A 56651-nucleotide genomic window follows, 5' to 3' on the forward strand; every position below is an offset into this window, starting at 1 on the left:
CCGCATGCGCCGTACGTCGTTGATCAGCACCTGTGTCGCGGGAGCAGCCGCCCTCTGCGCCGGACTGACCCTGGCCGCCCCCGCGCAGGCCGCCGCCCCCGCGGCCCGTCCCGCCGCCCACCAGGACTGGGTATCCACCGGCACGGGCATGACCTCGGGCGTCAGCGGCATGGTGGTCACGGGCCGGCACGGTGACCGGATTCGCGCACTCGTCGTACGGGACAACAAGAAGCCCGGGGAGAACCGCCTCGCCCGTACCGAGTACGTCCCCGGCAAGACGGCACACGTGGAGCCGCTGGACTGGCGGGGTGACGACCTCCCCGTGGATCTGGAGGCCATCGACCGGGTGCCCGGCCACCCCGGCTCGTACGTCGCCGTGGCCAGCGCGGGTACCGGGTACCGCATCGACGTCGAGGGCCGCACCGCGCGGGTGCGGGACACCTTCACGCTGCCCGGTCTCGGCGAGGACGACAACGTGGAGAACTTCGCGCTGAGCGCCCGCGACGGGAAGCTCGTCGCCGTCTGGGCGGACCGCGGCCAGGACAGCCGCCCCGCGACGGTGTACGCGGCACGCGCCTCCTTCACCGGGGACGACACCGGCTTCGGCGCCGTCACCCGGCGCACGCTGCGGACCCCGTACCCGACGACGCATGTGCGGCACGCCTCCGACCTCAAGATCACCGAGTCCGGGAGGCTGCTGGTCTCCGCCGCCTCCGACCCGGGCGACGACGGCCCCTTCGCCTCCGCCGTCCTCGACGCCGGGCGCGTCCATGCCGGCGCGGACGGCACCGTCTCGCTGCACATCGCCGGGAGCCCGCGGGTGCTGGGCACCTTCGAGGGCCACAAGGTCGAGGCCCTCTCGTGTCTGCCGCACTCCCGCTGGGGTGTGCTGGGCACGGACGACGAGAACGCGGGCGGCGCCCTGCGCACCGCGCGCTTCTGCACGCGCTGAGCCCGGGCGGGGCGGCCGGCGCCGGGCGCCGTCAGGACATGGCGGCGCCCAGCGCCACGAAACCCGCGATCAGCAGGGCCAGGATGCCCAACAGCGGCAGTACGAAGCGCAGGTAGCGGTCGTAACCGACCTTCGCCAGCGAGATGCCGCCCATGATGACCGCGGTGGTGGGCACCCACAGGTTCATCCACCCGCTGGCCGCCTGCCAGGCGGTGACCACCAGTGCGCGCGGCACCCCGGCGAAGTCGGCGAGCGGCGCGAGGATCGGCATGGCCAAGGTGGCGTGGCCGGAGGTGGAGGGGATCAGGAAGGCGAGGGGCAGATTGACGACGAAGATCATGATGCTGAACAGCACGGAGGGGGCTCCGGTGACGGCGCCCTCGATGGAGTGCAGCACCGTGTCGGTGATCTTCGCGTTGTTCATCAGGGTGGTCACACCGCGGGCCAGCACGATGACCAGGGCGGGCGAGACGAAGTCGCCGACCCCCTGGACGAAGGTGCTGGTGAAGCGCTGCTCCCCCATCCGTGTCAGCAGCCCCACCAGGATCGCGGCACAGACGAAGAGGGCGGCCAACTGCGGGAAGGACCAGCCCAGTTCCCAGCCGTAGGGCGCGGCGTCGGCGTCACCGCTCAGCGCGCCCGCCCACGGGATCACCGAGAAGATCATGAAGGCGAAGACCAGCACCACCGTCACCAGGACCAGCTTGTGCAGGCCGGTCAGCGGGGGCGGCTCCTCGCTGTCGGAACGCGCCTCGGCCCGGTCGCGGTCGCCGGGCAGGAACCCGGACAGCGACCGCTCCGGACGGTCCCGCACCCGGCGCGCGTACCGGATGACGTAGGCGACCGTGACCGCCGTCAGCACCAGCCACATCAGGGCACGCAGCGCGATGCCGTCGCCCAGGGAGATCTCGGCGGCCGAGGAGGCGACGCCGGTCGCGAACGGGTTGACGGTCGAACACAGCACACCGACACCGGCGCCCAGGAGGATGACCCCGGTCGCCACCATCCGGTCGTAGCCCAGCGCGAGCATCAGCGGGACGATCAGCCCGTAGAAGCCGAGCGTCTCCTCCGCGAACCCCTCGACGGTGCCCAGCAGCGAGAAGACCAGCATGACCCCGGCGATCAGCAGTGTGCCGCGGTCGCGCAGCCGGTGCGCGAGGCGGCCGATGCCGCGGTCCATGGCACCGGTGGCGAAGACGACGGTGATGAAGGCGCCGATGGCCAGGACGAAGAGGAACACACCGGCCGCGCCGTACAGTTCGCCGGTGCGGTCGGGGCCGACCTGCCCGGTCCGGCCGTCCTGGATGCCGTAGAGGCCGTTGACCGGCGCCAGGAACAGGTCGTTGAGCCGGCCGGTGAACGAGAGCGGTGACGGCTCGGGGCGGTAGGTGCCCTGCTTCGGGGCGCCCTCGGCGTCCCGTTCGTAGCTGCCGGAGGGTACGAAGAAGGCGATCACCCAGACCAGCAGCGTCACCACGGCGAGCACCGTGAGCGCGCTGGGGAAGGTGAACCTGCGGGCGCCGTCGGCCGGTTGCGGTGCGGTGCCGGTGCTCATGGCCGCACGCCCTCCGGGCCGCACGGCTCCCCGCCGCCCGCGGCCCACCCCTCCCGGCCCACCCCTCCGGGCGGCGCCGGGAGGGGTGGGCCGGTGGCGCCCCGCGGGGGACGTCCCGGACTCCCCGCGCATACGGGTTGCGGGACGGCGCGGGGGCCGCGACCGGCACCGCGGGCGCCGGCCGCGCCGTCGTTCGCGGCCCCGGGTACCCGCCCGTCCAGCCGTGCGGTCTGTGCGGGCTTCCCGACTACGGCCACGCCCCGCGCCCCTTTCCTGACTCCTGCGGCACCGCACCGGCGGCGCAAAGCGCAGCATAACGGGCATAGCCTTCATGTGACGCAAAGTCGGCTGAGGGTCGCGGTCAGGGTTGCGTCATCCCGCGAGATGATCACTGCGGCTCTTCCCGCACGGCACGATGACGGCATGAACGATCGCTCCCCCGGCTCCGTCCCGTCCCGCACCCGGCCGGCCGTCGGTGCGGCCCTCGCCGCCGTCACCGCGCTGGCCACCGCGGGCTGTTCCCTCACCGGCGACGAGACGCACAGCAGCTCGCGTTCGTACACCGCCGGCAAGGACGGTGCCCGCCTCACCGCGCTGGACGTCGACTCGCACGGGGGCAGCATCACCGTCAAGGCCGCCGGCCCCGGACGCCGCACCGTCGGCGTCACCGAGGACCGCACCTGGGACGCGACCCGGCCCAGGACCACCCACTCCCTGCGCGCCGGCACCCTGCGGCTGACCGCGGACGACTGCGGCGGCAACGGCGACAGGTGCCGGGTCGACTACACGGTCACCGTCCCCGCCTCGCTGCCCGTCCACCTGACCACGGGCGGCGGCGACATCGTGGTCGACGGCACCTCCGGGCCGGTGGTGGCCGACACCGGGGGCGGCGGCATCCGGATGCCCGGGTCGCGGGTGCGCGAGGTGAAGGCCCGCACGGGCGGCGGGAGCATGAGCGGCACCTTCCTCGCCGTACCCGACGCGGTCCGCTTCGAGAGCGGCGGGGGCAACGTGACCGTACGGCTGCCCGAGGGCACCTACGCGGTGGACGCCAGCACCGACGGCGGCAGGCGCTCGGTCCAGGTGCCCACCGACTCGTCCGCCGGGCACCGGATCACCGCGCACAGCGCGGGCGGCAACGTCTCCGTGCTGGGCTCCTGATCAGGCCGCACGGAAGTCCGGGACGGTCACGCCCCCAGGGCCTTGAGGGCGTCGTCGGTGAGCCGGTAGACCGTCCACTCGTCCTGGGGGCGGGCACCCAGCGACTCGTAGAAGCCGATGGCCGGTGCGTTCCAGTCGAGCACCGACCATTCCAGTCGCGCGTAGCCGCGCTGGACGCACAGGCGGGCGAGTTCGGTCAGGAGCGCCTTGCCGTGTCCGCCGCCGCGGGCGGCGGGGCGCACGTACAGGTCCTCCAGGTGGATGCCGTGCACCCCGCGCCAGGTGGAGAAGGTGAGGAACCACATGGCGAAGCCCACGGGTTCGCCGTCGTCGCCCTCGGCGAGGTGCGCGTGGACGGCCGGATGCGGGCCGAACAGCGCCTCGCGCAACTGCTCCGGTGTGGCCCGCGCCTCGTGGGAGGCGCGTTCGTAGTCGGCCAGTTCGCGGATCATCGTGTGGAGGACGGGGATGTCCTCGGGGACAGCGGTCCGGATCATGCCCGCACACTAACGGCGGCCCGCGCGGGTGAGGTCACCCGGGCGGGCCGCCGGCCGGGGACACGGCGCCGCCCGGACCCGGTGGCGAGGGCGTTGCCCACCGGGGCCGGGCGGCGCCGTGTGTTCAGCCCGCCGCGCCGGCGGCCGTCGCGGCCTCCGCCGCCAGGCGGACCGCCAGGGCCCGGGCCAGCAGCACGGGGCGGCCGGCCGCGTCGGCGGCGGCGCGGCGCATCGACTCGGTGTAGCCGATGCAGTCGAGGACGAGCCAGCGGCTGCCGGCCTCGGCCAGGCGCCGGGCCGCCGCAGCGGCGCTCTCGTGCGCGTCGGCGGCGTACGGGTCGGCCGGCTCGGCGCGTACGTCGCCCGGCAGGAGCCGCGACCAGCGCTCGGCCACGTCGGCGGCCTGCGCCGGCAGCGGGCAGACGATGCCCACCGGGTCGTCGCCGACGATCGCGCGGACACCCCGCTGGACGAGGGGCTCGGCGTACAGGACCGGGCGGCGGGACGGCAGCGGCGGGAAGTTGCCGGTGCACAGCAGCAGTGTCGCCGTGGCGCCGTCCGCCTCGCACCGGGCTATCGCCTCCCGCATCCGCGGGACCAGCGCCTCGTGCCCCATGACGACGGAGGTGCCGTCGCGCAGCCGGGAGACGAGCGGTGCCTCGTCCGGGGCGGGGGCCAGCGCGGCGCGGGTGCGCTCGCCCTCCTCGCCGTCGAAGACGTCCCGGTCGAGGGCGCCGTGCTCGCACGGGCGCAGCCCGCCGAGCAGGTCCTCGATGTCCCCGGCCAGGTCGGTCCGGGGCGCCTGGCCGATGGTGACCAGGCCCAGTGCCGTCCGGTGGTCGTCGGTCACGGTCACACCGCCTTGTAGATCTGGCTGACGTCGTTGAGGGAGCTGCCCGCCACCAGGCCGGCGCCGACCAGCGCGAGGTCGTTGTCGGCGTCGGTCTGCGGATCGGACTCGGCCGCCTCCCGCTGGCCCTGCCGCTTCTTCCAGCGGGTGTAGCCGAACCGGACGGCCAGGGCGGCCAGCACCAGCCAGCCCGCCTGCGGGGTGGCCACCAGCAGACCGGTCGCCAGGAGGACACCCATCTGGCGGGAGGAGCCGCCGAAGAACTGGATGAGGGCGCCGGGGATGGCCCACAGCCCCATCATGGCCAGCGCGTGGGTGTCGGTCAGGCCCGCCTTGATGGTGTCGACGTACACCTGGGCGACCGGCGGCACCCGGCCGTCCTCGAAGAACGGCTTCCAGGTGACGACCACCACCAGGATGGCCACGGCGAAGCCGACGAGCTGGGCGATGTACTGCTGGCGGCGCCCGGCCATCTCGTACGGGTGCCACGGCACGGCGTCCTTGCGCAGCAGCCAGCCGGCCTTGAAGTCGAAGCCGACGTCGGCGAAGGCGGGACCGGTGGAGGCGGCGTAGCCGACCAGCAGGGCCAGCGGCACCATCGGGATGCCGAGCACGAGCCCGACGATCAGGAAGATGAGGGTGACGGCGAAGGCGGGGAACCAGCCCGAGTGCATCGCGGCCAGGCCCACGATCAGCTGGTGCACCAGCGCCGCGACACCGGCGAGCAGCACCCAGCCGACCAGTCCGGCGCCGCCCATGTCGGCCAGGACACCGCCGGTGAGGGCGATGAGCATGGCGCCGACGAGGAAGAGGGCGAGCCCTTCGAGCAGGCCGCGGCGCAGCCTGCGGGCGTCCACGGTGCGGACCTCGGGGGTGAAGGCGCCGTCCGCGGAGGGCGCGGCGGCGGCCTCGGCGGCGGCCTTGGCGCCCTTACCGGCCTTGCCGCCCTTGCGGTCCCGCATCAGCAGGACGGCCTGCACCAGCGCGACCAGACCGGCGCCGATCATGACGCCGTGCGGCACGTGGTTGGCGGCCAGGTCGACGTGGAGCAGCGTCGGCGCGTACTGGGCGACCAGCAGGCCGACGCCGAACATCAGCAGGGCCCAGATGTTGCCGAGGAAGGCCACACCGGCGGCGCTCATCGGCAGCTTGAACAGCGAGCCGACGAAGCCGACGACGGCGCTGACGCCGAGCAGCTTGGCCTTGCGACCGCCCTCGTCGCCCGCCTTGATGGTCTCGGCCGCGGCGATGCCGGCGGGCCAGGCGGCGGTGGCCGGCAGCAGCCGCGAGTCGAACACGCGGTAGAGCACCCAGCTGTCGACGGCGAGCCCGATGACGGCCCCGCCCAGCATCGGCCACACCAGTCCCGGCTTGCCCATCAAGAAGGGCACGGCGATGGGGGTGACCAGCGAGTTCGCCGCGGCGAAGGTGGAGCCGGAGATGGCGGACTGGACGAGGTTCTGCCGCTGCGGATCACGCATCCGCGACAGCGCGGCGAACGAGATCCGGCCGATGAGCATGGCGATCAGCGCGCCGATCACCGAGGTGTTGGGGGCGATGCCCAGGGTGGTGATCAGTACGAGGCCGATCACGGCTCCCAGGACGGACAGCAGGACCGTCACCACGAGGGTGACCGGCTCCAGGGCTCTGGGATGGGCCCGCGCGGTCTCGGGGGCCGCGGCGGCCGGTGGGGAGGTGCTCATACGGATCTGTCTTTCCGGGTGCGCATGCGGTGCGTGGGTTGGTGCGGTGGCCGGGCGGCCACCGCACCGGGGCGTGGTCAGTCCTCCACGGCCCCTTCCGTCGACTGGAGGCGGGTCATCGGGCCGTAGAGGTCCACGAGGCGGGCGAACTCGTCCGGGTCGTGGAAGCGGACGACGCCGCGTCCGTACTCCTTGGCGGCCTCGACGGCGAACCGTCCCGCCGCCGCGATGTCGGTCTCGTGGCTGGCGCCGGTCGCGCAGCCGGCGACGGCCGGACCGGTGGTCAGGGCGAGGCCGACGACCGGCGCGGAGGTCGCCACGCACGGCTGCATGATCGAGTTGATGTGGTGGACACCGTTGCCGTAGGGCGTGATGTCCTGCGTGGTGATCGGCAGCACGTGGGCGTCCTCGCCGGTGACCGTCTCCAGCAGGCCCAGCAGGTCGTCGCTGACCCGCAGGATCCAGCCCTCCTTGACGGTCGGGGAGAGGGCGAGGCCGCGGTGGTTGAGCAGCCGGTTGCCCTTGGTGGTGTCGATGGAGACGACGGCGTCCATGGCCGGGTCGATCTCCTCGCGGTTGCAGTCGAGGATCGAGACCGGGGAGTCCATGAAGGGCACCGGGTCGTGGGGGCGGGTCGGCGCGTCGGGGCACACATGGGTGCTGATGATCACGTCACCGGGCAGGACGTCGCCGCGCCCGTACATGTCCAGCAGCTTGGCGGCGGCGGCCAGCGCCGCCACGGCGCCGTCGGCGTCGGAGACCACGCCGATGCGCTCGGGGCGGGCGCCCACGCCGCCGAGGCGGCCGAGGATGCCGAGGGTGGGGGCGCTGCCGCCGCCGGTGGCGCCGGCACTGCCCGGGACGGTGACCTTCACGAAGTCGGTGCCGCCCTTGGCGCCCTCGACGCGGGTGACGGTGATGCCGACCTGTCCGGCCGCGTCGTCGCGGCCGGCCTCCTGGGCGGCCCGCTGGAGGACGCCGCGCAGGTGATCGGCGAGCAGCTGCCCGTCGGCCTGCGGCCGGTCGAGAAGGTCGATGACGTCGAGTACGTGCTTGAGCACCGGGGGCTCCTTGTCGCGGGTGGTACGGGTGGTACGGGGTGTGCGCATGAGGCGGGACACCGGTGCCGGAGGGGGCGTACTGCCGAGGTGAGGGCGCCGGCGCGCCTGGTGCGGACAGGGGCTCACGCGGGACGGCCCGGGACGCTGCCCGCGCGGAGGGAGAGGCGCCCGGACCGGGGGTCGCCCGGACTTCAGGGTGCGCCACGAGCGGCCGGGTGACGGGTAGCCAACGGCCGTTGCGGCAACATTGCGCCTCCAGTTTCCCTCAGAGCAACCTTTTCCCTATATGTGCAACAGTGACCCGGGTAACGGTAGGGTGCGGACTGTGACTACCGATCGAGGAGCACCGCTCCAGACCGCGGACCGCGCCCTCCAGGTCCTGCTCGCCTTCACCCACGACCGCGAGGAGTGGGGCGTGACCGACCTGGCGGCCGAGTTCGGCTGGGACAAGTCGGTCGCCCAGCGGCTGCTGGCCTCCCTCGCGCACCGCGGCTTCCTGGTGTCCGACGCCGTCACCCGGCGCTACCGGCTGGGCCCCGCCGTCTGGCACATGGCCACCGCCTGGGAGCGGCACGGCGGGATGGCGGCACTGGTCCGGCCCGCACTGCGCGAGCTGGCCGCCGTCAGCGGGGTGACCGCCCTGTTCGCGGTGCCCGACGGGGCGCATCTGCGCTGCGTCGACTCCGCGGACGGCACCCACGGCCCGCTGCGCGCCTACCGGCTGGCCGACGAGCTGTACCCGGGCCACGCGGGGGCGACCTCGCGCGCCTACTTCGGCATGCTCACCCCGGGCGCCCGCGCCGCCGTCCTCTACGGGCGGCCCATGGCCCGCTTCAGCGAACTGACCGTCACCGACCCGGCACGGCTGGAGGAGCTGATGTGCCGGGTCCCGGCGGAGGGCTACGCCTACTCCGAGGGCGAGTACGACCCGGCGACGGCCGGACTCGCGGTACCCGTACTGGTGCGCGCCCAGCCGGTGGGCTCCCTCACCCTCGTCGGACCGCACGAGCACCTCGCCGGGAAGCAGCAGGAGCTGCTGGTACCGCTGCGCTCCGCCGCGGAGAGCCTCGGCGAGCTGCTCACCCCGCGCCGGGGACGGAGCCGGCGCCCCTAGTCACCCCGCACCCGACAACCGAAAGGCGGAACACGCAATGAAGCTGCTGCTGCTGTCCAACTCCTCCGCGCCCGGCAGGGAGTACCTCGACCACGCGCGGGAGGTGATCGCCGATCACCTCACCGGTGTGAGCGAGCTGCTGTTCGTGCCGTACGCGCTGGCCGACCACGACGGCTACACCGCGAAGGTCGCCGCCTTCATGGACGGCCTCGGCATCCGGGTGCGCGGCATCCACACCGCCGACGACCCCCGGGCCGCGGCGGGCGAGGCGCAGGCCGTCTTCATCGGCGGGGGCAACAGCTTCCGGCTGCTCAAGTCGCTCCAGGAGCGGGGCCTGACCGAGGCGATCGCCCACCGGGTGACCGAGGGCGGCGCCCCGTACATGGGCTCCAGCGCGGGCACCAACATGGCCTGCCCGACGCTGCGCACCACCAACGACATGCCGATCGTCCAGCCCGCGTCGTTCGACTCGCTGGGCCTGGTGCCGTTCCAGATCAACCCGCACTACCTGGACCCGGACCCGGCCAGCGCACACATGGGCGAGACCCGTGAGGAGCGGCTGGCGCAGTTCCTGGAGGAGAACGACGTGCCGGTGCTCGGACTGCGGGAGGGCACCTGGCTGCGGCGGACGGGCGGGACGCTGGAGCTGGGCGGCATCGCGGCGGGCGCCCGGCTGTTCACCGCGGGCGCGGAGGCCGTCGAGTACGCGCCGGGCGCCGACCTGAGCCATCTGCTGACCCTCCCGGCCCGCTTCGACCACCGCACGGTCTGACGGAGCCGGCCGCCCCGGCGCGGCCGACCACCGCGGCCGGCCGCACTCCGTCGGATCAGGCGGACGCGGCCGGCCGCGCGGGCAGACCGCCCCGGCCGAGCAGGTGTTCCTTGCCCCACGCGGCCAATGGCGCCAGCGCGTCGTTGAGGGAGGCGCCCAGCGGCGTCAGCGCGTAGGACACACGGCGCACCGCGCCCTCGTAGGACTCCTGGCGGCGCACGATGCCGTCCGCCTCCAGTTGCCGCAGATGCGAGGTGAGGACCTTCTCGGTGACTTTGGGGATGCCCCGCCGCAGCTCACCGAAGTGGCGCGGCCCCTGCGAGAGTTCCCACAGGATGAGCACCTTCCATTTCCCGCCCACCACGTCGATGGCCGCGTCGATGCCGCACACGTAGTTGTCCCGCCGGGTCACCGCACCGCCCTCCCCACGCCTGCCGACCCACTCACCTTACGGTAACCACGTACAAAACAGTGCGTACTTGATCATGGTCCGGGGCGGCACGAGCCTTGAGGCATGACTGGGACTCCTTCCCTCAACTCCCCTTCCCCCACCCCGCTTTCGCTGCTCGGACTCGGCGACATGGGCACCGCGCTGGCCCGCGCCTGGCTGGCGGCCGGCCACCCGCTGACCGTCTGGAACCGCACCCCGGCCAAGGCCGAACCCTTGGCCGCCGAAGGCGCACACCGGGCCGCGAGCGCCGCCGAGGCGGTGGCGGCAGCGGATCTGGTGGTCCTCTGCCTGCTGGACGACGCCTCGGTCGGCGAGACCCTGCAGGGGGCCGACCTGCGGGGCAAGGACCTCGTCAACCTCACCACCTCGACCCCCGCCCTCTCCCGGGCCCGCGCCGCATGGGCCCAGGAGCGCGGGGCCCGCTTCCTGGACGGCGGGATCATGGCCGTCCCGCCGATGGTGGGCGTGCCCGAGGCGGGCGGCTACATCTTCTACAGCGGCGACGCCGGTCTGTTCGACCGGCACGCCAAGACGCTGGGCGCCCCGGTCGGCGCCCGTTACGTCGGCGCGGACGCGGGACACGCGGCCCTGTACGACGTGGCGCTGCTGAGCGCGATGACCGGCATGTTCGCCGGCGTCACCCACGCCTTCGCCTTGATGCGGGCCGAGAAGGATGTGGCACCGACCGAGTTCGCCGAACCGCTGGCCGGCTGGCTGCGTGCCATGGCAGGCATGATCGGCGGTGTGGCGCACCAGTTGGAGAGCGGCGACTACACCGACGGTGTCGTCTCCAACCTGGCCATGGTGAGCACGGGCAACACCACCTTGCTGGAGACGGCCCGCGAACAGGGCGTCTCCGGCGAACTCCTGACGCCCTACATGGATCTGATGCGGCGGCGGGTGGAACAGGGGCACGGGGCCGAGGGGCTGGCCGGCCTGGTGGATCTGCTGCGGGATGCCGCCGCGGCCGGCGTTCGGTGAAAGGTCCGGTGGGTGGAGCTTTCTCCAAGGCCGCGCTTCGGGTGAACACACGGTAGGCAGCCGGTCACGGTGCTCCGTACGGTGTGCCGATGCACTACGGCACAGCACCGGGGCCGGCGGGGAGTTCCTTCGACGGCGCAGCCGCGCGACGGCTGCGTGACGGGCTGCGGCTCACGCCGGAGGACGTCGCGTACGGGATGCGCGCCGCCTACGGCATGGAGACCGACGCGCGCACCGTCGCCGCGTGGGAGGCGGGCGCCGCCACCCCCGACGAGCGGCAACTGGCCGCGCTCGCGGGTGCGTTGTGGTGCTCCGTGTCCGATCTGCTGGGACGCCCCGCGACCCTGCGCGAGTACCGCATGGCGCGGGGCGTCCCCCGCTCCGACGTCGCCCTGCGGATCGGTATGGACCCGGCGGCCTACGCCCGTATCGAGGACACCGGGGTGTGGACGGGGAACGCCCGGCAGGCCGAGGCGCTGGCCGGCATGCTGCGCCTGCCGGTTCCCGCGCTGATCGAGTTCACCGGGCGCGGCGCGGAGTTGGCGGCCGTTCTGCGCAAGGCGGCCACCACCCGCTGGCAGGCGCACGTCACCCCCGTCTGCGCGCTCGCGCCGCTGCCGCGTGCCGCCGTGGAGGAGGGACTGCGCACCCTGCACACCGGCTACCAGTCGACGACCGCCGCGTCCCTGGGCTGGGGCCAGCCCGCGTCGGCCGGCTCCCGGGACGCGGGCCGGACCTATCTGGAGGAAGTGGTGGAGCACTTCTGGCAGGCTGTCGGCGCCTGACCGCAGCACCGCGAAAGGGTGCCCCCTCGTCAGGAACGCGGGGGCACCCTCTTGCGGCTCCGTGCGGTGGTGCGGGTGTCTCAGTGCTTCATGCGGGGGCCCGGTCGGGGGCGGGGCCGGGGTCCCGTTCGTAGGAGATCCCCTCGCCCGGCTCCATGGGATGGGCCACCACCTCCTCGTCGCGGCGGGCGCGTCCCAGGTGGTTGAAGACCAGATTGAGGACGACCGCGGTGACACAGCCGGTGGAGATCCCGGAGTCGAGGATGATCTTCGCGCTCTCCGGGAAGGCGTGGTAGAACTCGGGCGCCGCGATGGGGATGAGCCCCACGGCCAGGGCGGTGCCGACGATCAGGACGTTGTTGTCCTTGCCGAGGTCGGCCTTCAGCAGCGTCTGCACACCGCTGGCGGCCACCGAGCCGAACAGGACGACGCCGGCCCCGCCGAGCACCGGCTGCGGCACCGAGGCGATGAGCCCGGCGGCCATCGGCGACAGGCCCAGCAGGATGAGGATGCCGCCGCCGGTGGCGACCACGAACCGGCTGCGGATCCGGGTCATGGCGACCAGGCCGATGTTCTGCGCGAAGGCGCTGCACATGAAGGCGTTGAAGAAGGGGCTGAGGAACGAGCCGAGCATGTCGGCGCGGAGCCCGCCCGCGATGACCCGCTGGTCGGCGGGGCGGTCCACGACCTCGCCGAGGGCGAGCATGTCCGCCGTCGACTCGGTCATGGTCACCAGCATCACCACGCACATGGAGATGATGGCGGGGACGGCGAACTGCGGGGCGCCGAAGTGGAACGGCGTGGGGAAGCCGATGGGGTCGGACTCGGTCACGGCGGTGAAGTCCGTGATGCCCACGGGTATCGCTATCAGGGTGCCGATCACCAGGCCGATCAGCACGGCGATCTGTTTGAAGAAGCCGGTGGTGAAGCGGCGCAGCACCAGCACGATCACCAGGGTGAGCCCGGCCATGCCGATGTTCTTGTAGTCGCCGTAGTGCGGGTCGTCGGCGTTGCCGCCCTGGGCCCAGTTGAAGGCGACCGGCATCAGCGAGACGCCGATCAGGGTGATGACGCTGCCGGTGACGACCGGCGGGAAGAAGCGGATGAGCTTGCTGAAGAACGGGGCGATGACGAAGCCGAGTGCGGCGGCGACCATGGTGGCGCCGAAGATGACGGGCAGGGTGTCCTCGGGCCCGGAGGACTTGCTGATCGCCAGCATCGGGGCGACGGCGGCGAAGGTGGCGCCGTTGACGAACGGCAGCCGGGACCCGATCCTCCAGAATCCCAGGGTCTGGAAGAGGGTGACGATGCCGGCCAGGAAGAGGCTGGCGCCGGTGAGGAACGCCAGTTCGGTCGGAGAGAGCCCCACCGCGGCGCCCACGACCAGCGGCGGTGCGACGACCCCCGCGTACATCGCGGCCACGTGCTGGAGGCCGGTGGTGAACAACTTGAGCGGCGGCAAGCCCTGGTCGACCGGGTGCTTGAGCTGCGCGGGGTCCTGCGTCCCCTGTCCCGGTGCCTCCCCACTGCCGTCCGCCGTCTTTCCTTGCCTGGTGAACCTGGGCGTCTTGGCCACGCGGTCCTCCTGTCGTTCTACGGCGCCTTCTGGCACACGGTTTCCGGAGGTGGTGCGGTATGCGATGTGGTGCTGGGGGGTGTGGTCGCGCCACAGCCGACGGCTGTGTCGTGCGGGTTCTGCGATGCGCCCATGCGATATGTCCGGAGCATGACAGTGACTGCCAGTGACCGAGTCGTCCGGAACCAGGGTGTGAGGCGAACCGGCCGGGAGCCGTCCCTCCCGGCCGGTGTCTGATGGAGCGCGGACCGTGGCCGCGCTGTCGGCCCGCGGGCCGGCCGTCACGCCGGCCCGCCGGAGGGGGCCGGCCGACGGATCAGCCGGCGTCCGCGGCGATCTTGGCGAGGCGTCGTGCCTCGGTGCGGGCACCGCGTGCGATGTCGTCCTCGTCGGCGCGTGTCAGGCGGCCGTCCTCGACCACCGGTACGCCGTTGACCAGGGAGAGGGTGACCGGAGCCGGAGCGCCCAGGACGAGCGCGGCGACCGGGTCGGCGATGGAGGAGTGGCCCAGCCCGTCGAGCTTCCACAGCACCACGTCGGCCAGCTTGCCGGCCTCCAGCGAACCGATCTCCTGCGCCCGGCCCAGCACCCGCGCACCGCCGAAGGTGCCCAGCCGCAGTGCCGTGCGCACGTCCAGCGCGTGTTCCTTGTGCGCGCCGAGCCGGTTGACCAGCAGCGCGTTGCGCAGTTCGGTGTGCAGCTCACCGGACTCGTTGGAGGCGGTGCCGTCCACGCCGAGACCGACCGGCACCCCCGCCGCCAGCATGTCGGGGACCCGGGCGATACCGGCGCCCAGCCGCGCGTTGGACGAGGGGCAGTGCGCCGCTCCCGTCCCGGTGCGGCCGAACGCCTCGATGTCCGCGTCGGTCATGTGGACGCAGTGCGCCATCCACACGTCCTCGCCCAGCCAGCCGACCGACTCGAAGTAGTCGGTGGGTCCCATGCCGAACAGCTCGTGGCAGAACTTCTCCTCCTCCGCCGTCTCCGAGCCGTGCGTGTGCAGGCGGACACCCTTGCGGCGGGCCAGTTCCGCGCCCTGGCGCATCAGTTCGGTGGAGACGGAGAACGGGGAGCACGGCGCGACGGCGATGTGCAGCATCGAGCCGAACGACGCGTCGTGGTGCGCGTCGATGGCCTTCTCCGTCTCCGCGAGCGCGCCCTCCAGCGTCTCGACCGCGAAGTCCGGGGGCAGACCGCCGTCCGACTCCCCGCGGTCCATCGAACCGCGCGCCGCGGTGAAGCGGACGCCCAGCTCGGCCGCGGCGCGGATCTCCGCGCCCAGCAGGTCGCCGGCGCCGCGCGGGAAGACGTAGTGGTGGTCCATCGCGGTGGTGACACCGCCGCGCACCATCATGGCCAGGGAACCGCGCGCGGCCTGGTGGACCATCTCCTCGTCGATGCGGGCCCAGGTGGGGTACAGGGCGACCAGCCAGTTGAAGAGATTGGAGTCCGTGGCCAGGCCGCGGGTGATCCACTGGTAGAAATGGTGGTGCGTGTTGACGAGGCCCGGGGTCAGCAGGTGCCCCGTGCCGTCGATACGGCGGGTGACGTCCGCAAGGCCCTCGGGGGCGTCGCCCGGACCGACGGACTCGATCCGGTTGCCGTTGATGACGAGGTGGCCTGTCGCGTATTCGGTGTCCTCCGCGTCGACCGTCGCGATGGCGCACTTCTCTATGACGATGCGGCCGGTCGTGCGTTCTTCGGTGTCCGCCATGGGATCCTCGATCGGGGGGTTTACGGCCCCACCAGGGCACTTCCCGCATCTCTCCCCGGGCACCGGCCCGGCCCCGCGGTCCGCAGGGAACGGACCGTCCCCCGGCCGGCCCGCCGCTCGAGGGCGGACCGGCGCGGAGTTCGGGGTCTCGGTTGGCTGGACGGCTCCCCGGGAGAGGGGAAGAGGCAGGCAGGGATGAATCAGAGGTTGGTCATGTCCACGGGGATGCGAGGGGTGGCCCCGTCGCGGAGGACCGTCGCCTCGATCAGGCCGTACGGCCTGTCCGCGGCGTAGTACACCGCCCCGTCCGCCGCCTCGTTCTTGATGTCGAACGGCGACAGATCAACCCGGAAATGGTGTTTGTTCGGCATCGAGAAACGGATCTCGTCGATCTCGGGCCGGCTGTTGATGACGCGCGCGCCCATTTGGTAGAGCGTCTGCTGGAGCGAGAGCGAGTAGGTCTCGGCGAAGGCGTGCAGCATGTGCTTCTTCGCCTGGGCGTAGGACTTGTCCCAGTTGGGCGTCCGCTCGCCCTCGGCACCGGTCCAGTTGTACCGCCACCAGGAGCTGACCGAGGTGGCGAGGATCCGGTCGTAGTCCTCCTGGAGCGTGGTGTAGCGGTCCTTGATGTAGCCCCAGAACTCGGAGTTGGTGGAGTTGAGGACCGTCAGTTCCTTGAGCCCGGACAGCACCTCGACGCTCTCACCGTCGTAGGTGATCTGTGCGGTGCGTATCTCCTGGCCCTTTCGGACGAAGGAGTGCCGGACCTCGTCGGCGCCGATGAACTTCGAGTTGGCGTCCGAGGTCTCGATGCGCTCCCAGGCGTACTCCTCGATGCGGATGCGGGCGCGCCGGATCGGCTCGCAGCTGTCCACGAAGTGCCGGGCCAGCAGGACGCCGTACGCCTCGGCCGACTCGATGCCGTGTTCCTTGGCGAAGGCGAAGCAGGTGTTCTTGGTGGTGTCGGTCGGCAGGACGTGGGCGTTGGAGCCGGAGTAGTGCACGTCGTCCAGGTCGCCGCTGAGCGAGACGGAGACGTTGAGGTCCTTGATGTGATGGGTGTCGCCATCCCGCGTGATCTTGACGACGCGGTTCTCCGCCTTGCCGTACTGGTTCTGGCCGAGAATCGTGGGCATGGTGTCAGCTCCCTCGGTACACGGAGTAGCCGAACGGGTTGAGCAGCAGCGGCACGTGGTAGTGCTCGCCCGGGTTCACCGCGAAGACGATGGAGACCTCGGGAAAGAAGCTGCCTGGTGCGCTGTCCCTTACGCGGGGGGCGTCCTGCTGTTCCGCGGCTTCGCGCTGGCTGCGCGGATTCGAACTGTGCTCTTCCACGAAGTACGGCTCGGTCTCGAAGTCGAGCCGTACGTGGGTGGTGCCTTCCGGCAGGGCCGGAAAGTCCTTGCAGCGCCCGTCGGCGTCGGTCTTCGACTCGCCGTGCGCGGCCCATGCGGCCCTTGCGTCACCCTGGCGTACGGACAGCCGCACCGCGACCCCGGCGGCCGGACGGCCGCGGCTGGTGTCCAGGATGTGCGTGGACACCGAGGTGCTCGCGCCGTGGGCACCCTCCTTCGGTCCGTGGCCCGGGGCGCCCCCCTCCTCCGCGAGACGGGTGAGACGGATGCGGTTGATCTTCGCCAGCTCCTGCCGCACGATCCGGCGCTCCTGCTGCGGGTCGTTCCCGATCCGGTGACGAAGTGCGTCCCTCATCTCCTCGGCGGTCCGGCCGGTGGCGCAGATGAGGAAGACGTGCCCGAACTTCTCCTGGTAGGCGAGGTTGAGTTCGAGCATCTCGGCCTTCAGCGCCTCGGAGGCGCCGGCCATGCCCCGCTGTTCGCGGGACGAGGTCGCGTCACCGGGCTTGGGGCGGCCGATGGGCGGGTGCCCGGCCATGGCCTCGTCCAGTCCTTCGTCGGTGAGGGCTGCGGTGGCCTCGTCACTCGCGGCGAACAGGTCCTCGACGCTGTCGTACGGACGCCGGGCGAGCAGCGCGCTCCCCCAGCTGCCGGCGGCGCACACCTCGTGGAGTGCGGCACGCGCCTCGTCGTCCTGGGCTGAGTTGAGCCAGAAGAGTCCTGGCATCGAACGCGAAGTCACGGGACCTCCGGGGCCGTGGTGCTGTTCGGGCTGGGAATAGCTAAGTCCCCCGGCAACACCACGTCAACAGTTTGTTGAACCCTTTTCGGCATCCCGGAAGTAAAAGCCCGCCATCCGGAAGATGGCGGGCTGGTGAAGGATGCGTGCCCGATGGGCTCCTCGCACGGTTCAGCCGGACCGGCCGTTCTCCCGGTTGAGGTAGTTGTAGACGGTGAACCGCGAGACACCAAGGGCCGTGGCGACGGTTTCCACCCCGTGCCGCACCGAGAAGGCGCCCCGCGCCTCCAGGATGCGCACCACCGACTGCTTGGTCCTGCGGTCGAGTTCCGCCAGTGGCACCCCGTGCCGGCGCTCCAGATCGGCCAGCAGATGGTCGAGGGTGTCCGACAGATGCGGCAGCCGCACCGCGACGACCTCCTCCCCCGCCCAGGAGAGGACCACATCGTCCCCCTGCGCCTGGTCGGGCGGCACCATGGCCGCACCCATCGCATCCACCAGCGGCTTGACGGCCATCACGAACGGATGCTCCGGGGCGGGCGACTCCTCGCCCCTCACTCCTCGTCCTCCCCGATCACGTTGACCTGCAAGGAGACCCGGGTCGCCCCGGCGTCCAGGGAGCGGCGCAGGAGCTCGGTGACGGCCGCCAGCACCTGCTCGGAAGAGCCCTCGGCGGTGTTGCCGAACGGGCCGACGTCCACGGCGTCCAGCGCCGCGTTCTGGACGACGTCACGGGCCACGACAGCGTGCTCGGGCGCCTCGTCGAGATCGAAGGGCTCGGTCGTGAACTCCACACGCAAGCGTTTCATGCGCTCCACACTAACGACGCCGCACGCGCCGCCCGGGTCAGTGCATCTCGCCCAGGACTTCCTCGATGAACTCGACCGTCTCGGTCGGCGAGTACGCCTCCGCGCACAGCCGGTCCATGATCAGCGTGTACTGGTCGATCTCGGCGGGCTTGTCGAGGTAGACGGCGTTCGTCAGGTGCTCCAGATAGACCTTGTCCGGCAGGTCCGGGTCGGCGAACCGCAGCAGCGTGACGGGCGTGCCCGCGGCGGCGGCCGTCACCTCGAACGGCGCGACCTGGAGCGTGACGTGCGGCAGCCGCACCAGCTCAAGCAGGTGTTCGAGCTGCGCCCGCAGTACGTCGTTGCCGCCGAACGGACGGCGGACGACGGCCTCGTCCACCACGGCCCACAGATGCGGCGGGTCCTGGCGCTGGAGCAGTCGGCGCTGCCGGGCCATGCGCAGCGCGACGATCCGCGCCACCTTGCGCGGTTCGGTGTTCGGGTAGCCGAGCCGGCTGACGGCGTGCGCGTAGTCCTCGGTCTGGAGCAGCCCGGGCAGGAACTGGACCTCGTACATCCTGATCATGGAGGCGGCGTCCTCCAGACCCAGGTGCAGCTCGAACCAGTCCTCCAGCACGTCGGAGTACTGATACCACCAGCCGGGCGTGTTGGCCTGGCGGGCCAGGTCGAAGAACTCCTCGCGCTCGTCCGGGTCGTGCACGCCGTAGAGCGTCAGCAGGTCCCGCAGATCGCGTTCCTTGGCACCGACCTGTCCGCGCTCCAGCCGCGTGATCTTCGCGTGGGAGCCGCGGATGGCGCGGCCCGCGTCCTCGCGGGTGATGTCCCTCTCCTGTCGCAGCCTACGCAGCTTCACGCCCAGGATGATGCGCAGCGCGGTGGGCCCGTTGGCCTGTTCCGGTACGGCCCCGCGCAGCGGCTCCCCGTGCGGCTGCATCATGGCGGACATTCCGACTCCCAAGGGTGACTGGGCGGTCACATCAGTGTGGCACCTGCGTACCGGTCAGGTACAGGCACCGGAGAATACGCGCCACATGGCTGTTCGAGCGCCGTGGCGCCTTCCATACTCCCGCACCGCCGGCCCGGCAACCTTCCGCGGGCGGAGGGAAGTTGAAGTCCGGCATCCGGGGCGCCGGGCCACCGGCGAGCAACTACCATGCCGCACACCACAGCAGGCCGGACGACAGGGGCGGCGACAATGGACGGGAACAACGAGCGGCAACGGCGCACGACGCGCACCCGCAGGCCGCCACGTGACGTACGGGACCTGGGGCTGGACCGGCACCACAGCGCCCGCATCTACGACTACTACCTGGGCGGCAAGACCAACTTCCCGCCGGACCGGGAGGTGGCCGAGAAACTGCTGGCCGCCTTCCCCGGGTTCCGCAACGCGGCCCGCGCCAACCGGGCGTTCATGCACCGGGCCGCGCGGTACCTGGCCCGCATCGGGGTGCACCAGTTCCTCGACATCGGTACGGGCATCCCGACGAGCCCCAATCTGCACGAGGTGGTGCAGTCGCTGGTGCCGCAGGCCCGGGTCGTCTACGCCGACAACGACCCGATCGTCCTCACGCACGCCCGTGCCCTGCTGACCGGCTCGGCCGAGGGCCGCACCGCGTACGTGGAGGCGGACATCACCGATCCGGACAGCATCCTGGACTCCGCACAGGTGAGGGAGACCCTCGACTTCGACCGGCCGATCGCGCTGTGCCTGGTGGGGCTGATGCACTACATCACCGACGAGCGCGATCCGTACGGCATCGTGCGGCATCTGGTGGAGGCGCTGCCGCCGGAGTCCTATCTCGTCCTCTCCCAGTGCACCCCGGACTTCGCGCCGGAGGAGTGGGAGGAGGCGATGGTGGTCTACAAGCAGGACGGCGGCAGTGCCCAGGTCCGCTCCCGGGAGGAGATCACCCGCTTCTTCGACGGCCTGGAGCTGATCGAGCCCGGCATCGAGGTGCCGCACCGCTGGCATCCGGACCAGGACACCGACCAGCTGGTGCACCTGCGTTCGGACGATCCGGGGGACACCACCGACACGCTCGTGAGCATGTGGGCGGGTGTGGCGCTGAAGCATTAGACCACGTCGCCGCCCCGCGCGGCAGCCGCCGTACCGGCCCCGGGCCCCGTCATCGCGACGGGGCCCGGGGCCTTTTCGCTGTCCTGCGGCCCTTGACAGGAGCGCACGGCACGGCGCAATCTTCCAGTGCGCAGAATTTGACTTTCACGATGCGAAAACGCGAGATTCTCGAAGGAAGGGAGGGCGGTCGCAGTGGTCTCCCCGGACCGGTTCACCGTCAACGCCTCGATCCTCTTCACCGAGCTGCCTCTGCTGGAGCGCCCGGCGGCTGCCGCCGCCGCGGGCTTCGACAAGATCGAGCTGTGGTGGCCCTGGGTCGACGCCCCCGTGCCCGAACGGGGCGAACTCGACGCGCTGCGCGAGGCGTTGACGGACGCCCACGTCCAGCTCACCGGCCTGAACTTCTACGCAGGACAGCTGCCCGGCCCGGACCGCGGGGCCCTGTCCGTCCCCGGCGAGGAGTCGGAGAAGTTCCGCGCGAACATCGACATCGCCGCCGACTTCGCGCAGTCCGTGGGCTGCAAGGCGCTCAACGCCCTCTACGGCAACCGCGTCGAGGGCGCCACGGCCGAGGAACAGGACGCGCTCGCCCTGGAGAACCTGACGCTGGCGGCGCACGCCGCCGACCGGGTCGGGGCCGTGCTGCTGATCGAGGCGCTCAACGCACCGGAGTCGCCCAAGTGCCCGATCGTCAGCGCGCCCAAGGCGATCGAGGTCGTGGACGCGGTGAACGCCGCCACCGGGCTGGACAACGCCCGGTTCCTCATGGACCTCTACCACCTGTCCATGAACGGCGAGGACCTGGCCGGCGTGATCGACGTCCACACCGCCAGGACCGGCCATGTGCAGATCGCCGACAACCCCGGGCGCGGTGCGCCGGGCACCGGCTCCCTCGACTTCGACGAGCTGCTGGGCCGGCTGGACAAGGCCGGCTACGCGGGCCTGGTCGGGCTGGAGTACAAGCCCGGCGACAACGGCAGCGCGGCCTCCTTCGGCTGGCTGAACAAGTAAGTGGCCCCTGCCCCGCCCCACCCGGGCGGGGAACCGCCGGGGGGCGGCCCCGGCGCGGCGCGGGGGCGGGCAACGACAGGATGCGAAAGGCAAGGACTCATGGCTCACACCGCCGGCAACACCAAGATCGCCTTCATCGGTCTCGGCATCATGGGCGACCCCATGGCGCGCAACCTGCTCAAGGCGGGTTACGACGTGACGGCGTACACACTGGAGACGGAGAAGGTCGAGGCGTTCGTCAAGGACGGCGGCAAGGGCGCCGGCTCCATCGCGGAGGCCGTCCGGGGCGCGGATGTCGTGATCACGATGGTTCCGGCCTCGCCGCAGGTCGAACAGGTCGTCCTGGCCGAGGGCGGGGTGCTGGACAACCTCCGCGAGGGCGGCCTGGTCATCGACATGTCCTCCATCACCCCGCAGACCTCCATCGAGGTCGCCAAGGCGGCGGCGGCCAAGGGCATCCGGGCCCTGGACGCCCCGGTCTCCGGCGGTGAGGCGGGCGCCATCGAGGCCGTGCTCTCCATCATGGTCGGCGGTGAGCGGGAGGACTTCGAGGCCGCCAAGCCCGTCTTCGAGGCACTCGGCAAGACGATCGTGCTGTGCGGCCCGGCCGGCTCCGGCCAGACCGTGAAGGCCGCCAACCAGCTCATCGTCGCCGTCAACATCCAGGCCGTCGCCGAGGCCGTGGTCTTCCTGCGCAAGTCCGGCGTGGACCTGAAGGCCGCCCTCGACGTGCTCAACGGCGGGCTGGCCGGCTCCACCGTGCTGACCCGCAAGAAGGACAGCATCCTGGCCGGCGACTACAAGCCCGGCTTCAAGATCGACCTGCACCACAAGGACATGGGCATCGTCACCGACGCGGCCCGCGCCGTGGGCGCCGCCGTACCGGCCGGCGCACTGGTCGCCCAGCTCGTGGCGGCCCTGCGCGCGCAGGGCGACGGCGGGCTGGACCACTCCGCGCTGGTGCGCGGCGTCAAGCGGCTGTCGGGCGAGAGCCCCGACGGCGCCAACTGAGGACCGCGCCGCAGGCAGGTCCTCCCCACAGACACCGGGCGGCGGCGTCGACACTGTCCTGTCGCGCCCAGGCGCCGCCGCCCGGGTACCACCTGCACCGAACCAGGAGAGTTCGATGGCTCGTATGACCGCTGCCCGTGCGGCAGTTGAGATCCTCAAGCGCGAGGGTGTGGATGTCGCGTTCGGAGTGCCGGGTGCGGCGATCAACCCCTTCTACGCGGCACTCCGCGCCGCCGGCGGCATCGAGCACACGCTCGCCCGCCACGTCGAGGGCGCCTCGCACATGGCCGAGGGCTACACCCGCACGGCCCCCGGCAACATCGGGGTCTGCATCGGCACTTCGGGCCCGGCAGGCACCGACATGATCACCGGCCTCTACTCGGCGATCGGCGACTCCATCCCGATCCTGTGCATCACCGGGCAGGCTCCGGTCGCGGTGATCGAGAAGGAGGACTTCCAGGCCGTCGACATCGCCTCCATCGCGGCGCCGGTGACCAAGAAGGCCACCACCGTCAAGGAGGCCGCGCAGGTTCCCGGCGTCTTCCAGGAGGCGTTCCACCTGATGCGGTCCGGCCGTCCGGGCCCGGTCCTGATCGACCTGCCCATCGACGTCCAGCAGACCGAGATCGAGTTCGACCCGGACACCTACGAGCCGCTCGTCCCGCACAAGCCGGTGGCGAGCCGCAAGCAGGTCGAGAAGGCCATGGACCTGCTCGCCGAGGCGGAGCGCCCGCTGATCGTGGCCGGCGGCGGCATCATCAACGCGGACGCCGCCGGGCTGCTGGTGAAGTTCGCGGAGCTGACCGGCATCCCCGTCGTGCCCACCCTGATGGGCTGGGGCACCATCGGGGACGACCACCCGCTGCACGCCGGCATGGTCGGCCTCCAGACGTCGCACCGGTACGGCAACGCCACCTTCCTGGAGTCGGACTTCGTCCTGGGCATCGGCAACCGCTGGGCCAACCGGCACACCGGCGCGCTGTCCACCTACACCGCCGGCCGCACATTCGTCCACGTGGACATCGAGCCCACCCAGATCGGCAAGATCTTCGCCCCCGACTACGGCATCGTCTCCGACGCGCGGGCCGCACTGGAGCTGTTCGTCCAGGTCGCCGAGGAGCGCAAGGCGGCGGGACGGCTGAAGGACCTGTCCGCGTGGGCGGACTCCGCGCGCCTGCGCAAGGGACAGCTCCAGCGGCGTACGCACTTCGACGACGTGCCGCTCAAGCCGCAGCGCGTCTACGAGGAGATGAACCGGGCCTTCGGGCCGGAGACCCGGTACGTGTCCACGATCGGACTCTCGCAGATCGCGGGCGCGCAGTTCCTGCACGTCTACCGGCCGCGGCACTGGATCAACTGCGGCCAGGCGGGACCGCTGGGCTGGACGATCCCGGCCGCCCTGGGGGTCGCCAAGGCGGACCCGGAGGCCAGTGTCGTGGCGCTGTCCGGCGACTACGACTTCCAGTTCATGATCGAGGAGCTGGCCGTCGGCGCGCAGCACCACATCCCGTATGTGCACGTGCTGGTCAACAACTCCTATCTGGGGCTGATCCGCCAGGCGCAGCGCAACTTCGACATGGACTTCCAGGTGAACCTGGAGTTCGAGAACATCAACACGCCCGAACTGGGCGGCTACGGCGTGGACCACGTCAAAGTCGCCGAGGGCCTGGGCTGCAAGGCGATCCGGGTCACCGAGCCGGACAAGCTGCTGCCGGCCTTCGAGGAGGCCAAGAAGCTGGCCGCCGAGCACCGGGTGCCCGTCGTGGTGGAGGCGATCCTGGAGCGGATCACCAACATCTCGATGGCCGGCGCCGACATCGGCCAGGTCAACGAGTTCGAGGAGCTGGCCACCGAGGCGGCCCACGCCCCGACGGCTACGGTCCCGCTGGGCTGATCCCCTCCGCGCGCCGCGCCCCCGTGACCCCGCTCCCTCATCCGCCCGCCGGGCCGATGCCGGGGCGGGGTCCGGCACATGCGGCCTCTTCCTCTTCCTCCGTCTCCCCCTTCTCCGTGCCCTGCCCGCGCCCGCGCAGTGGCCGGGAGGGGCCACAAGCCGCTCTGTGGCCGGGTTTTCGCGTGCCCTTCCCAGGGGGAGGGTTTCCCCCCGGCCGAAGTTTCAACAAACTGTTGACTCACCCCCAGGGCCTCCATACGCTCCATCATGCGGAAACTGTTTTCCGCGAATCACGCCCCAGGAAGGTCGTCCATGTCGAAGTCGTCGAAGCCCACGCTGACCACCGAGGCGGGTGCACCCGTCGCCGACAACCAGAACTCCACCTCCGCCGGCATCGGTGGCCCGCTGCTCCTCCAGGACCAGCACCTCCTGGAGAAGCTGGCGCGGTTCAACCGGGAGCGCATTCCGGAGCGTGTGGTGCACGCCCGCGGCTCCGGCGCCCACGGCTACTTCGAGGTGACGGACGACGTCAGCGCCTACACCCGCGCCCACTTCCTCGGCGAGGTCGGCCGGCGCACCGAGACGTTCGCCCGCTTCTCCACCGTCGCCGACAGCCTCGGCGGCCCCGACGCGGCCCGCGACCCGCGCGGCTTCGCCCTGAAGTTCTACACCGAGGAGGGCAACTACGACCTCGTCGGCAACAACACCCCGGTCTTCTTCATCAAGGACCCGCTGAAGTTCCCCGACTTCATCCACTCCCAAAAGCGCGACCCGTTCACCGGCAAGCAGGAGCCGGACAACGTCTGGGACTTCTGGGCCCACTCCCCCGAGGCCACCCACCAGGTCACCTGGCTGATGGGCGACCGCGGCATCCCCGCCTCCTACCGCCACATGAACGGCTACGGTTCGCACACCTACCAGTGGACCAACGCCGAGGGCGAGGCGTTCTTCGTCAAGTACCACTTCAAGACCAACCAGGGCATCCGCTGCCTGTCCAGCGAGCAGGCCGCCGAGCTGTGCGGCACCGACCCCAACAGCCACCAGACCGATCTGCTCCAGTCCATCGAGCGCGGCGTCTTCCCCTCCTGGACGCTGTACGTGCAGATCATGCCCGCCGCCGAGGCCGCCGACTACCGCTTCAACCCGTTCGACCTCACCAAGGTGTGGCCGCACAAGGACTACCCGCTCCAGCGGGTCGGCCGCCTGGTGCTCGACCGCAACCCGGACAACGTCTTCGCCGAGGTGGAGCAGGCCGCCTTCTCGCCGAACAACTTCGTGCCCGGCATCGGCCCCTCGCCCGACAAGATGCTCCAGGGCCGGCTGTTCGCCTACGCGGACGCGCACCGCTACCGGCTGGGCGTCAACCACACCCAGCTCCCGGTCAACGCGCCGAAGGCCACCACCGCCAGCAACTACGGCCGGGACGGCTTCATGGCCACCAACCGCTACGACCGGCACGCCAAAAACTACGAGCCCAACTCCTACGGCGGCCCCGTCGAGACCGGGCTCCCGCTCTCGGCACCGCAGCCGGTCAGCGGCTACTGGGGCACCCACGAGGCGCCCGCGCACACCAAGGACGACGACTTCTTCCAGGCCGGCGAGCTGTTCCGGCTGATGTCGGCCGAGGAGAAGGACCGCCTGATCGCCAACATCGCGGGCGGGCTTGCGCAGGTGTCGCGTGAGGACGTCATCGAGAAGAACATCGCCCACTTCCGCGCGGCCGACCCCGAGTACGGGCGGCGCGTCGAAGAGGCGGTGCGCGAGCTCCAGGAGGGCTGAGCGCCCCGGTGCGGGGGCCCGGCGCCCCCGTACGCAGCCGCGCGATGAGCGGCGTACCGGGCCGATTGGGAGGTCGGCCCGTGCGCGCCCCCGTGCGGGACGGTCCGGTTGATGAGGGGTGGCCGTCCCGCGCGGGGGCATCTTCATGCCATCCTCCCCCCTGGACGCAAGGCCGGGCCACCGCCCCCTTCGAAAAACCCGGGCGGTCGGCGACGATGGGGACCACCGGTGCGCTCACCCGGACCGCGCACCACCTCACGAGTCCTGCCAGGAGCCGAACGATGGCCGACAGTGTGCTGGTGCGCTGCCCCGTGTGCCGGCGCGAGCACCACTACGCCCCGCCCGTCTACCCGTGCGGCTGCGGCGCCCCGGTCGCGCTGCCCCTGCTCACCTCCGTCGCCGCCACCCAGGTACGGCACCGCACCTGGGCCGGCTCGTGGATCTCCGTACGGTGTCCGGCGTGCGGGCGCGTCGACGAATGGCCGCAGCCCGAACTCGGGTGCGGCTGCGGCACCACCCTGCGGGTGCCCGTGGCACGCGAGCCCGCCGACGACGCTCCCGCGCCCGTGCGGCGGCAGCCCGCGGCGGAGGGGCTGGCCGCCGCTCCGCCCCGGCAGCCGGTGCCGCGGCCACCGTTCCGGCCCGTCACCATCCGCACAGCGCAGGACGCGCGGCGCGCCGCCGCTGAGTATCTGCGGTGGCTCGGGTTCGAGCAGGTGCAGGTCGCCGCGCGTACGCCCGCCTCCGGGATCGACGTGCGGGGCACCGGTGTGCTGGCCCATGTCGATCCCTCCACCGCACCGGCCGGGCTGCGGGCGGTCGAGACGCTGTGGCTGAACGGGCTCAACGACTCGGCCGAGGCCGTGTGTTTCGCCCTCGCCGGGTACGCGCCCGAGGCGCGGGAGCGGGCCGACGAGCTGGCGCTCCCGCTGTTCGTCCTCGACCTGACCGGCACGCCGAGCCCCGTCAACGACGCGGCCCACCACCTGCTGCGCACCCGGCGGTAGGCGCCCGGCTCAGCGGTCGCGGTACTCGGTGCCCGGCTCCCCCGACTCCCCCGCGGCGTGGGCCCGCAGCTCGACGCGGCGGATCTTCCCGGAGATCGTCTTGGGCAGCTGTGCGAACTCCACGACGCGCACCCGCTTGTAGGGCGCCAGCCGCTCCCGGCAGTGCGCGAACAGCGCCCGCGCGGTCTCCTCACCGGCCGGGTGGCCGTCCGCGAGGACCACGTACGCCTTGGGCACGGCGAGCCGCACCGGGTCGGGCGAGGGCACCACCGCGGCCTCGGCGACGGCCTCGTGCTCCAGCAGCACGCTCTCCACCTCGAACGGGGAGATCTTGTAGTCGCTGGCCTTGAACACATCGTCCGAGCGGCCCACGTAGGTCAGGTAGCCGTCCGCGTCGCGGGAGCCGATGTCGCCGGTGCGGTAGTAACCGCCCGCCATGGCCTGCGCGGTGCGCTCCTCGTCGCCGTGGTACCCGCGCATCAGACCGACGGGGGCCGCGGACAGGTCCAGGCAGATCTCCCCCTCGTCGACGCCGGGCTCGCCGGTGACGGGGTCGAGCAGGGTGACGTCGAACCCGGGCGTGGGCCGGCCCATGGAGCCGGGCTTGAGCGCCTGGCCGGGGGTGTTGGCGACCTGGACGGCGGTCTCGGTCTGGCCGAAGCCGTCGCGGATGGTCACCCCCCACACGCGGCGCACGTGCTCGATGACCTCCGGGTTGAGCGGTTCACCGGCGGCAACGACCTCGCGCGGTACGGCGGACAGCCGGCTCAGATCGGCCTGGATGAGCATGCGCCAGACGGTTGGCGGCGCGCAGAAGCTGGTGACGCGGGCGCGCTCCATCTCCGTCATGAGGCGGGCGGCGTCGAACCGGGTGTAGTTGTGGATGAAGATCGTCGCCTCGGCGTTCCACGGCGCGAAGAAGTTCGACCAGGCGTGCTTGGCCCAGCCCGGCGAGGAGATGTTGAGGTGCACGTCGCCGGGGCGCAGGCCGATCCAGTACATGGTGGCCAGATGCCCGACGGGATAGGAGACGTGTGTGTGCTCGACCAGCTTGGGCAGCGCGGTCGTTCCACTGGTGAAGTACAGCAGCAGCGTGTCGTCGGCGCGGGTGACGCCCTGCGGGTCGAAGGCGGTGCCGGCCTGCCGACTCTCCTCGTAGGCCAGCCAACCGGCCGGGGGTTCGCCCGCGCAGCCCACGGCGATCCGGGTGTAGTCGCCGTCCACGTCGGTGAACTTGCCGGTGTCGGCCGCGCGGACGACGACGTGCCGGGCCCGGCCGCGGGCAATGCGGTCGGCCAGGTCGCGCGGGCCCAGCTGCGGGGTGGCAGGGATGACGACGGCCCGCAGCTTCATCGCCGCCAGCAGCGTCTCCCACAGTTCCACCTGGTTGCCGAGCATCACCACGACGCGGTCGCCGGGCGCCACGCCCTTGTCCCGCAGCCAGTTCGCCACCTGGTCGGAGCGGGTGCGCATCCCGTCGAAGGTGACGCGGCACTCGGTGCCGTCCTCCTCCACGATGTGCAGCGCCGTACGGTCGTTGCCCTCGGCGATCCGGTCGAACCAGTCCAGCGCCCAGTTGAAGTGCTCGGGCCGCGGCCAGCTGAAGGCGGCACGCGCGGCCTCGTAGTCCGTCCGGTGGCGCAGCAGCGTGTCGCGCGCGGCGCGGAACTCTTCGGTGGGCGTCGACGGGATCATGTGCGTCTCCTGGTCAGCGGCGTGCCGGCAGTGCTGGGTGCCCATCGTGTACGGACTGCCGCGCGCGCACCACCCCCGGGCGGGGGCTCGCCCTGTTCCGGAGGCGGATGCGGCATCATCAAGGATGTGTACACGGGGGCCACCACGCGTCCGGGCCGGGACGCGACAGACGACGTACCGGCGGGACGGCGCCGCCGGCACCGTTTCACGGCGGTGCTGTGCGCGCTCACGCTGCTGGGCCTCACCGTTGTGCTGGGGTTCCGGGCGGCCGACGAGGACGGCCCCACACCGGTGCCGCAGCTGCTGGCGTTCCTGCCGTGGTTCCTGGTCCCGGCGTGGCTGGCGCTGCTGGTCGCCGCTCTGGCCAGGCGCTGGCTGCTGTTGTGCTGGGCGCTCGTCGTCCTCGCGGGCACCGGCTGGTTCCTGCGGCCGTACGGCCCACCGGCACCACAGGGTGCGGCGACCCGGCCGCCCGAGACGCAGTTCCGCATCCTGACGGCCAATCTGAAGTACGGCGCGGCCACCGCGGATCTGGTGGCGACGGTGCGCCGCGAACGCCCGCAGGTCGTGGCCGTGCAGGAGTGCGACTTCACGTGCACGGCGGCGCTGGACAGCCCGGCACTGCGCGAGGAGTACCCGCACCGGGTCGTGGCGGGGGTGGACGGGGGCGCGCGGGGCTCGGCGCTGCTCAGCGTCTATCCGCTGCACGAGCAGGCCGGGGTGCGCGGCCGGCTGGCGATGCCCGGTGCCGTCGCCGACGTCCACGGCCACCGCATCGCCCTCCAGATCGCGCACCCGATGCCCCCGCTGCCCGGCGACACCGCGACCTGGCGGCGGGAGCTGGGCAGGCTGCGCGCGTACGCGGCGGCCCGCCGGCTGCCGACGCTGATCGCGGGCGACTTCAACTCCTCGCAGGACCACGCCGCCTTCCGCGCCGTGCTGCGGACCGGCATGCACGACGCGGCCCGCATGCTGGGCAACTCGCGGGCCCCGACCTGGCCTGCCCGCACCACCCCGGTCCTGGGGGCGCAGATCGACCATGTGCTGCTCAGCCGGGAGCTGGTGCCGGTGGACGGCACGTTCCTGAAACTGGCCGGCAGCGACCACCGGGCGCTGCTGGTGAACGTGAAGCTGTTCTGAACGGGCGCCCCGGCGGCGGGGCCCGCCCGTACGCCGTGCGGGTCAGCCGGCGGCTCTGCCGGTGCCGCCGCCGATCGCGGCGGGCGCCGAACCGTGGTCGTGGTGGATGGGGGTGTGGGCGCCGTTGAGCGGGACGCCGCTGCCGCCGTGCCGTACCGCGACGATCTCCGCGGCGATGGACAGCGCCGTCTCCTCCGGGGAGCGGGCGCCCAGGTCGAGCCCGATGGGCGAGCGCAGCGGGGCCAGTTCCAGCGGCGTCAGCCCGGCCTCACGCAGCCGCGCGAGCCGGTCCAGATGGGTGCGGCGGGAGCCCATGGCGCCGACGTAGGCCACCGGCAGCCGCAGGGCCCGCTCCAGCAGCGGCACGTCGAACTTGGCGTCGTGGGTGAGGACGCAGATGACGGTGCGCGTATCCAGTTCCTGACCGTCGAGGTAGCGGTGCGGCCAGTCGACGACGACCTCGTCGGCGTCGGGGAAGCGGCTGCGGGTGGCGAAGACCGGGCGGGCGTCGCATACGGTCACGTGGTAGCCGAGGAACTTGCCGACGCGCACCAGGGCGGCGGCGAAGTCGATGGCGCCGAAGACCAGCATCCGCGGCGGCGGCACGCTGGATTCGACCAGCAGGGTCACCGGCTGCCCGCACATGCTGCCGTCCGCGCCGACGGTGACGGTGCCGGTGCGGCCGGCCTGGAGCAGGGCGCGGCCCTCCGCGGCGGCGGTGGCGTCGAGCTGCGGGGCGCCGCCGAGGGTGCCGTGCGGCTCGGCGCCGGCGTCCAGCCACAGGGCGCCGCCCAGCAGTTCGCCGGGGCCCTCGACGATCCTCACGAGCGCCGCGGTACGGCCCTCGCCGGCCTCGGCGGCGACACGTGCGAACGCCTGCCGGGCGGGACTGCCGGCGCGGGCGGGGGTGACCAGGATGTCGATGATGCCGCCGCAGGTGAGGCCGACGGCGAAGGCGTCCTCGTCGCTGTAGCCGAAGGTCTGCCGGACACTCTCGCCCGATTCCAGCGCCTCCTGGCACAGTTCGTAGACGGCGCCTTCGACACAGCCGCCGCTGACGCTGCCGACGGCTTCCCCGTCGGCGTCCACGGCCAGCGCGGCACCCACCTGGCGCGGGGCGCTGTTGCTGACGCCGACGACGGTGGCGACGGCGAAGTCCCGCCCCTCCCGACACCAGCGGTGCAGCTCGGCTGCGATGTCCAGCATGTGCGTTCTCCTCGGCGGTGACGGGCCTGACGGGAGCGGGAACGGCCCAGGTAGCCGCACCCGCTCCCGCCTCGGCCGACGGTGACGGCCGGAGGGCTACGCGGCCCCCAGCCACTGCTCTATCGGATCGAGTGCGAAGTAGGCCAGGAAGACGACTCCCAGCACCCACATCAACCATCCGGGTTCACGGAACTTTCCCTGGACGGCCTTGATCAGCACATAGGCGATGACGCCCGCGCCGATACCGGCGGTGATGGAGTAGGCGAAGGGCATCAGCACGGTCGTCAGGAAGACCGGTATCGAGGTGGCCGGGTCGGTCCAGTCGATGTGCATCGCGTTGGTGATCATCATGGATCCGATGACGACCAGCGCGGCTGCCGCCACCTGCGGGGGGATCATCTGCGCGAGCGGCGTGAAGAACAGACAGAGGGCGAAGCCGAGGCCGGTGATCACACTGGCGAAGCCGGTGCGCGCACCGTCGCCGACGCCCGCGGTGGACTCGACGAACACCGTCTGTCCGGAGGAGCCGGCCAGGCCGCCCATGACGCCGCCGGCACCGTCGATGGCCAGTGCCTTGGCGAGGCCGGGCATGCGGCCGTCCTTGTCGGCGAGGCCGGCCTGCTGGCCGATGCCGATGATGGTGCCGATCGCGTCGAAGAACCCGGCCAGGACCAGGGTGAAGACGATGACACCGATGGAGATGGCTCCCACGTCGCCCAGGCCCTTGAAGGAGACGGAGCCGAAGAGCCCGAAGTCGGGGGTGCTGACCAGGGAGCCGGGCAGTTCGGGTGCGTTGTGGCCGCCCCAGTCCTTCTTGTCGAGTCCGGCGAACTGGTGGACGAGCCCGGCGAAGACAGTGCCGCCCACGATGCCGATGAGGATGGCGCCGGGCACCTTGCGGGCCTGGAGCGCGAAGATCAGCAGCACGGTGAGGGAGAAGCACAGCACGGGCCAGCCGGTGAGCATCTCCTTGGTGCCGAGCTGGATGGGTTTGACGCCCGGCAGGCCGCCGGGGCCGCCGGTCGAGGTGACGAAGCCGGCCTGGACGAGCCCGAGCAGACAGACGAACAGTCCGATGCCCATGGTGATGGCGTGCTTGAGCGCCATGGGTATCGCGTTCATGATGAGTTCGCGGAGTCCGGTGACGACCAGCAGGATGATCACGGCGCCGTAGATGACGCACATGGCCCAGGCGTTGCCCCAGGTCATCTCGGGCGCGACTTGCGTGGCCATGACAGCGGAAACGCTGAGGCCCGCCGCCATGGCCAGCGGCACATTGCCGACGAAGCCCATCACCAGGGTCGTCACCGCGGCGGCCAGGGCCGTCGCCGTGGTGACCTGCCCGCCGTCCAGCCGGTGCCCGGTGGCGTCGGGCACCGAGAGGATCACCGGGTTGAGCAGGACGATGTAGGCCATCGCCATGAAGGTGGTGATACCGCCGCGCACCTCCTGGCCGTAGGACGACCCTCTGTCGGAGATGTGGAAGTACCGGTCGAGCCACGAGCGCCCGGCGGGGATGCGCGAGCCGCCGCCCGCGTCCTCCGCCGACGTCGTCGGCTCCACTTTCGCGTGGGTCATTGTGCTGACTCCCAAGGTTCATAGGGGCACCCCGGCGGACACCGAGGATTTGGGAAGCAAGACCCGGGGGACGGCCCGCGCCAGTTTTTGCGGCTCCCGCCCGCCCGGAGGGCTGGCTCCGGGCGGGCGGGAGAAGAGGGATCACGCCTCGACGATGTGCTCCGGCCGGACCGGAACCCTCGGCAGCGCCTTGCCGGTGGCCGCGCGGATGGCCGCCATCACCGCGGGTGTCGAGGAGAGCGTCGGAGCCTCGCCGGCACCGCGCAGTCCGTAGGGGGCGTGCTCGTCGGCGAGTTCCAGCACGTCGACGGGGATCGTCGGCGTGTCCAGGATCGTGGGGATGAGGTAGTCCGTGAAGGAGGGGTTGCGGACCTTGGCCTTCGGGTCGACCAGGATCTCCTCCATCACGGCGAGCCCGAGCCCCTGGGTGGTGCCGCCCTGGATCTGGCCCACCACCGCCTGGGGGTTCATCGCCTTGCCGACATCCTGGGCGCAGGCCAGTTCGATGACCTTGACCAGGCCCAGTTCGGTGTCCACCTCCACCACCGCGCGGTGCGCGGCGAAGGAGTACTGGACGTGCCCGAAGCCCTGGCCCGTCTCCAGGTCGAAGGGCACGGTCGGACGGTGCCGCCACTCGTCCTCGGCCTCGACGGGCTCGTCGCCGAGCACGTCCACCAGGGAGGCCAGCACCTCGCCGCCGTCGGTGACGACCTTGCCGCCCTCCAGCAGGAGTTCGGCGGTCGCCCACGCCGGGTGGTAGGTGCCGAACTTCTCCCGGCCGCGGCGCAGCACCTGTTCGCGGACCAGCTCGCACACGTGCTTGACGGCACCGCCGGTCATGTACGTCTGCCGGGAGGCGGAGGTGGAACCGGCAGAGCCCACCTGGGTGTCGGCGGGCAGGATCGTCACCCGGGTCACACCCAGCTCGGTACGGGCGATCTGGCTGTGGACGGTGATGCCGCCCTGGCCGACCTCGGCCATCGCGGTGTGCACCACGGCCACCGGCTCGCCGCCCACCACCTCCAGCCGCACCCGGGCCGTGGAGTAGTCGTCGAAGCCCTCGGAGAAGCAGACGTTCTTGATGCCGACCGCGTAGCCGACGCCCCGCACGACGCCCTCGCCGTGTGTGGTGTTGGACAGTCCGCCCGGCAGCGCCCGGACATCGGCCCGGCCGCCCACGTTCTCCCACTGCTTCTCCATCGGCAGCGGCATCGACTTGACCCTGCGCAGCAGTTCGGCCACCGGGGCCGGCGCGTCCACGGTCTGACCCGTGGGCATCACCGAACCCTGCGACATGGCGTTCCGCTGCCGGAACTCGACCGGGTCCATGCCCAGTTCGGCGGCGAGCTTGTCCATCTGGGCCTCGTAGGCGAAGCACGCCTGCACCGCGCCGAAGCCGCGCATCGCGCCGCAGGGCGGGTTGTTGGTGTAGAGCGCGAGTGCCTCGATCTCCACGTTGTCTATCTCGTACGGGCCCGCCGCGTGCGACGAGGCGTTGCCGACCACCGCCGGGGAGGCGGAGGCGTAGGCGCCGCCGTCCAGCACGATCCGGCACTTCATGTGGGTGAGCTTGCCGTCGCGGGTGGCGCCGTGCTCGTACCACAGCTTGGCCGGGTGCCGGTGGACGTGCCCGAAGAAGGACTCGAACCGGTTGTAGACGATCTTGACGGGCTTGCCGGTGCGCAGCGCCAGCAGACACGCGTGGATCTGCATGGACAGGTCCTCACGGCCGCCGAAGGCACCGCCGACGCCGGAGAGCGTCATCCGCACCTTCTCCTCGGGCAGCCCGAGGACGGGGGCGATCTGGCGCAGGTCGGAGTGGAGCCACTGGGTCGCGATGTACAGGTCCACCCCGCCGTCCTCGGCCGGCACCGCCAGACCGGACTCGGGCCCCAGGAACGCCTGGTCCTGCATGCCGACCTCGTACTCGCCGGTGACGATCACGTCGGCCCGCTCGGCGGCCGAGGCCACGTCACCGCGGACGATGGGCTGCCGGTGCACGATGTTCGGGTGCGGCACGTGCGGCGCGTGGTGGTCGTCGCGGCCGGGGTGGAGCAGCGGCGCGTCCTCGGCCAGCGCACTGGCCTCGTCGTGGACGACGGGCAGCTCTTTGTACTCCACCTTGATCCTGGCGGCGGCGCGGCGGGCCGTCTCCGGGTGGTCGGCCGCCACCAGCGCTACCGGCTCACCGTGGTGGCGGACCCGGCCGTGCGCGAGCGCCGGGGTGTCCCGGATCTCCAGGCCGTACTTCTTCACCTCGGCGGGCAGGTCGTCGTAGGTGAGCACGGCGTACACGCCCGCCTGCTCGAGCGCCTCGCTCGTGTCGATGGAGACGATCTCGGCGTGCGCGTACGGGCTGCGCAGGGTGCAGCCCCACAGCATGTCCTCGTGCCACATGTCCGAGGAGTAGGCGAACTCGCCGGTCACCTTGAGGGTGCCGTCAGGCCGCAGCGGGGAGTCCCCCACCCCGCCCTCGGCGTCGGCCCCCTGGTGCAGCTTGGCGGGGGTACGGGTCGGTCCCGTGGGAGAGGCCATCTCAGCCCACCTCCTGCGTGCTCTGGTCGGCGCGGGCGGCGGCGAGGCGCACGGCGTCCATGATCTTCTCGTAGCCCGTGCAGCGGCACAGGTTGCCCGAGAGCGCCTCGCGGATGTCGGCGTCCGTCGGCTGCGGGTTCCGCTCGATCAGCTCGTCGGCGGCCACCAGCAGACCGGGGGTGCAGAAGCCGCACTGGACGGCGCCGGCGTCGATGAACGCCTGCTGCACCGGGGCCAGGGCGGCGTCGCCCGCGGCTTCCCCGTCGCGCTCGCCGCCGTCCCGCTGCCTGGCGTAGTCGGCCAGCCCCTCGACGGTGACGACCTCGCGGCCCTCGGCCTGACCGGCGGCCACCAGACAGGCGCAGACCGGCTCGCCGTCCAGACGGACCGTGCAGGACCCGCATTCGCCCTGCTCGCAGGCGTTCTTCGAACCCGGCAGGCCCATCCGCTCGCGCAGCACGTACAGCAGGGACTCGCCCTCCCACACGTCGTCGGCCTCGTGCCGGCGTCCGTTGACGGTGAATGTCACGCGCACTGGGCGCCTCCTTCGGTGGTGCGGCCCATCCCGGACGCGCGGTAGCTCTCCCAGGTCCAGCCCAGCGTGCGGCGGGCCATGACGCCCACGGCCCGGCGGCGGTAGGCGGCGCTGCCGCGCACGTCGTCGATCGGGTTGCAGGCGCCGGAGCACAGCTCGGCGAACTGGCGGGCCACGGACGGCGCGATGACCTTGCCGCTGTCCCAGTAGCCGCCCTCCTCCAGTGCCGCGTTGAGGAACTCCTCGGCGGCCGTGGCCCGCAGCGGGGTGGGCGCCGCCGAGCCGATGCCCGCGCGGACGGTGCGGGTCTCGGGGTGCAGCGCGATACCGAAGGCGCACACGGCGATGACCATGGCGTTGCGGGTGCCGACCTTCGAGAACTGCTGGGGTCCGTCGGCCTTCTTGATGTGCACCCTCTTGATCAGCTCGTCCTCGGCGAGCGCGTTGCGCTTGACGCCGGTGTAGAACTCCTCCACGGGGATGAACCGGGTGCCCCGCACCGACTCCGCCTCCACCTCGGCGCCCGCTGCGAGCAGCGCGGGGTGCGAGTCCCCTGCGGGGGAGGCGGCGCCGAGGTTGCCGCCCACGCTGCCCCGGTTGCGGATCTGGGGCGAGCCGACGGTGTGCGAAGCCAGTGCGAGGCCCGGCAGTTCGGTGGCGAGCTGGTCGATGATCTTCGAGTAGGGCACGGAGGCGCCGAGCCGGACGGTCTCGTCGCCGACCTCCCACTCGTGCAGGTCACGAATGCGGTTGAGGTCCATGAGGTGGGTGGGACGCCGGTGGTCGAAGTTGATCTCGACCATGACGTCGGTACCACCCGCGATGGGCACGGCTGAGGGGTGCTCCGCCTTCGCGGCGAGCGCCTCCTCCCAGGTGGCCGGGCGCAGGAACTCCATGGTGTCTCTTCTCGGTGCTCGTTGGGGGGTGCGGACGGACAGGAAAAGCGGGAGCGAACAGTGGATCCGGGAGGGGGGGTGAGGGGATGCGGTAAGTACACCGACAGGTGCCCTGCGCAGTGCAGCCACGGAAAACATGAAGTGTTTGGCTGGTCGGCCACCGGGTCTTGTAGATTCAGACGAAAGCCGGACGGCGGTAACCTCTCGGTTTCCTCCCGGCCTCCCCCCACGGCACGGCCACCACACAGCACGGCCACGAAACGGCCACGACACGACACACGAACGGCGGCGACGAGACGATGCGGCTGCGCGCCCTCCTGGAGAACGACTCGCTGGGCCTCAGGCTCCTGGGCGGCGAGGACGAACTGGACCGCACGGTGCGCGGGGTCATGACCACCGACCTGCGCGACCCCAGCCGCTACCTGTCCGGCGGCGAGCTGGTCCTCACCGGTCTGGCCTGGCGACGCGCCCCCGAGGACTCCGACTCCTTCGTCCAGATCCTCGCCTCCGCCGGTGTCGCCGGGCTGGCCGCGGGCGAGGCCGAGCTGGGCACCGTGCCCGACGACCTGGTCACCGCCTGCGCACGCCACCGGCTGCCGCTCTTCTCCGTCTCCGAGTCCGTCGCCTTCGCCACCATCACCGAACACGTCGTACGGCAGGTCTCCACCGAACGCGCCGGCGACCTGGCCGCCGTGGTGGACCGGCACCGCCGGCTGATGTCCTCGGGACCGGCCGGCGGCGGCCCCGACGTCGTGCTGGACCTGCTCGGCTCCGACCTGGACCTGGCCGCCTGGGTGCTCTCCCCCACCGGCCGGCAGATCGCCCGCCCCAGCGAGGGCCCCGCACTGCCGCACGCCACCGCCGCCCGGCTGGCGGGCGCCCACATGGCCGCCGTCCGCGGCGGCCGGCGCAGCCCGCACCGGACCACCGACGAAGGCGTCGCCTACTCCCTCTTCCCCGTCCGCCGCGGCACCGGCGACCCCCGCCGCACCGTGCTGTCCGACTGGATGCTGGCCGTCGCCGCCGACACCGGCGACTGGCCCGCCGAACGCCTCGACCTGCTGCACGGCGTCACCCAGCTCATCGCCGTCGAACGCGACCGGCGCGACGCCTCGCGCACCGTGCGGCGCCGGCTGGCCCAGGAAGTGCTCGAACTGGTGCAGACCGGCGCCTCGCCCTCCGAGATCGCCGCCCGGCTCCGCGTCGCCGCCCCCGTCCTGCTCCCCGGCCAGAGCGCCACCCCGCACTGGCAGGTCATCGTCGCCCGCGTCGACTGGGAGGAGCCCGACCCCGCCCGCGCCCTCGACGGCGGCGCCATCGCCCAGTCGCTCCTCGAGGAACTGCTGGTCGACCCGCGCATCGTCGGCCCCGACGGCTCCGACCGGTTCGCCGTCGCCCACGTGGACGACGAAGCCGTCGCACTGGTACCCCTCGTCCCCCACGACGCCGAGGACGGCACCGGCGACGGCACCCCGGCCGACGGCACCGGCCCCGGCAGCGACGCGCTCGAACCCGGCGCCGCGGACACCCGCGAGCACGGCGCCGCCGCGGCACGCGGCGAAGGTCTCCACGCCGACACGCTGCTGGCCGCGATCGGCGAGCCGCTGGGGCGCGCCCTCGCCGACGACGGGCGGCTCACCCTCGGTGTGAGCGCGGCCGTGCACTCCGCCGAGGGGCTGCGCGGCGCCCTGGAGGAAGCCCGGCACGCCCGCCGGGTCGCCGCCGCCCGGCCCGGAGCCGTACGCGCCGCCGGCCACGAGGAGCTGGCCTCACACGTACTGCTCCTGCCGTTCGTCCCCGACGACGTGCGCCGCGCCTTCACCGCCCGGCTGCTGGACCCGCTGCGCGACTACGACCGCAAACACCGTGCCGAACTGGTGCCCACCCTGGAGGCGTTCCTCTCCTCCGACGGCTCCTGGACCCGCTGCGCCTCCCGCCTCCACCTCCACGTCAACACCCTCCGCTACCGCGTCAGCCGCATCGAACAGCTCACCGGCCGCGACCTGTCCCGCCTGGAGGACAAGCTGGACTTCTTCCTCGCCCTGCGCATGAGCTGAGGCCGGCCCCCTCGCGTCCGGGGGGAACGGCTGGGCCGCGTCGAAGGCGCCGGGCGGACCGGTCGCACAGGTTGCCGACGGACGGGGGTGCGGGCCGTGGTGCCGGTCGTACGCGCGGCCGGAGGGCCCGCTTGGCAGAAGGCGGTCTCCGGTAAAACTTTGTGAACTGATTCACACCAGCCTCTTGGCCGGGTGGCCCAACCCGTGCTGAGATGCGGGCACATCCGGCTCGACGGCGCGCTTGGGGAGGGCACTGTGGCGGATACCGCCATGTCTCGTTCGGAAAGGCTGGATCAGGAAGACCCTTCGAGCGGCGAGGCCCCGTCCCCCGCGACGGGCCCCGACAGTCCGCTGGGCCGGGCCGTGTGGCGGCTGCGGTCGCGCGGCTGCTGGGAGGACGCGGCGGCGCTGCTGGAGCCGTACGCGCAACGCAGACCGCAGGCAGCCGTGGAACGGGCGGCGCTGCTCGTGGAACGGTGCATGTACACCGGCGAGGGCTGGGCCGAGGCGGAGGAGGCGCTGCGGGCGGCCGAGGCGGTCGCCCAGGTGGACGACGACCGCGGGGCCGCCGCCTGCGAGCGCGGCCAACTCGCGTACGCGGCGACGGTGCTGGGGGTCCGGGACCGTACCGACGAGGCGCGTGCCGCACTCGGCCGGGCCGCCGCGCTGCTGGAGCCGAACGCACCGGGCCGGGCCCTGCTGGACTACCGGCGCGGGCTGCTGGCGGAGAACTTCAGCGAGGCCCCCGAGTCGGCGCGTGCGGCGTACCGCCGGGCGCACGCGGGTGCGACCGCGCGCGGCGATCTGCTGCTGTGCTCCTCCACGTGGCGGCACCTGGCGGGCATCGCGGCCCGCGAGGGCGAACTGGCCGACGCCCGGCACGGGTTCGCCGAGTCGCTGCGGCTGCGTGAGGAGCTGGGGTTCCTCGTGGGGATGCCGCCCGCGCTCGCCTCCCTGGCCGACGTCCAGCCCGAGCCGGAGGCGACCCGGCTGCGCGAGGAGGCCGCCCGGCTCTTCCGGCTGCTGGGCGGGGTGCCGGCCTGGCTGGCCGACCGTCTTCCCGTGGCGGCCGGCCCGGACGGCGAGGGGGCCGCCCCCAGCACGCGGTGAGAGCGTGCCCCCGTTCGGGCGAAGGCGTGGCGGACCGCGCCGCGGTGCTACTGGTGACCGCGCAACAGGTGTTCGACGGCGGTGAGGTCCTGGTCGGCCAGGGCGTCCAGCAGGGCGAGGTGGTCGGCGGCCTCGGCCAGGAGGTCGGTGGTACGGGGCGCCGGAGCCGTCCGCAGGGAGGACAGGTGGGCGCGGCGCCGCACGTCGTCGGCGGCGGCGACCAGTTGGCGGTTGCCGGTCAGCTCCAGCAGGGCGCGGTGGAAGGCGCGGTCGGCCTCCGCGTAGGCGCCGCGGTCGCCGCGTGCCGCCGTCTGCACGGTGTCCTCGGCCAGCGGGCGGAGCCCCTCCCAGCGGTCGGCCGGGACGCTGCGGGCCAGGGCCAGCAGGGGAGGCACCTCCAGCAGGTTGCGGACCTCGGCCAGCTCGGCGAGGTCGTGGGGGTCGTGCTCGGCCACCCGGAAGCCGCGGTTGGGCACCGTCTCGACGGCGCCCTCGCTGACCAGCACCTGCATGGCTTCGCGCACCGGCGTCGGGGAGACCCCGAAGTGCGCGGCGATGGCGGGTGCGGAGTAGACCTGGCCCGCTCCCAGCCGTCCGTTCAGCAGCGCGGCACGGAGGGCGTCGAGGATCTGGTCCCGTACGGAGTGCCGCTGCGGCACCACGGCGGGGGCGGCGGGCTCGCTGTGGGTGTGCTCGCCGCGGACGGCGGACCGTCCCGGTGCGGGGACGGCGGCGCCGGCGGGCCGTTCCGGGCGGGTGGCGGTGCGCGGTCCGCCGGTGCGTGACGCCGCTCGGCTCTGCTCCATCTGTCCCTCCGGAAATCCCCTCCGGGTGCGCTCGTTCCCCTCCCGGTCCCGCGAGCACCATAGGCCGAGGTGGCATGAGATCAAACCTCGGGGACAATCAGTTAAGGTAAGGCTTACCTGCTCACGATCGTCGAATCGGTGGTCCCCATGGCCGTGCCCACCCTCGCCCGCGCAGCCTCTGACGTCTCCCCTTTCCATACGGCGTACGCAAGGCTGACCGAGGTGTTCCCCTCGCTGGGTGTGACCGAGACCACGGCGCGTCAGCCCCTCCCCGAGGGCCCCGGCTGGGTGCGGGCGAGCGCGCTGGCGGCGGGCGGCGAGGCGCTGGAGACGTTCCTGGCGTGGGACGAGGAGCAGATCCTGCGGGACTACGGCCAGCCGGGCCGACCGGACGTCATCGCCAGTTTCGGACTGCACCGCTACGCCTGGCCGGTCTGCCTGCTGATCACCATTCCCTGGTTCCTGCACCGCCGGGTGCCGCGGCTGCCCGTCGAGTCGGTCGCCTTCCAGCGGTCGCTGGGCCGGATGGCGGTCCGCATCGAGGAGTTCGCCTGCCTGCCGGACGACCCGGCCGCCGCGGCGCCGGGCGCCCGGGTGGTACGCGACGAGGAGGCCCTGCGCGCCGAGGTGCGCGACGCCGTCGCCGAGCACCTGGCCCCCGTGCTGGAGGGGTTCCGGCCGAGGATGCGGCGCGGCGCGCGGGCACTGTGGGGGATGGCGACGGACGAGGTCACCGAGGGCCTGTGGTACCTGGGTCACCTGCTGGGCGAGGAGCCGCGTGCCATGGCGGAGGCCGAGGCGCTGCTGCCGGGCTCGCTCAAGCCTTTCGCCCAGGGTGCGGGGTTCCGCCGGCTGACCGCCCCGGACGGCGCGGAGCTGACCACCCGTGACCGCGCCAGTTGCTGTCTGTTCTACACGCTGCGCCCCGAGGACACCTGCGTCACCTGCCCCCGCACCTGTGACGCGGAGCGGATCGAACGGATGACCGCGCTGCGCTGAGGAGTTCGACACCCGGCGCCCCGGGAGACAACCCGCGCCCCCTTTTCGCGTGCACTTGCCCCCAAACCCCCCTGAAGGGTGGTGCGGTGCCGTAAAGATGCTCGGCGACACGAAAGAAGCCAGAGCGCGAGCGCGGCACCGCTCCCGCGCGCGGACGCGGCCGTACCCGGCAGGCACCGTGCGCCCGCGGTCCCGCGCGGCAAGGGGCACACCCGATGAGACTGACCGACATATCGCTGAACTGGGTGCTGCCGAGCGCCGTCCTGCTCGTCGGCACCCTGACCGCGGTGCTCGTGCTGGCGCGGTCGCGCCGCCACAGCGCCTCCGAGGGCGAGGCCGCAGCCGCCGCGTCCGGACAGCACGGAGCGCCCGACCCGGCCCAGCGCGACGAGGAGCGGCGGCGCCGCAAGGAGACCCTGTACGCGACGGCCGCCTATCTGCTGCTGTTCTGCTGCGCCGCCGTCGCCGCCGCGCTCTCCTTCCACGGGCTGGTCGGCTTCGGCCGGCAGAACCTGGGGCTGGGGGGAGGCTGGGAGTACCTGGTCCCGTTCGGGCTGGACGGCGCGGCGATGTTCTCCGCCGTGATCGCCGTGCGCGAGGCCAGCCACGGTGACGCCTCGCTGGGCTCGCGGCTGCTGGTGTGGATCTTCGCCGGGGCGGCGGCGTGGTTCAACTGGGTGCACGCGCCACGCGGTATGGGACACGACGGAGCGCCGCAGTTCTTCGCCGGGATGTCCATCTCGGCGGCGATCCTCTTCGACCGCGCGCTCAAACAGACCCGTCGCGCGGCGCTCCGGGAACAGGGGCTCGTGCCCCGCCCGCTGCCGCAGATCCGTATCGTCCGCTGGCTCCGGGCTCCGCGCGAGACGTTCGGTGCCTGGTCGCTGATGCTGCTGGAGGGCGTGCCGACGCTGGACGAGGCCGTGGACGAGGTCCGCGACGACCGGCGGCGGCGGGCGCAGGAACGGACCCGCCGCAAGGAGCAGGAACGGCTCGACCGGGCCCGGGTCAAGGCCCTCAACCGGCAGCACCGGCTGTGGAACCGGGGCCGCACCCAGGACGCGCGTGCCGTGGAGGTCGAGCTCGGAGCACCCGCCCAGCCGGCCGGGGAACTCGTGGAGAGACCGGCGGCCGAGCCGCTCCCCGCCACCGAGGCCGTCCCGTCCGCGCCGCGCACCAGACCGGCCCTCCAGGCGGTCGTGCGTGACGGCACGTCCGCTCGCCGGCGTACGGAGGACGGCGGGGAGGGCCGGGAGGGCGGCACCCCCGGCGGCAGTTCGGGCGCCGACTCCGGCGGCAGCTCGGGCCGAAACGAACGGCTGGACACGCTGGAGGAGAAACTCGCCGAGATCGAGCGGCAGTTCGGCTGACCGTCGGCCCGCCGCTCTTCCGTCACTCCCGTCCTCCCCTCCTCACCGGTGCGGTACGGCCGACGCGTCGTACCGCACCGGTGTGTACGGGGGAGGGCGCCCGCTCAGGGGAGAGCCGGTGACGTCACTCCTCCCACACGGTGACCGCGGTGCGGTCACCCTCCTGCCCGGCCGTGCCGTCCACCAGCGCCGTCAAGTACGCGGCGGCGCCCGGCACTTCTCCCCCGGGCTTCCGCCAGGCGGCGGCCAGGCGGGCCCCGCTGTCCGCCGCACCGCGCACCGCTCGCGCCAGGCCCTCGGTGCACAGCAGCAGGGCGTCGCCCGCTTCCGCCGTCCACAGCCGGAAGCGGAACGGGTCCGCACGCGCCGGGCCGCCGCGCTCCGGACTGTCACGGCCCTCCCGGGCCGGCTCGACGAGTGGCCGGGGACCGGCGGGGGCGGCGTCTTCTTCCGTGTGCGGCGGGTCCAGGTCGCACCAGGCACCCTCCCGCAGCCGGAAGAGCCCGCCCGCGCCGTGGCCGAAGAACACCCGCGTACGGCAGTGCGGGTCTGCGGGCAGCAGCAGACAGCGCAGATCGGCCGTATGGGCGCCGGGGGGCGCTTCCTGCGCGGCGGCCTGGGCGCGCAGCCTGCCGAAGACGCGGTCGGACACCCGGTGCAGACCGGCCCGGAGCGCTTGGGCCCGCCCCTCGCGCATGTCGTCGGCCAGCCGGGCGCTGCCACGGCCGAGGGCGGCGGCCACAGAGCGTGTCGCCTCGCGGGTGGCCCGGTACGCGCCGGAGGCCACGGCCGCCAGCACGAGCCCGCTCTCCCCCGCGTCGAACCGGACCACCAGCAGGGCGTCGCCGCGCGGCACCCCGGCGGTGCGGGCACCCGCACCGCGCACGGAGGCGGCCCGCAAGGTGGCGGCCCCGCAGCGTCCCTCCTCCAGCACGGTGTCCGGCACCGCCTCCACGGCCGCGTCCGGTCCGACGACCGGTACCCGGCCCACGGCCCCTCCTTCGAGATCCCGCCCAAGGTCGCGCCCGAGATCCCGCCCGAGGTCCCGTCCGGCCGGCTCGGCCGCGGCGGCGGGCCGGGAGACGGCCGCGCCGGGTGCCGCCCGGCCCGGTCCGGCGAGGGTGCGGGTCACCGAGTCGTAGCGGTCGTCGAGCGTGTCGGGGCGGCGGGCGCGGCCCGTGTCGGGGGCGTCGGAGTCGTACAACCGGGCCCACCAGTCGCGGTGTTCGGCGTCGGGTTCCCCCTTCTCGCTCATGAGGTCATTGTCCCGCGCACCGACCGGACCGGAAGGCCGCGGGAGGCACCACCTCGGCCACCGGCGGGCCGGCCCGGCGGTGGATCAGCCGTCCCGCAGGGTGGTCGCGTACCACAAGTGGTGCAGGGCGTACGAGCGCCAGGGACGCCAGCGGGCGGCGTGCCCGGCGTCGGCCCCGGCCAGGGCGAGGCCGTGCCGTACGCCCACGTCGCCCGGCAGGAAGACGTTCGGGTCGCCCAGGGCCCGCATCCGCATGTAGCCGGCCGTCCAGGGGCCGACACCGGGCAGGGCGAGCAGGGCCCGTTCGGTCTCCTCGCGGTCGGCGCCCGGGTCGAGCACCACGGTGCCGTCCGCGAGGGCGGCGGCCACGGCGCGCAGGGTGCGGCGGCGCGAGTCGGGCATGCCGAGTTCGTCCAGCGGTGCGTCCGCGAGCGCGTCGGCGTCGGGGAAGACGTGCGTGAGGGTGCCGTCGGGTACGGCCAGCGGTTTGCCGCGGGCCGCGACCAGCCGGGCCGTCAGGGTGCGGGCGGCGCGGACCGAGACCTGCTGTCCCAGCACCGCGCGGACGGCCAGTTCGTGCGCGTCGGCGGCGCCCGGTGACCGCAGCCCGGGGGTGCGGGCCACGAGCGGCGCCAGCGCGCGGTCGCGGCCCAGGTGTTCGGTCACCGCGTAGGGGTCCGCGTCCAGGTCGAAGAGGCGGCGTACGCGCTGCACGGCCGTGGTCAGGTCGCGGAGGTCCGCCAGGTGCAGCCGGCAGGAGAGCCAGCCGTCCGCGGCCGGCCCCTCGTCCACCTCGGCGATGCCGGTGCCGTAGGGCAGATTCAGGGTGCGCCGGTAGCGGCGGCTCCCGGGAGTGCCCAGCACCTCCTCGACGCCGGGTACCGCACGCCGCTCGAGGAAGCCGAAGACCTGTCCGGCGGCGTACGGGCCCCGGTGGGCGAGCCGCAGCGGCACCCCGCCGACGTCGCCGGACGCGGCGGCGTCCCGCACCTCGGGCCGGCCGGCACGCCCGTGTCCGCCCCGCGCCGAGGCCGCCCGCAGTTCGCTGGGCGTACGGGCGTAGATCTCGCGCACCGTGTCGTTGAACTGCCGCACGCTCGCGAAGCCCGACGCGAAGGCGACCTCGGTGACGGACAGCGACGTCGTCTGCAACAGCACCCGGGCGGTGTGCGCGCGCTGCGCCCGCGCCAGCGCCACCGGGCCCGCGCCCAGCTCGGCGGTGAGCTGCCGCTGCACCTGGCGGGCGCTGTAGCCGAGCCGCCGGGCCAGACCCGCCACGCCTTCCCGGTCCACGACCCCGTCGGAGATCATCCGCATGGCGCGGCCCACCAGGTCGGCCCGCACGTTCCACTCGGCCGAGCCGGGCACCGCGTCCGGCCGGCAGCGGCGGCAGGCCCGGAATCCGGCGCCCTGGGCCGCCGCCGCGGTCGGGAAGAAGCGGACGTTCTCCCGTTTGGGGGTCACCGCCGGGCAGCTCGGCCGGCAGTAGATGCCGGTGGTGCGCACGCCCAGGAAGAACACCCCGTCGAAGCGGGCGTCCCTGCTGCGCACGGCCTCATACCTGCTGTCGTCACTCGTCACCCCTCCAGTGTGGGCGGCGTCCGGGCCCGGCGACTGGCGGGATTCGGACATGGCCGTGGACGGGGGCCGAGGGGCTCCCGTCAGCGGGAGCCCGGCTCCTGCGGGGTGCACTCCACAAGCCGTTGCAGCAGGCCCCAGGTGAACTCGGCCACCACGCTGTGCGGCACCCCGTCACGGTCGGGAGCCGTGAAGGCGAGCTGCGTACGGGTGGGGGCGGAGCCCTCCCGGGGGCGGGCGGGCGCGAAGGCGCGGGCTGCCTCGTCCACGGTGCAGGACCAGCCGGTCAGGTCCTCGACGGTGCGCAGGACGGGCGGCGGGGTGCCGGGGGCGCGGACCAGCCACTCGTTCCATACGGCGCCGCCGTCGGGCGCGGTGAGCACCTCGAAGCGCAGCCCGGGCCACAGTGGCAGCGGCCAGCGCAGCACTTCGCACTCCAGGTCGCCCACCTTGCGGCGGTGCGTCTCCTCGGGCGGGCCGAGCACCGAGCGGTAGCGCGCCAGGGTGCCGCGTGCGCCGCGCGGGGAGCGGACCATGGCCTGCCAGCGCCGGTTGGCCTCCCGCAGCTCGCCCCGGGTGGCGTCCAGCTCGCGCAGGGCGCCGTCGACCAGGCCGGGCTGGAAGTCGTCCATGCGGCGCAGCAGGACGAGCTGGAAGTCCCTGCGTGCGAAGGTGGCGCGGTCGCGGTCGTCCATCAGCGGCTCCGTAACTGTCGCGGGAGGGCCGGCGCCCTCGGTGCACGTCCGACGTCGTGTTTCCGTGCGACGCGGTGAGGGGCCGGCCCGGGGTGTCTTCCGGCCGGTGGGTTCCGAACTCGCCACGGTCCGGCCCGGGGCGGACCGGCCCGGGGCGGACCGGCCGAGGACGGGTCCGGCCCGGGTCGGGGCCATGTTCGCCGGGCCGCCGGGCAGCCTGGCGACGCGGGGCCGTGACGCTGCCGGGCCACCACGGCCCCCGGCCGGGGGTGGCGGCACGGTGGGGACGGTAGCAACCGTCCCCACCGTGCCGCTCCCCCGCCGTGCGGCTGTGCCCTCAGGACCTGCGGCGCGGGCCGCGCTTGCGCTCCATCATGTGGCGGCCGAGGGCCTGCCGCTGTTTGGCCTCCCGGTGCTGTTCGGCGCGCAGCCGGGCGTCGGTGCGTGCCGCCAGCCGGGCGTTCTCCCTCAGCAGCTTGCGGTAGCTGTCCAGGCGCCGCTCGGGCAGGGTGCCGCTCTCGACGGCGGCGAGGACCGCGCAGCCGGGTTCGGCGACGTGGGCGCAGTCGGCGAACCGGCAGTCGGCGGCCAGTTCCTCGATCTCCGCGAAGGTGTGGCCCAGACCGTCCTCGGCGTCCCACAGGCCGACGCCGCGCAGCCCGGGGGTGTCGATGAGGACGCCGCCGCCCCGCTCGGCGGGCAGGGGCAGCAGATTGCGCGTCGTGGTCGTGTGCCGTCCCTTGTGGTCGCGGTCGCGGACGGTTCGCACCGTCTGCGCGGCCCGGCCCAGCAGGGCGTTGGCCAGGGTGGACTTGCCGGCGCCGGACTGGCCGAGCAGCGCGGTGGTGCCGCCCGCGACGGCGGCGGCCAGCTCGTCGACGCCCTCACCGGTCTCGGCGCTGACGGCCAGCACGGGTACGCCGGGTGCCGATGTCGCGGCGTCGGCGAGCAGGTGCGACCGGGTGGTCTCGTCGGGTACGAGATCCGCCTTGGTCAGGACGAGCACCGGCTGGGCGCCGCTGCTCCAGGCCAGCGAGAGGAACCGCTCGATGCGGCCCAGGTCCACCTCGGCGGCGAGGGAGACGGCGATGAGGGCGTGCTCGACGTTGGCTGCCAGGACCTGGCCCTCCGAGCGCTTGGAGGAGGTGGAGCGCACGAACGCGGTACGGCGCGGCAGCAGCGCACGGACGTACGGCGGGTTCCCGGTCGCGTCGACGACGGCCCAGTCGCCGGTGCACACGACGCGCAGCGGGTCGCGCGGGACGACGAACTCGGTGTCGGCGCGGAGCGTGCCGAGCGGGGTGACCAGGTCGCACTGGCCGCGGTCGACGCGCACCACCCGGCCGGGCACCGGGTCGGGTCCCGCCGTGGCCGGCCGGGCGCAGGCATCGTCGTAGGCGGCTTCCCACGCGGTGTCCCAGCCGTAGGCGGCCAGTGCGGAGAAGTCACGCGGGCGCGGCGTGGCGGAGGAAGGCTGTGAAGACGGGTGTGAAGACGGGTGTGACAAGGGGGTTCCCTTTGCGAGGGTGGCCCCGGCGTGCGGAATCCGGACGGCTCAGCCGGTGGCCACGGAGGTGAACTGGACGGACCGGATGCGGGCAGCGCCCACCGTGACGGCAGCCATCGGTCACACCTCCGTTCGTCTCCCCTGGCGCGGCGGCCCGTCGCCGCCGCGCGTGATCGCCGTGACGATACCGCGCCCCCGCCGGGCGGCGCCACGCTTTTTCCCGGCCCTCGCGAACTGCCCCGACCGCCCGGTTCGCACGGGCACTTCCGCCTCTCCCGGCGGGCCGCCGGTTACGGCCGGCGGCGGGTGTCGGCGGTCGCGGCGGAGCCGTCCGGCCGGTCCGCCACATGGCCGGGGCCCGCCTCGTGGGCGCCGGTGCGCTGGTCCCCGATACCGGCACCGGTCCCGTTGCGGCCGGTCTCGCCGTGGTCCGCCCCACCGCTGCCGGCCTCATCGCGGTCCGTCTCGTGGCGGTCCCGGCCGCGGGGCCGCAGCAGCCGGCCGCGTACGTCGGAGGGCGGCAGGAACTTGGTCCAGCGCTCGGGGAACTCGGCGGGGGCGTCGGGCAGGTCGCCGTCCTCGTCGGCCTCCTCCCCGGCGCCCCGGCGGCGCCGGGCCGCGGCGGCGACGACCTGCTTGGCGGCCTCTTCGCGCAGCCGCTCGTTCGCCCGCCGGGCGGCGGCCGTCGCCACCGAGGGCCACACGTGGTCGATGGCCGCGTTGACGGCCGCGCCCACCAGCACGGCGAACGCCGAGACACCGATCCACAGCAGTACGGCGACGGGGGCCGCCAGCGAGCCGTAGATGGTGGGGCCCTCGACGGTGTTGGTCAGGTACAGCCGCAGCAGGAAGCTGCACACCACCCACATCACCAGGGCGACCAGCGCGCCGGGCACGTCCTCCCGCCAGGGGGAGCGCACGGGCACGGACACGTGGTAGAGCGTGGTGAGGAAGACGACGGACAGCAGCAGCACCACGGGCCAGTAGAACGCGCTGACCACCCACTCGGCCTGCGGGACGAGCCGCAGTGCCGCGTCCGGCCCTGCCACCATCAGCGGCAGCGCCACCGCGCCGATCACCAGGGCGATCAGATAGAGGAAGAACGCCAGCAGCCGGGTCTTGACGATGCCGCGCCGCCCGTCCAGCCCGTACATCACGGTGATGGTGTCGATGAAGACGTTCACGGCGCGGGAGCCCGACCACAGGGCGAGGGCGAAGCCGAGCGAGATGACGTCGGGGCCGCCGCCTCTGATCACGTCGTCGATGAGGGGCCGGGCGAGCTGGTCGACGCCCTTGTCGGACAGGACCGTGGCGGAGGCGTCCAGCGCGTTGCGGCGGAGCGTGTCGACGGTGTCGGCGCCGATCCAGTCGAGGTAGCCGAGGGAGCCGATCAGTCCGAGCAGCAGCGGCGGGATCGAGATGAGGGTGAAGAACGCGGCCTCGGCGGCCAGCCCGAGGACCCGGTACTCCATGCAGGAGTTGACGGTGTCCTTGAGCAGCAGCCACGCCATCCTCCGTTTGGGGACGTCGCGGTACTTCACCCGGGCCCGGCGGAACTGGCCGCGGGAGCGCCGCGGAGCCCACCAGGGCGCCCGTTCGCCGGTCTGCTCAGGGGTTTCGTCGACTGCACGCACCTCTTTAACGTATCTGTCATGCCACCCGCGACTCACACCGTGACCAATCAGCCGCCGCCGCTGACCGACTACGACGTCTTCACGACCGACTCCGCGCTGGTCGACGGCGTGGCACGGCACGTGACCCCGGAACGCGCCGAGGAGGTGCGGGACGAGCTGGCCGGCCTGGGACGCACGGCGGGCTCCGCGCAGGCCCAGGAGTGGGGCAGGCAGGCCAATGCGAACCCGCCCGTGCTGCGCACCCACGACCGGTTCGGGCACCGGATCGACGAGGTGGACTTCCATCCCGCCTGGCACCGCCTGCTGGAACAGGCGGTGGGTGCGGGGCTGACCGATCCGTGGTCCCGGCCCGACGGGCAGCTGCGGCGCAGCGCGGGCTTCTACCTGTGGTCACAGGTGGAGGCGGGGCACGGCTGCCCGGTCTCGATGACGCACGCGGCGGTGCCCGCACTGCGCAAGGAGCCCGCCCTGGCCGCCGTGTGGGAGCCGCTGCTGACCTCGCACACCTACGACCGGGGGCTGGAGCGGCCCGCGGAGGCCAAGCGCGGGGTCCTCGCCGGCATGGGGATGACGGAGAAGCAGGGCGGCAGCGACGTACGGGCGAACACCACCGAGGCCACGCCGCTGGCCGAGGACGACGCCTACACGCTGCTGGGCCACAAGTGGTTCTGCTCGGCGCCCATGTCGGACGTCTTCCTGGTGCTGGCGCAGACGCGTGGGGGCGCCTCCGGGCCGGCGGAAGAGGGAGGGCTGACCTGTTTCCTGGTGCCCAGGGTGCTGCCGGACGGCACCCGCAACAGCTTCCGCATCCAGCGGCTGAAGGACAAACTGGGCAACCGTTCCAACGCCTCCGCCGAGGTCGAGTTCGACGGCACCACCTGGGCCCGCAGGGTCGGCGAGGAGGGGCGCGGGGTGGCGACCATCATCGAGATGGTGGCCGCGACCCGGCTGGACTGCGTCACCGGCTCGGCCGCGCTGATGCGGCAGGCCGTCGCCCAGGCCACCCACCACGCGGCGCACCGTGCGGCGTTCGGCAGGCTGCTGGCCGACCAGCCGCTGATGCGCAACGTGCTGGCGGACCTGGCGCTGGAGTCGGAGGCGGCCACGACGCTGATGCTGCGGCTGGCGGCGGCCCACGACGCGGTGGCCGGCGGCGGTGAGCGGGCGGCGGCCGAGCGGGCGTTCCTGCGGCTGGCGCTGCCCGCCGCCAAGTACTGGGTGACCAAGCGGTGCGTGCCGCTGGTCGGCGAGGCGCTGGAGTGCCTGGGCGGCAACGGCTACGTCGAGGAGTCGCCCATGCCCACCCTGCTGCGCGAGTCGCCCCTCAACTCGCTGTGGGAGGGCTCGGGCAATGTGCAGGCGCTGGACGTGCTGCGGGCCCTCCAGCGCTCACCGGAGGCGCTGGACGCCTTCTTGAAGGAGATCGGGCGGGCACACGGCGCCGACCACCGGCTGGACGCCGCCGTCAAGGACGTGCTCACCCAGCTGTCCGACCTGGACGGCATCGAGACCCGCGCCCGGCGGCTGGTGGAACGGATGGCGCTGGTCCTCCAGGGCGCCCTGCTGGTGCGGTACGCGCCGCCCGCCGTCGCCGACGCGTTCTGCGCCTCGCGGCTGGGCGGCGACTGGGGCGCGGCGTTCGGCACGCTGCCCTCGGGGCTGGATCTGGCGGCGATCGTGGAGCGGGCCCGACCGGTGGGATGAGCGGGCCGGAGCTGGAGCGGCACACCTGGCCCGGCTCGCCCGGCGCCGGTGCGGGGCGCCTCCCCCGGCACCGGTGCGGGGCAGCTCCCCCCGCCCAGGTACGGGACGCCACCGGCACCGGTGCGGGTCAGTCCGCCGGCGCCGGGCCCAGCATGCGGTCGAGGGCCCGGCGGGTGCGGGCGGGGGCGGTGGCGTCCGCAAAGAGCTGGAGCTCCTGGTTGAGCGCCATGTAGAGACCGTGCAGTTCGAAGGCGAGCTGGTCGGGGTCCACGCCGGCCGGCAGCTCCCCCACGTCCACCGCGATCCGCAGATCGTTGACCAGCAGCCGTCTGCCGCGCAGCAGGAAACGGGCCACCGTGTCGTGGACGGGCCCGCCGCGCGCGTCGAACTCGACGGCGGCGGCGGTGAACAGACAGCCGCCGGGGAAGGCGGTGCGCTCCCGCTCCAGGTAGCGGATCCACGCCTCGCAGAACGCGCGCAGCCGGGTCAGTCCGGGCCGCAGTCCGGCGACCGGCTCCCACACCAGGCGGGTGAAGAGTCCGGAGGCGCCGTGCAGCGCGGCCAGTTGCAGGGCCTGCTTGGATCCGAAATGGCCGAGTACGCCCGCCTTGCTCATGCCGAGATCGGTGGCGAGCCGTCCGATGGTCAGCCCCTCCAGCCCCTCGACGGAACCGATGGCGACGCTGCGCTCGATGATCCGTTCCCGCGTCCTGCGGGCCTCGGCGGCTGACTTGCGTGGGCTCATGCGCCCATCGTAACGACCACTCCTCATTTAACTTCCGATCGGTCGGTTGCTATATTCCCGCCACGCCGCCGCACGGGCCCGCCCCGTGGCGGCACACCGTCGCCGCACCGCCCACCGAGGAGAGCGCACCGTGCCCGGAACCCGTATCGCCGCACTGGGACACCACCAACCCGACCGCGTCCTGACCAACGACGACCTCGCGGGCATGGTGGACACCAACGACGCGTGGATACGCCAGCGCACCGGGATCGCCACCCGGCGCATCGCCGCCGAGGACGAGACCGTCGCCGACATGGCGACGGCGGCGGCCGGAAAGGCGCTGGCCGCCGCCGGGCTGGACCCCGCCGACATCGGCATGGTCGTCGTCGCCACCTGCTCCGCCAGGGACCGCTGCCCCAGCACCGCCGCCCAGGTCGCCCGCCGCCTCGGCATCCCCTCCCCCGTCGCCTACGACCTCAACAACGGCTGCGCCGGCTTCTGCACCGCACTGGCCACCGCCGGGCACGCGGTGGCCGCCGGCGCCGCACGGCACGCGCTGGTCATCGGCGCCGAGAAGATGTCCGACGTCACCGACTGGACCGACCGCAGCACCTGCATCCTGCTGGCCGACGGCGCCGGCGCGGCCGTCGTCAGCGCCCAGCCCGAGGGCGAACCGGACGCGATCGGCCCCGTCGAATGGGGCTCCGACCCCGCACGCGGCGACATGGTGCGGCTGCTGGACGCCTGGCAGCCCCGCTTCGCCCAGGAAGGCCCCGCCGTCTTCCGCTGGGCCACCGCCGAACTGCCCGAACTCGCCCGCCGCGCCTGCCGGCGGGCCGGGCTGACGACCGGCGAACTGGCGGGTGTCGTCACCCACCAGGCCAACCTCCGCCTGATCGAGGCCGTACTGGGCCGCCTCGACCTCGCCGAGGACGTGGTGATCGGCCGGGACGTCGTCGACTCCGGCAACACCTCCGCGGCGTCCGTCCCGCTCGCCCTCTCCAAGCTGGTGGAACGCCGCGAGGTGGCCCCGGGGGCGCCCGTGCTGCTGCTCAGCTTCGGCGGCGGCATGTCGTGGGCCGGCCAGGTGGTGCGCTGCCCCTGACGGCCCCCCGCCGCCGCTGAACACCGTGCGCCCGGTGCCGGGCGGGGCCGCCCGTTCGGACGCCATGCGCCTGGTGCCGGGCGGGGCGGGGCCGCCCAGCAGGATGCCGGGCACCGTGCCGGGTGGGACCCGCCGACCGGATGCTGCTCCCCCCGTGCCGGATGGAACCCGTCCCCACCGAGACGGCTCCCCGCTGCCGGGCGACCCCGGCCGGACGCCGCCCCCGCTGCCGGGTGGGACCCGCCCGGCGCCCGTCCTCCGGCGGCTGGGACGATGAGGGCATGGACGTCACCCCCACCGGTAGCCCGGAGACCGCCGCCGGACCGCTCGTCTCGGCGGCGGCCGTCGTCGAGAACGGACGGCTGCTCGTGGTGAGCAAGACCGCCGCCCCCGGCCTGTTCTATCTGCCCGGCGGCAAACCGGAGCCGGGCGAGACCGCCCGCGAGGCGCTGGTCAGAGAACTCGGCGAGGAGCTGGGGGTGCGACCGCGCTCCCTCACCCCGCTCACCGAGATCCGGGCCACGGCGGCGCTGGAGGGCGTGCCGATGACGATGACGGTCTTCCGCGCGACGCTGGAGGGCCGGCCCGCCCCGGCCGCCGAGATCGCCGCGCTGCGCTGGACCGACGGCACCGGGCTCGATCTGGCCCCGGCCGTCCGCGACCACGTGCTGCCCCTGGTGCTCTGAAGGCGGGGACGGCCGCCACGCGGGCCCGTACGCGCGTCAGGCGAGCCGGCCCATCCGGTGCGGGGCCCGTTCACCTGCGGGCGGAGCAGCGGGCCCGCACCGAGCCGTGCCTGCGACCGCGCGGTCTGCTCGTCGGCCGGCATCTTCCGGCGCTCTGGCCTCCAGCGCCCCGCGCGCGATCGTGTCCGGGCCCGTCCTGCCCGCCTCGACTCCGGCCGTCCTGCCGCCCCGCGTGAGCCCCGGCCGCACCACCGGCTCCGCCCCCGCGAGCGCGGTGCTTCGCACCGAACGCGACCGCCTGGCCTCCCGCGTCCAGGGCGTGTCCCGCGCCCCGCACCGGCTCGACGGGCTGCTCGCCGCCGGCCGGCGCGGCGGACAGCGCGTGCCGGGGCGCGGCGGGTGCCGCGCCCCGGCGGGTGTTCAGCCCTCGGTGCCGCCCGTGGCCAGGTCCGCGGCCCATGGCGGGTTCGCTCCGCGTACGGAGACCACGGCGGCGGCCACCCGGGCGCCGAACTCCAGTGCGTCGGTGAGCTGTTGCCGCGTGAGGGCGTCGAGCCGGCCGCCCAACGCCCCGGCTCCGTGCAGGGCGTGCAGGAAGCCCGCCATGAAGGAGTCGCCCGCGCCGACCGTGTCCACGACCTCGGCCGGCGGCGCCGCCACCTGTACCTGTTCGCCGTCCAGCGAGGCCAGGACGCCCTTCGCGCCCAGGGTGACGACGACCAGCGGGGTGCCCGCCTTGTGGAACGCGTCGGCGGCCTCCTGGGGGGTGGCGCCGGGCCGCAGGTGGGCCAGGTCGTCGTCGGACAGGCGCAGGATGTCGGCGGCTGCGCACCACCGGGGCAGGGCCTCGCGGTAGACCTGGGGCGCCACCAGCAGCGGACGGACGTTCGGGTCCAGGGAGACCGTGGCCCGCTCGCGTATGCCGGCCAGCAGACGTTCCACGGCGGCGGCGCCGGGCTGCTGGACGAGGGCGAGCGAACCGGTGTGCAGGCAGGCCACCGGGCCGGCGGAGGCGGCGGCCAGTTCGTCGTCGGTCCACTGCCAGTCGGCGGTGTGCTGGGCGTGGAAGGAGTAGTCGGCGCTGCCGTCCTCGGCCAGGTCCGCGACGGCCAGGGTGCTGGGCTCGGCGGCGGCGACCGTGCGGCTCATGTCCACGCCGGAGCCGGTCAGATGGCCGGTGAACAGCCGCCCGAACACGTCGTGGGACAGCCGGCCCAGGAACCGGGTGGGCGTGCCGAGGCGCGCCAGCGCGACCGCGGTGTTGGCCGGGCCGCCGCCGGGGTGGACGTCCAGTGTGAGCGGCGTCGGCGCGCCGGCTGCCCGGTGCGTGGCGTCCTGCGGCGCGACGAACGCGTCGGCGACGCACTCGCCCAGCACGGCGACGGGGAGTTGTGCACTCATCTCGGCCCTTTCGTGTTCCGGTCGGTCCCGCGGTGCGAGGTCGCCCGCGCCGCGTACCGGCGCGGCCCCACACCGCAGACCGCCACCCTACGAACCCCCGCCCGGCTTCCGTCGGCCACGGCCCCGTCATGGGGGCGAAGATGGGCAAGCAGCGATGCCGTGGCTGGTCAAAAGGGGTACCGACCCGTGTGGGAGGGGACCACCGGCCGCCAATCGTCGGGCGCTGTGCGGGGATTGGCCGGCCGGGCGGGGGTCAGCGGGTCGCTGCGGGGGCGCGGTGGACGGCCGGAAGGCGGTCGGTGCGGGTGTGACGGTAGGCGTGGGTGGGTGCGGCGGTGGCCGGATCGACGGTGTAGGCGTCGACGACCACCTGGTGGGCGTTGATGGTCAGCAGCATGAAGCCGAGCGTGTCGTACGCCTCCCAGAACGCCTTGTTGGTGGGCTCGGGGGCACGGCCCTTGGTTTTGGCGGCGGCGCCGCACACGATCTGCTGGGTGCCCCGGTGGCCGTCGGCGGTGTCGAGGATCTGGAGCGTGTGGTCGTGGCCGGACAGCAGGAACTCGGCGCGGCCGACGACGACTTCCTCGTACAGCTTCTTGACGTGCTTGCCGCTGAGGTAGTCGCCGCAGGTGATGCCCTCGTACTCGCCGGCGTTGCGGTGGGTGCCGTTGTTGCGCAGCGGGTGGTGGGCGAAGACGAACTTCCAGCGGGCCCGGGAGGCGGCCGGCGACGCGTCCAGCCAGGCGCGCTGCCGGCGGACGAAGGGGCCGTCCCAGTAGTACTCGGGGTCGGTCTGGAGCACGTAGGAGGACAGCGGTGTGGTGTCCAGCGCGAAGAACTCGGCGACGGGTTCGGCGGCACCGTGGGGGACGGTCACCGAGTAGTAGCGGTCGGGCATGTACCAGCGGGCGGAGTGCCGGTGGTAGGCGACCTCGTGGTCGCCCCGGGAGGGTCTGCCGCCGCTGCCGGGGATGATGCCGCTGGTGTCGTGGTTGCCCAGCACCATGAGCCAGGGCACGTCGATACCGGTGTTGGGGCGTTCGAACTTGGTGCGGAACTCGTCGTCGGTGTCGCTCTCGGGGCCGTTCTCGTAGATGTTGTCTCCGAGCCCGATGGCCAGGTCCACGCCCTGGCGGGCGCACACCGTGCGGGCGGCGTCGGCGACGGCCCACTGGCCGTCCTCACCGGTGCCGGCGTCGCCGGTCAGCAGCACGGTGAGTTCCGTCTTGCCGGGTATCGGCAGTTTGGTGACGCCGTCCGCGCGGGCCGGCTGCGCCGCCGCGCCGCCCAGGACGACTGCGGCTCCCGCCCCGCCCGCCCCGGCGAGCACCGTCCGTCTGCTGACCGAGTCACCGGCCCCGTGCGTGGTCATGTGTGTCTCCGTGAAGGTCGCCGCGTCCGCCGGCCACACCATCCCGCGAAGGTGAAGATGGCATGTACACGGCGCAGCTAAGAGTGGGCGCGACGGCAACACCTGTCAACAGCCGCTCCCGCCCCGCGGCCGGAGGCAGACGGTCCCTCCCCGGCGGCACGGCTCTCGGCTCTCGGTCCTGGCAGCACGGCTCGTCCCGGCAGCGCGGC

Annotated in this window: 48 protein-coding genes; 20 read left to right on the forward strand and 28 right to left on the reverse strand. The window is 73.1% G+C overall.

Annotation, left to right across the window (positions count from 1 at the left end; genetic code table 11):
* The first annotated feature begins 4 nt into the window (after positions 1 to 4).
* Entirely contained in the window at positions 5 to 952 is a 948-nt protein-coding gene (locus tag IO40_RS0102125; protein ID WP_016470606.1) for a hypothetical protein, read from the forward strand.
* Positions 953 to 983: 31 nt separating this feature from the next.
* Here the strand turns inward: IO40_RS0102125 and IO40_RS0102130 are convergent, their stop codons facing one another.
* Positions 984 to 2507, reverse strand: a complete 1524-nt coding sequence (locus IO40_RS0102130) for a YfcC family protein (protein WP_016470605.1) — start codon at positions 2505 to 2507, stop codon at positions 984 to 986.
* 423 nt (positions 2508 to 2930) lie between these two features.
* On the opposite strand from IO40_RS0102130, the gene IO40_RS0102135 reads away from it, so the two are divergent.
* A complete protein-coding gene (locus IO40_RS0102135; RefSeq protein ID WP_031174758.1) occupies positions 2931 to 3668 on the forward strand; it encodes a DUF4097 family beta strand repeat-containing protein in 738 nt (245 codons plus the stop codon).
* Between the two features lie 26 nt (positions 3669 to 3694).
* Here IO40_RS0102135 and IO40_RS0102140 read toward each other — a convergent pair whose 3' ends face one another.
* The 4 genes from IO40_RS0102140 to IO40_RS0102155 form a co-directional block, all read right to left on the reverse strand.
* A complete protein-coding gene (locus tag IO40_RS0102140) occupies positions 3695 to 4165 on the reverse strand; it encodes a GNAT family N-acetyltransferase (protein ID WP_016470603.1) in 471 nt (156 codons plus the stop codon).
* Between the two features lie 124 nt (positions 4166 to 4289).
* Positions 4290 to 5015 carry an AroM family protein gene (locus tag IO40_RS0102145; protein ID WP_030405829.1) on the reverse strand — a complete coding sequence of 242 codons (726 nt, stop codon included), beginning with the start codon at positions 5013 to 5015 and terminating at the stop codon, positions 4290 to 4292.
* A 2-nt stretch (positions 5016 to 5017) separates the two neighbouring features.
* Positions 5018 to 6718, reverse strand: coding sequence for an OPT/YSL family transporter (locus IO40_RS0102150; protein ID WP_031174759.1), 1701 nt, complete (start codon positions 6716 to 6718; stop codon positions 5018 to 5020).
* Positions 6719 to 6795: 77 nt separating this feature from the next.
* Positions 6796 to 7779, reverse strand: a complete 984-nt coding sequence (locus IO40_RS0102155) for a DUF1177 domain-containing protein (RefSeq protein ID WP_016470600.1) — start codon at positions 7777 to 7779, stop codon at positions 6796 to 6798.
* A 286-nt stretch (positions 7780 to 8065) separates the two neighbouring features.
* Between IO40_RS0102155 and IO40_RS0102160 the strand changes: the two genes are divergently transcribed.
* Entirely contained in the window at positions 8066 to 8893 is an 828-nt protein-coding gene (locus IO40_RS0102160; protein WP_016470599.1) for an IclR family transcriptional regulator, read from the forward strand.
* Between the two features lie 37 nt (positions 8894 to 8930).
* Positions 8931 to 9665 (forward strand): dipeptidase PepE, encoded by a 735-nt coding sequence (gene pepE, locus IO40_RS0102165; protein WP_016470598.1) that lies wholly within the window; start codon positions 8931 to 8933, stop codon positions 9663 to 9665.
* A gap of 55 nt (positions 9666 to 9720) precedes the next feature.
* Here pepE and IO40_RS0102170 read toward each other — a convergent pair whose 3' ends face one another.
* Positions 9721 to 10077 carry a winged helix-turn-helix transcriptional regulator gene (locus tag IO40_RS0102170; RefSeq protein ID WP_016470597.1) on the reverse strand — a complete coding sequence of 119 codons (357 nt, stop codon included), beginning with the start codon at positions 10075 to 10077 and terminating at the stop codon, positions 9721 to 9723.
* A 102-nt stretch (positions 10078 to 10179) separates the two neighbouring features.
* Between IO40_RS0102170 and IO40_RS0102175 the strand changes: the two genes are divergently transcribed.
* Both IO40_RS0102175 and IO40_RS0102180 read left to right on the forward strand, forming a co-directional pair.
* Positions 10180 to 11097, forward strand: coding sequence for an NAD(P)-dependent oxidoreductase (locus IO40_RS0102175; RefSeq protein ID WP_031025252.1), 918 nt, complete (start codon positions 10180 to 10182; stop codon positions 11095 to 11097).
* An 89-nt stretch (positions 11098 to 11186) separates the two neighbouring features.
* Positions 11187 to 11882: a helix-turn-helix domain-containing protein gene (locus IO40_RS0102180; RefSeq protein WP_031174761.1), complete on the forward strand. Its 696-nt coding sequence runs from the start codon at positions 11187 to 11189 to the stop codon at positions 11880 to 11882.
* Between the two features lie 88 nt (positions 11883 to 11970).
* Here the strand turns inward: IO40_RS0102180 and IO40_RS0102185 are convergent, their stop codons facing one another.
* The 7 genes from IO40_RS0102185 to IO40_RS0102220 form a co-directional block, all read right to left on the reverse strand.
* Positions 11971 to 13458: a nucleobase:cation symporter-2 family protein gene (locus tag IO40_RS0102185; RefSeq protein ID WP_016470594.1), complete on the reverse strand. Its 1488-nt coding sequence runs from the start codon at positions 13456 to 13458 to the stop codon at positions 11971 to 11973.
* A 316-nt stretch (positions 13459 to 13774) separates the two neighbouring features.
* The gene (locus IO40_RS0102190) at positions 13775 to 15172 is read right to left on the reverse strand and encodes an 8-oxoguanine deaminase (RefSeq protein ID WP_016470593.1); all 1398 of its coding nucleotides are present in this window, start codon (positions 15170 to 15172) and stop codon (positions 13775 to 13777) included.
* A 200-nt stretch (positions 15173 to 15372) separates the two neighbouring features.
* Positions 15373 to 16308, reverse strand: a complete 936-nt coding sequence (gene pucL / locus IO40_RS0102195; RefSeq protein ID WP_016470592.1) for a factor-independent urate hydroxylase — start codon at positions 16306 to 16308, stop codon at positions 15373 to 15375.
* A gap of 4 nt (positions 16309 to 16312) precedes the next feature.
* The gene (uraD, locus tag IO40_RS35465) at positions 16313 to 17269 is read right to left on the reverse strand and encodes a 2-oxo-4-hydroxy-4-carboxy-5-ureidoimidazoline decarboxylase (RefSeq protein ID WP_078616174.1); all 957 of its coding nucleotides are present in this window, start codon (positions 17267 to 17269) and stop codon (positions 16313 to 16315) included.
* A gap of 168 nt (positions 17270 to 17437) precedes the next feature.
* Positions 17438 to 17782, reverse strand: coding sequence for a helix-turn-helix domain-containing protein (locus IO40_RS0102210; RefSeq protein ID WP_030405820.1), 345 nt, complete (start codon positions 17780 to 17782; stop codon positions 17438 to 17440).
* 38 nt (positions 17783 to 17820) lie between these two features.
* Positions 17821 to 18075, reverse strand: a complete 255-nt coding sequence (locus IO40_RS0102215; protein WP_016470589.1) for a YkoF family thiamine-binding protein — start codon at positions 18073 to 18075, stop codon at positions 17821 to 17823.
* Between the two features lie 37 nt (positions 18076 to 18112).
* Positions 18113 to 19021 carry a helix-turn-helix domain-containing protein gene (locus IO40_RS0102220; protein ID WP_031174762.1) on the reverse strand — a complete coding sequence of 303 codons (909 nt, stop codon included), beginning with the start codon at positions 19019 to 19021 and terminating at the stop codon, positions 18113 to 18115.
* Positions 19022 to 19270: 249 nt separating this feature from the next.
* On the opposite strand from IO40_RS0102220, the gene IO40_RS0102225 reads away from it, so the two are divergent.
* From IO40_RS0102225 to IO40_RS0102250, 6 genes are all read left to right on the forward strand, one after another.
* Positions 19271 to 20152, forward strand: coding sequence for an SAM-dependent methyltransferase (locus IO40_RS0102225; protein ID WP_016470587.1), 882 nt, complete (start codon positions 19271 to 19273; stop codon positions 20150 to 20152).
* Between the two features lie 192 nt (positions 20153 to 20344).
* Positions 20345 to 21163: a TIM barrel protein gene (locus IO40_RS0102230; RefSeq protein ID WP_016470586.1), complete on the forward strand. Its 819-nt coding sequence runs from the start codon at positions 20345 to 20347 to the stop codon at positions 21161 to 21163.
* Positions 21164 to 22174: a 2-hydroxy-3-oxopropionate reductase gene (locus tag IO40_RS0102235; RefSeq protein ID WP_258775178.1), complete on the forward strand. Its 1011-nt coding sequence runs from the start codon at positions 21164 to 21166 to the stop codon at positions 22172 to 22174.
* Positions 22175 to 22289: 115 nt separating this feature from the next.
* Positions 22290 to 24068 carry a glyoxylate carboligase gene (gene gcl / locus IO40_RS0102240; RefSeq protein WP_016470584.1) on the forward strand — a complete coding sequence of 593 codons (1779 nt, stop codon included), beginning with the start codon at positions 22290 to 22292 and terminating at the stop codon, positions 24066 to 24068.
* 312 nt (positions 24069 to 24380) lie between these two features.
* On the forward strand, positions 24381 to 25847 hold the full coding sequence (locus IO40_RS0102245; RefSeq protein WP_016470583.1) for a catalase: 1467 nt from the start codon (positions 24381 to 24383) through the stop codon (positions 25845 to 25847).
* Positions 25848 to 26128: 281 nt separating this feature from the next.
* Positions 26129 to 26854 carry a hypothetical protein gene (locus IO40_RS0102250; protein ID WP_016470582.1) on the forward strand — a complete coding sequence of 242 codons (726 nt, stop codon included), beginning with the start codon at positions 26129 to 26131 and terminating at the stop codon, positions 26852 to 26854.
* Between the two features lie 9 nt (positions 26855 to 26863).
* Here IO40_RS0102250 and IO40_RS0102255 read toward each other — a convergent pair whose 3' ends face one another.
* Complete coding sequence (locus IO40_RS0102255) at positions 26864 to 28549, reverse strand: AMP-binding protein (RefSeq protein WP_016470581.1); 1686 nt, start codon at positions 28547 to 28549, stop codon at positions 26864 to 26866.
* Between the two features lie 126 nt (positions 28550 to 28675).
* Here IO40_RS0102255 and IO40_RS0102260 point away from each other — a divergent pair, with 126 nt between their 5' ends.
* Entirely contained in the window at positions 28676 to 29689 is a 1014-nt protein-coding gene (locus IO40_RS0102260) for an endonuclease/exonuclease/phosphatase family protein (protein ID WP_016470580.1), read from the forward strand.
* A gap of 42 nt (positions 29690 to 29731) precedes the next feature.
* Here the strand turns inward: IO40_RS0102260 and IO40_RS0102265 are convergent, their stop codons facing one another.
* The 5 genes from IO40_RS0102265 to IO40_RS0102285 all read right to left on the reverse strand — a co-directional run bounded on the left by IO40_RS0102265 (position 29732) and on the right by IO40_RS0102285 (position 36439).
* Entirely contained in the window at positions 29732 to 30895 is a 1164-nt protein-coding gene (locus tag IO40_RS0102265; RefSeq protein WP_016470579.1) for an XdhC family protein, read from the reverse strand.
* Positions 30896 to 30991: 96 nt separating this feature from the next.
* Positions 30992 to 32473, reverse strand: a complete 1482-nt coding sequence (locus IO40_RS0102270) for an NCS2 family permease (RefSeq protein WP_016470578.1) — start codon at positions 32471 to 32473, stop codon at positions 30992 to 30994.
* Positions 32474 to 32614: 141 nt separating this feature from the next.
* A complete protein-coding gene (gene pucD / locus IO40_RS0102275; RefSeq protein ID WP_031174763.1) occupies positions 32615 to 35008 on the reverse strand; it encodes a xanthine dehydrogenase subunit D in 2394 nt (797 codons plus the stop codon).
* Position 35009: 1 nt separating this feature from the next.
* Entirely contained in the window at positions 35010 to 35543 is a 534-nt protein-coding gene (locus IO40_RS0102280; RefSeq protein ID WP_016470576.1) for a (2Fe-2S)-binding protein, read from the reverse strand.
* A complete protein-coding gene (locus tag IO40_RS0102285) occupies positions 35534 to 36439 on the reverse strand; it encodes an FAD binding domain-containing protein (protein WP_016470575.1) in 906 nt (301 codons plus the stop codon). Before IO40_RS0102285 ends, IO40_RS0102280 begins: the two co-directional genes overlap by 10 nt.
* Positions 36440 to 36738: 299 nt before the next feature.
* Here IO40_RS0102285 and IO40_RS0102290 point away from each other — a divergent pair, with 299 nt between their 5' ends.
* Positions 36739 to 38496, forward strand: a complete 1758-nt coding sequence (locus tag IO40_RS0102290; RefSeq protein WP_016470574.1) for a PucR family transcriptional regulator — start codon at positions 36739 to 36741, stop codon at positions 38494 to 38496.
* Between the two features lie 270 nt (positions 38497 to 38766).
* Entirely contained in the window at positions 38767 to 39606 is an 840-nt protein-coding gene (locus tag IO40_RS33025) for a hypothetical protein (RefSeq protein WP_225841843.1), read from the forward strand.
* 47 nt (positions 39607 to 39653) lie between these two features.
* Here IO40_RS33025 and IO40_RS0102300 read toward each other — a convergent pair whose 3' ends face one another.
* A complete protein-coding gene (locus tag IO40_RS0102300; RefSeq protein ID WP_016470572.1) occupies positions 39654 to 40412 on the reverse strand; it encodes a GntR family transcriptional regulator in 759 nt (252 codons plus the stop codon).
* A 147-nt stretch (positions 40413 to 40559) separates the two neighbouring features.
* Here IO40_RS0102300 and IO40_RS0102305 point away from each other — a divergent pair, with 147 nt between their 5' ends.
* Both IO40_RS0102305 and IO40_RS0102310 read left to right on the forward strand, forming a co-directional pair.
* Positions 40560 to 41411 (forward strand): (2Fe-2S)-binding protein, encoded by an 852-nt coding sequence (locus IO40_RS0102305; RefSeq protein ID WP_031025269.1) that lies wholly within the window; start codon positions 40560 to 40562, stop codon positions 41409 to 41411.
* Positions 41412 to 41626: 215 nt separating this feature from the next.
* The gene (locus IO40_RS0102310) at positions 41627 to 42781 is read left to right on the forward strand and encodes a DUF2637 domain-containing protein (protein ID WP_016470570.1); all 1155 of its coding nucleotides are present in this window, start codon (positions 41627 to 41629) and stop codon (positions 42779 to 42781) included.
* Between the two features lie 124 nt (positions 42782 to 42905).
* Here IO40_RS0102310 and IO40_RS0102315 read toward each other — a convergent pair whose 3' ends face one another.
* The 5 genes from IO40_RS0102315 to IO40_RS0102335 form a co-directional block, all read right to left on the reverse strand.
* Positions 42906 to 44036, reverse strand: a complete 1131-nt coding sequence (locus IO40_RS0102315) for a protein phosphatase 2C domain-containing protein (protein ID WP_031174764.1) — start codon at positions 44034 to 44036, stop codon at positions 42906 to 42908.
* A gap of 84 nt (positions 44037 to 44120) precedes the next feature.
* Positions 44121 to 45668 carry a DNA-3-methyladenine glycosylase 2 family protein gene (locus tag IO40_RS0102320; RefSeq protein WP_041968407.1) on the reverse strand — a complete coding sequence of 516 codons (1548 nt, stop codon included), beginning with the start codon at positions 45666 to 45668 and terminating at the stop codon, positions 44121 to 44123.
* A gap of 29 nt (positions 45669 to 45697) precedes the next feature.
* A complete protein-coding gene (locus IO40_RS0102325; RefSeq protein WP_016470567.1) occupies positions 45698 to 46309 on the reverse strand; it encodes a hypothetical protein in 612 nt (203 codons plus the stop codon).
* Between the two features lie 337 nt (positions 46310 to 46646).
* Complete coding sequence (rsgA, locus tag IO40_RS0102330; RefSeq protein WP_031025271.1) at positions 46647 to 47816, reverse strand: ribosome small subunit-dependent GTPase A; 1170 nt, start codon at positions 47814 to 47816, stop codon at positions 46647 to 46649.
* A 290-nt stretch (positions 47817 to 48106) separates the two neighbouring features.
* Positions 48107 to 49450 carry a YihY/virulence factor BrkB family protein gene (locus tag IO40_RS0102335; RefSeq protein WP_016470565.1) on the reverse strand — a complete coding sequence of 448 codons (1344 nt, stop codon included), beginning with the start codon at positions 49448 to 49450 and terminating at the stop codon, positions 48107 to 48109.
* Between the two features lie 18 nt (positions 49451 to 49468).
* Between IO40_RS0102335 and IO40_RS0102340 the strand changes: the two genes are divergently transcribed.
* Positions 49469 to 51154 (forward strand): acyl-CoA dehydrogenase family protein, encoded by a 1686-nt coding sequence (locus tag IO40_RS0102340; protein WP_016470564.1) that lies wholly within the window; start codon positions 49469 to 49471, stop codon positions 51152 to 51154.
* Positions 51155 to 51281: 127 nt separating this feature from the next.
* Here IO40_RS0102340 and IO40_RS0102345 read toward each other — a convergent pair whose 3' ends face one another.
* Positions 51282 to 51899, reverse strand: coding sequence for a TetR/AcrR family transcriptional regulator (locus tag IO40_RS0102345; RefSeq protein ID WP_031025277.1), 618 nt, complete (start codon positions 51897 to 51899; stop codon positions 51282 to 51284).
* A gap of 130 nt (positions 51900 to 52029) precedes the next feature.
* Between IO40_RS0102345 and IO40_RS0102350 the strand changes: the two genes are divergently transcribed.
* Together IO40_RS0102350 and IO40_RS0102355 are read left to right on the forward strand one after the other, a co-directional pair.
* On the forward strand, positions 52030 to 52983 hold the full coding sequence (locus tag IO40_RS0102350; protein WP_030405802.1) for a beta-ketoacyl-ACP synthase III: 954 nt from the start codon (positions 52030 to 52032) through the stop codon (positions 52981 to 52983).
* A 281-nt stretch (positions 52984 to 53264) separates the two neighbouring features.
* Positions 53265 to 53669 carry an NUDIX hydrolase gene (locus tag IO40_RS0102355; RefSeq protein ID WP_031174766.1) on the forward strand — a complete coding sequence of 135 codons (405 nt, stop codon included), beginning with the start codon at positions 53265 to 53267 and terminating at the stop codon, positions 53667 to 53669.
* A 420-nt stretch (positions 53670 to 54089) separates the two neighbouring features.
* Here IO40_RS0102355 and IO40_RS0102360 read toward each other — a convergent pair whose 3' ends face one another.
* Entirely contained in the window at positions 54090 to 55070 is a 981-nt protein-coding gene (locus IO40_RS0102360) for a carbohydrate kinase family protein (protein WP_016470560.1), read from the reverse strand.
* A 253-nt stretch (positions 55071 to 55323) separates the two neighbouring features.
* Complete coding sequence (locus tag IO40_RS0102365; RefSeq protein ID WP_033228369.1) at positions 55324 to 56442, reverse strand: metallophosphoesterase; 1119 nt, start codon at positions 56440 to 56442, stop codon at positions 55324 to 55326.
* Between the last annotated feature and the right edge of the window lie 209 nt (positions 56443 to 56651).

This window comes from Streptomyces albus subsp. albus, from assembly GCF_000725885.1.
Lineage (GTDB): Bacteria > Actinomycetota > Actinomycetes > Streptomycetales > Streptomycetaceae > Streptomyces > Streptomyces albus.

What these genes read in the sequence shown, in the direction of transcription:
- IO40_RS0102160 (WP_016470599.1), top strand. Translation starts at nt 8,066, where the DNA reads ATGTGCAACAGTGACCCGGGTAACGGTAGGGTGCGGACTGTGACTACC.
- IO40_RS0102345 (WP_031025277.1), bottom strand. Translation starts at nt 51,899, where the DNA reads ATGAGCCCACGCAAGTCAGCCGCCGAGGCCCGCAGGACGCGGGAACGG.
- pucD (WP_031174763.1), bottom strand. Translation starts at nt 35,008, where the DNA reads ATGGCCTCTCCCACGGGACCGACCCGTACCCCCGCCAAGCTGCACCAG.
- IO40_RS0102365 (WP_033228369.1), bottom strand. Translation starts at nt 56,442, where the DNA reads ATGACCACGCACGGGGCCGGTGACTCGGTCAGCAGACGGACGGTGCTC.
- IO40_RS0102340 (WP_016470564.1), top strand. Translation starts at nt 49,469, where the DNA reads ATGCCACCCGCGACTCACACCGTGACCAATCAGCCGCCGCCGCTGACC.
- IO40_RS0102180 (WP_031174761.1), top strand. Translation starts at nt 11,187, where the DNA reads ATGCACTACGGCACAGCACCGGGGCCGGCGGGGAGTTCCTTCGACGGC.
- IO40_RS0102130 (WP_016470605.1), bottom strand. Translation starts at nt 2,507, where the DNA reads ATGAGCACCGGCACCGCACCGCAACCGGCCGACGGCGCCCGCAGGTTC.
- IO40_RS0102265 (WP_016470579.1), bottom strand. Translation starts at nt 30,895, where the DNA reads ATGCTGGACATCGCAGCCGAGCTGCACCGCTGGTGTCGGGAGGGGCGG.
- IO40_RS0102300 (WP_016470572.1), bottom strand. Translation starts at nt 40,412, where the DNA reads ATGGAGCAGAGCCGAGCGGCGTCACGCACCGGCGGACCGCGCACCGCC.
- IO40_RS0102210 (WP_030405820.1), bottom strand. Translation starts at nt 17,782, where the DNA reads ATGGCCGTCAAGCCGCTGGTGGATGCGATGGGTGCGGCCATGGTGCCG.
- IO40_RS0102305 (WP_031025269.1), top strand. Translation starts at nt 40,560, where the DNA reads ATGGCCGTGCCCACCCTCGCCCGCGCAGCCTCTGACGTCTCCCCTTTC.
- IO40_RS0102190 (WP_016470593.1), bottom strand. Translation starts at nt 15,172, where the DNA reads ATGGCGGACACCGAAGAACGCACGACCGGCCGCATCGTCATAGAGAAG.
- IO40_RS0102355 (WP_031174766.1), top strand. Translation starts at nt 53,265, where the DNA reads ATGGACGTCACCCCCACCGGTAGCCCGGAGACCGCCGCCGGACCGCTC.
- IO40_RS0102360 (WP_016470560.1), bottom strand. Translation starts at nt 55,070, where the DNA reads ATGAGTGCACAACTCCCCGTCGCCGTGCTGGGCGAGTGCGTCGCCGAC.
- IO40_RS0102150 (WP_031174759.1), bottom strand. Translation starts at nt 6,718, where the DNA reads ATGAGCACCTCCCCACCGGCCGCCGCGGCCCCCGAGACCGCGCGGGCC.
- IO40_RS0102285 (WP_016470575.1), bottom strand. Translation starts at nt 36,439, where the DNA reads ATGGAGTTCCTGCGCCCGGCCACCTGGGAGGAGGCGCTCGCCGCGAAG.
- IO40_RS0102140 (WP_016470603.1), bottom strand. Translation starts at nt 4,165, where the DNA reads ATGATCCGGACCGCTGTCCCCGAGGACATCCCCGTCCTCCACACGATG.
- IO40_RS0102290 (WP_016470574.1), top strand. Translation starts at nt 36,739, where the DNA reads ATGCGGCTGCGCGCCCTCCTGGAGAACGACTCGCTGGGCCTCAGGCTC.
- IO40_RS0102135 (WP_031174758.1), top strand. Translation starts at nt 2,931, where the DNA reads ATGAACGATCGCTCCCCCGGCTCCGTCCCGTCCCGCACCCGGCCGGCC.
- IO40_RS0102245 (WP_016470583.1), top strand. Translation starts at nt 24,381, where the DNA reads ATGTCGAAGTCGTCGAAGCCCACGCTGACCACCGAGGCGGGTGCACCC.
- IO40_RS0102250 (WP_016470582.1), top strand. Translation starts at nt 26,129, where the DNA reads ATGGCCGACAGTGTGCTGGTGCGCTGCCCCGTGTGCCGGCGCGAGCAC.
- IO40_RS0102315 (WP_031174764.1), bottom strand. Translation starts at nt 44,036, where the DNA reads ATGAGCGAGAAGGGGGAACCCGACGCCGAACACCGCGACTGGTGGGCC.
- IO40_RS0102320 (WP_041968407.1), bottom strand. Translation starts at nt 45,668, where the DNA reads ATGTCCGAATCCCGCCAGTCGCCGGGCCCGGACGCCGCCCACACTGGA.
- IO40_RS0102310 (WP_016470570.1), top strand. Translation starts at nt 41,627, where the DNA reads ATGAGACTGACCGACATATCGCTGAACTGGGTGCTGCCGAGCGCCGTC.
- IO40_RS33025 (WP_225841843.1), top strand. Translation starts at nt 38,767, where the DNA reads ATGTCTCGTTCGGAAAGGCTGGATCAGGAAGACCCTTCGAGCGGCGAG.
- IO40_RS0102225 (WP_016470587.1), top strand. Translation starts at nt 19,271, where the DNA reads ATGGACGGGAACAACGAGCGGCAACGGCGCACGACGCGCACCCGCAGG.
- IO40_RS0102270 (WP_016470578.1), bottom strand. Translation starts at nt 32,473, where the DNA reads ATGACCCACGCGAAAGTGGAGCCGACGACGTCGGCGGAGGACGCGGGC.
- IO40_RS0102215 (WP_016470589.1), bottom strand. Translation starts at nt 18,075, where the DNA reads ATGAAACGCTTGCGTGTGGAGTTCACGACCGAGCCCTTCGATCTCGAC.
- IO40_RS0102325 (WP_016470567.1), bottom strand. Translation starts at nt 46,309, where the DNA reads ATGGACGACCGCGACCGCGCCACCTTCGCACGCAGGGACTTCCAGCTC.
- IO40_RS0102125 (WP_016470606.1), top strand. Translation starts at nt 5, where the DNA reads ATGCGCCGTACGTCGTTGATCAGCACCTGTGTCGCGGGAGCAGCCGCC.
- IO40_RS0102175 (WP_031025252.1), top strand. Translation starts at nt 10,180, where the DNA reads ATGACTGGGACTCCTTCCCTCAACTCCCCTTCCCCCACCCCGCTTTCG.
- IO40_RS0102220 (WP_031174762.1), bottom strand. Translation starts at nt 19,021, where the DNA reads ATGTCCGCCATGATGCAGCCGCACGGGGAGCCGCTGCGCGGGGCCGTA.
- IO40_RS0102255 (WP_016470581.1), bottom strand. Translation starts at nt 28,549, where the DNA reads ATGATCCCGTCGACGCCCACCGAAGAGTTCCGCGCCGCGCGCGACACG.
- pucL (WP_016470592.1), bottom strand. Translation starts at nt 16,308, where the DNA reads ATGCCCACGATTCTCGGCCAGAACCAGTACGGCAAGGCGGAGAACCGC.
- gcl (WP_016470584.1), top strand. Translation starts at nt 22,290, where the DNA reads ATGGCTCGTATGACCGCTGCCCGTGCGGCAGTTGAGATCCTCAAGCGC.
- pepE (WP_016470598.1), top strand. Translation starts at nt 8,931, where the DNA reads ATGAAGCTGCTGCTGCTGTCCAACTCCTCCGCGCCCGGCAGGGAGTAC.